This is a genomic window from Kitasatospora sp. SolWspMP-SS2h, assembly GCF_003259315.1.
In the GTDB taxonomy this organism is placed as follows: Bacteria; Actinomycetota; Actinomycetes; order Streptomycetales; family Streptomycetaceae; genus Kitasatospora; species Kitasatospora fiedleri.
In genome coordinates, this window is sequence record NZ_QLLT01000001.1 from 57,672 (window position 1) to 115,342 (window position 57,671).

At 76.3% G+C, this 57,671-nt stretch carries 45 protein-coding genes (2 of these 45 cut by a window edge); 25 read left to right on the plus strand and 20 right to left on the minus strand.

Annotated elements, in window-relative coordinates; translation table 11 throughout:
• Both K353_RS00220 and K353_RS00225 read left to right on the plus strand, forming a co-directional pair.
• On the plus strand, positions 1 to 6,196 hold the 3' end of the coding sequence (locus K353_RS00220; protein WP_111551484.1) for a non-ribosomal peptide synthetase. 8,516 nt of this gene lie to the left of the window's left edge; 6,196 of the gene's 14,712 nt are visible here — the last part of the coding sequence; the start codon falls outside the window, past its left edge; its stop codon occupies positions 6,194 to 6,196.
• Positions 6,193 to 13,914 (plus strand): non-ribosomal peptide synthetase, encoded by a 7,722-nt coding sequence (locus K353_RS00225; RefSeq protein ID WP_111551485.1) that lies wholly within the window; start codon positions 6,193 to 6,195, stop codon positions 13,912 to 13,914. Before K353_RS00220 ends, K353_RS00225 begins: the two co-directional genes overlap by 4 nt.
• A gap of 202 nt (positions 13,915 to 14,116) precedes the next feature.
• Here K353_RS00225 and K353_RS00230 read toward each other — a convergent pair whose 3' ends face one another.
• Complete coding sequence (locus K353_RS00230) at positions 14,117 to 15,214, minus strand: polyprenyl synthetase family protein (RefSeq protein WP_111551486.1); 1,098 nt, start codon at positions 15,212 to 15,214, stop codon at positions 14,117 to 14,119.
• An 81-nt stretch (positions 15,215 to 15,295) separates the two neighbouring features.
• Positions 15,296 to 15,790, minus strand: coding sequence for a MarR family winged helix-turn-helix transcriptional regulator (locus tag K353_RS00235; RefSeq protein ID WP_111551487.1), 495 nt, complete (start codon positions 15,788 to 15,790; stop codon positions 15,296 to 15,298).
• Between the two features lie 61 nt (positions 15,791 to 15,851).
• Here K353_RS00235 and K353_RS00240 point away from each other — a divergent pair, with 61 nt between their 5' ends.
• A complete protein-coding gene (locus K353_RS00240; RefSeq protein WP_111551488.1) occupies positions 15,852 to 16,628 on the plus strand; it encodes an alpha/beta fold hydrolase in 777 nt (258 codons plus the stop codon).
• Positions 16,629 to 16,663: 35 nt separating this feature from the next.
• Positions 16,664 to 17,215, plus strand: a complete 552-nt coding sequence (locus tag K353_RS00245) for a GNAT family N-acetyltransferase (RefSeq protein ID WP_111551820.1) — start codon at positions 16,664 to 16,666, stop codon at positions 17,213 to 17,215.
• A 143-nt stretch (positions 17,216 to 17,358) separates the two neighbouring features.
• Here K353_RS00245 and K353_RS34120 read toward each other — a convergent pair whose 3' ends face one another.
• The 4 genes from K353_RS34120 to K353_RS00260 form a co-directional block, all read right to left on the minus strand.
• Complete coding sequence (locus K353_RS34120) at positions 17,359 to 17,499, minus strand: hypothetical protein (protein ID WP_158585301.1); 141 nt, start codon at positions 17,497 to 17,499, stop codon at positions 17,359 to 17,361.
• Between the two features lie 17 nt (positions 17,500 to 17,516).
• Positions 17,517 to 18,029 (minus strand): hypothetical protein, encoded by a 513-nt coding sequence (locus tag K353_RS00250; protein ID WP_111551489.1) that lies wholly within the window; start codon positions 18,027 to 18,029, stop codon positions 17,517 to 17,519.
• Between the two features lie 190 nt (positions 18,030 to 18,219).
• A complete protein-coding gene (locus tag K353_RS00255; RefSeq protein ID WP_111551490.1) occupies positions 18,220 to 18,441 on the minus strand; it encodes a hypothetical protein in 222 nt (73 codons plus the stop codon).
• Between the two features lie 91 nt (positions 18,442 to 18,532).
• Positions 18,533 to 19,225 carry a substrate-binding domain-containing protein gene (locus K353_RS00260; protein ID WP_233533262.1) on the minus strand — a complete coding sequence of 231 codons (693 nt, stop codon included), beginning with the start codon at positions 19,223 to 19,225 and terminating at the stop codon, positions 18,533 to 18,535.
• Positions 19,226 to 19,336: 111 nt separating this feature from the next.
• Here K353_RS00260 and K353_RS00265 point away from each other — a divergent pair, with 111 nt between their 5' ends.
• The 8 genes from K353_RS00265 to K353_RS00300 all read left to right on the plus strand — a co-directional run bounded on the left by K353_RS00265 (position 19,337) and on the right by K353_RS00300 (position 26,735).
• Positions 19,337 to 20,104 (plus strand): IclR family transcriptional regulator, encoded by a 768-nt coding sequence (locus K353_RS00265; RefSeq protein ID WP_111551491.1) that lies wholly within the window; start codon positions 19,337 to 19,339, stop codon positions 20,102 to 20,104.
• 248 nt (positions 20,105 to 20,352) lie between these two features.
• The gene (locus K353_RS00270; RefSeq protein WP_111551492.1) at positions 20,353 to 20,724 is read left to right on the plus strand and encodes a hypothetical protein; all 372 of its coding nucleotides are present in this window, start codon (positions 20,353 to 20,355) and stop codon (positions 20,722 to 20,724) included.
• 35 nt (positions 20,725 to 20,759) lie between these two features.
• Positions 20,760 to 21,788, plus strand: a complete 1,029-nt coding sequence (locus tag K353_RS00275) for an amidohydrolase family protein (RefSeq protein ID WP_111551493.1) — start codon at positions 20,760 to 20,762, stop codon at positions 21,786 to 21,788.
• An 18-nt stretch (positions 21,789 to 21,806) separates the two neighbouring features.
• Positions 21,807 to 22,496 carry a 4-carboxy-4-hydroxy-2-oxoadipate aldolase/oxaloacetate decarboxylase gene (gene ligK / locus K353_RS00280; protein WP_111551494.1) on the plus strand — a complete coding sequence of 230 codons (690 nt, stop codon included), beginning with the start codon at positions 21,807 to 21,809 and terminating at the stop codon, positions 22,494 to 22,496.
• Between the two features lie 5 nt (positions 22,497 to 22,501).
• Positions 22,502 to 23,440, plus strand: a complete 939-nt coding sequence (locus tag K353_RS00285) for an amidohydrolase family protein (RefSeq protein WP_111551495.1) — start codon at positions 22,502 to 22,504, stop codon at positions 23,438 to 23,440.
• A gap of 4 nt (positions 23,441 to 23,444) precedes the next feature.
• Positions 23,445 to 24,758, plus strand: a complete 1,314-nt coding sequence (ligA, locus tag K353_RS00290) for a protocatechuate 4,5-dioxygenase subunit alpha (protein WP_111551496.1) — start codon at positions 23,445 to 23,447, stop codon at positions 24,756 to 24,758.
• A 1-nt stretch (position 24,759) separates the two neighbouring features.
• Complete coding sequence (locus K353_RS00295; RefSeq protein WP_111551497.1) at positions 24,760 to 25,737, plus strand: Gfo/Idh/MocA family oxidoreductase; 978 nt, start codon at positions 24,760 to 24,762, stop codon at positions 25,735 to 25,737.
• Positions 25,734 to 26,735: an aldo/keto reductase gene (locus K353_RS00300; RefSeq protein ID WP_111551498.1), complete on the plus strand. Its 1,002-nt coding sequence runs from the start codon at positions 25,734 to 25,736 to the stop codon at positions 26,733 to 26,735. The genes K353_RS00295 and K353_RS00300 overlap by 4 nt, the downstream gene beginning before the upstream one ends.
• A gap of 27 nt (positions 26,736 to 26,762) precedes the next feature.
• Here K353_RS00300 and K353_RS00305 read toward each other — a convergent pair whose 3' ends face one another.
• The gene (locus K353_RS00305; RefSeq protein WP_111551499.1) at positions 26,763 to 27,677 is read right to left on the minus strand and encodes a hypothetical protein; all 915 of its coding nucleotides are present in this window, start codon (positions 27,675 to 27,677) and stop codon (positions 26,763 to 26,765) included.
• 148 nt (positions 27,678 to 27,825) lie between these two features.
• On the opposite strand from K353_RS00305, the gene K353_RS00310 reads away from it, so the two are divergent.
• Positions 27,826 to 28,143, plus strand: coding sequence for a cupin domain-containing protein (locus tag K353_RS00310; RefSeq protein WP_233533263.1), 318 nt, complete (start codon positions 27,826 to 27,828; stop codon positions 28,141 to 28,143).
• Between the two features lie 550 nt (positions 28,144 to 28,693).
• Here K353_RS00310 and K353_RS00315 read toward each other — a convergent pair.
• On the minus strand, positions 28,694 to 29,911 hold the full coding sequence (locus tag K353_RS00315; RefSeq protein WP_111551500.1) for an FAD-dependent monooxygenase: 1,218 nt from the start codon (positions 29,909 to 29,911) through the stop codon (positions 28,694 to 28,696).
• Positions 29,912 to 30,034: 123 nt separating this feature from the next.
• Here K353_RS00315 and K353_RS00320 point away from each other — a divergent pair, with 123 nt between their 5' ends.
• Positions 30,035 to 30,616: a TetR-like C-terminal domain-containing protein gene (locus K353_RS00320; protein ID WP_158585302.1), complete on the plus strand. Its 582-nt coding sequence runs from the start codon at positions 30,035 to 30,037 to the stop codon at positions 30,614 to 30,616.
• Positions 30,617 to 31,022: 406 nt separating this feature from the next.
• On the opposite strand, the gene K353_RS00325 is transcribed toward K353_RS00320, so the two are convergent.
• On the minus strand, positions 31,023 to 31,433 hold the full coding sequence (locus tag K353_RS00325) for an SRPBCC family protein (RefSeq protein WP_111551502.1): 411 nt from the start codon (positions 31,431 to 31,433) through the stop codon (positions 31,023 to 31,025).
• Between the two features lie 97 nt (positions 31,434 to 31,530).
• Complete coding sequence (locus K353_RS00330) at positions 31,531 to 32,310, minus strand: NAD(P)H-dependent oxidoreductase (protein ID WP_111551503.1); 780 nt, start codon at positions 32,308 to 32,310, stop codon at positions 31,531 to 31,533.
• Between the two features lie 177 nt (positions 32,311 to 32,487).
• On the opposite strand from K353_RS00330, the gene K353_RS00335 reads away from it, so the two are divergent.
• On the plus strand, positions 32,488 to 33,336 hold the full coding sequence (locus K353_RS00335) for a helix-turn-helix transcriptional regulator (protein WP_111551504.1): 849 nt from the start codon (positions 32,488 to 32,490) through the stop codon (positions 33,334 to 33,336).
• Between the two features lie 28 nt (positions 33,337 to 33,364).
• Here K353_RS00335 and K353_RS00340 read toward each other — a convergent pair whose 3' ends face one another.
• The 6 genes from K353_RS00340 to K353_RS36435 all read right to left on the minus strand — a co-directional run bounded on the left by K353_RS00340 (position 33,365) and on the right by K353_RS36435 (position 38,178).
• On the minus strand, positions 33,365 to 33,946 hold the full coding sequence (locus tag K353_RS00340; protein ID WP_111551505.1) for a TetR/AcrR family transcriptional regulator: 582 nt from the start codon (positions 33,944 to 33,946) through the stop codon (positions 33,365 to 33,367).
• Between the two features lie 138 nt (positions 33,947 to 34,084).
• Positions 34,085 to 34,996 carry an SDR family NAD(P)-dependent oxidoreductase gene (locus K353_RS00345; RefSeq protein WP_111551506.1) on the minus strand — a complete coding sequence of 304 codons (912 nt, stop codon included), beginning with the start codon at positions 34,994 to 34,996 and terminating at the stop codon, positions 34,085 to 34,087.
• Between the two features lie 317 nt (positions 34,997 to 35,313).
• Positions 35,314 to 35,529 (minus strand): hypothetical protein, encoded by a 216-nt coding sequence (locus K353_RS00350; RefSeq protein WP_111551507.1) that lies wholly within the window; start codon positions 35,527 to 35,529, stop codon positions 35,314 to 35,316.
• Positions 35,530 to 35,570: 41 nt separating this feature from the next.
• Entirely contained in the window at positions 35,571 to 35,834 is a 264-nt protein-coding gene (locus tag K353_RS00355) for a hypothetical protein (protein WP_146616355.1), read from the minus strand.
• A 230-nt stretch (positions 35,835 to 36,064) separates the two neighbouring features.
• Positions 36,065 to 36,493: a VOC family protein gene (locus tag K353_RS00360; protein WP_111551509.1), complete on the minus strand. Its 429-nt coding sequence runs from the start codon at positions 36,491 to 36,493 to the stop codon at positions 36,065 to 36,067.
• Positions 36,494 to 36,642: 149 nt separating this feature from the next.
• Positions 36,643 to 38,178: a helix-turn-helix transcriptional regulator gene (locus K353_RS36435; RefSeq protein WP_255410651.1), complete on the minus strand. Its 1,536-nt coding sequence runs from the start codon at positions 38,176 to 38,178 to the stop codon at positions 36,643 to 36,645.
• 306 nt (positions 38,179 to 38,484) lie between these two features.
• Between K353_RS36435 and K353_RS00370 the strand changes: the two genes are divergently transcribed.
• From K353_RS00370 to K353_RS00380, 3 genes are all read left to right on the plus strand, one after another.
• Entirely contained in the window at positions 38,485 to 41,676 is a 3,192-nt protein-coding gene (locus K353_RS00370; RefSeq protein WP_111551511.1) for a M28 family peptidase, read from the plus strand.
• Between the two features lie 265 nt (positions 41,677 to 41,941).
• Complete coding sequence (lepB, locus tag K353_RS00375) at positions 41,942 to 42,703, plus strand: signal peptidase I (RefSeq protein WP_111551512.1); 762 nt, start codon at positions 41,942 to 41,944, stop codon at positions 42,701 to 42,703.
• A 74-nt stretch (positions 42,704 to 42,777) separates the two neighbouring features.
• On the plus strand, positions 42,778 to 43,119 hold the full coding sequence (locus K353_RS00380) for a cupin domain-containing protein (protein WP_111551513.1): 342 nt from the start codon (positions 42,778 to 42,780) through the stop codon (positions 43,117 to 43,119).
• On the opposite strand, the gene K353_RS00385 is transcribed toward K353_RS00380, so the two are convergent.
• Entirely contained in the window at positions 43,083 to 43,763 is a 681-nt protein-coding gene (locus K353_RS00385) for a hypothetical protein (RefSeq protein ID WP_111551514.1), read from the minus strand. The two genes, K353_RS00380 and K353_RS00385, sit on opposite strands and share 37 nt — an antisense overlap.
• A 343-nt stretch (positions 43,764 to 44,106) precedes the next feature.
• Here K353_RS00385 and K353_RS00390 point away from each other — a divergent pair, with 343 nt between their 5' ends.
• On the plus strand, positions 44,107 to 44,535 hold the full coding sequence (locus K353_RS00390; RefSeq protein WP_146616356.1) for a hypothetical protein: 429 nt from the start codon (positions 44,107 to 44,109) through the stop codon (positions 44,533 to 44,535).
• A gap of 158 nt (positions 44,536 to 44,693) precedes the next feature.
• Here K353_RS00390 and K353_RS00395 read toward each other — a convergent pair whose 3' ends face one another.
• The 3 genes from K353_RS00395 to K353_RS00405 form a co-directional block, all read right to left on the minus strand.
• On the minus strand, positions 44,694 to 46,352 hold the full coding sequence (locus K353_RS00395) for an alkaline phosphatase (RefSeq protein ID WP_111551516.1): 1,659 nt from the start codon (positions 46,350 to 46,352) through the stop codon (positions 44,694 to 44,696).
• A 172-nt stretch (positions 46,353 to 46,524) separates the two neighbouring features.
• A complete protein-coding gene (locus tag K353_RS00400) occupies positions 46,525 to 47,757 on the minus strand; it encodes an alpha/beta fold hydrolase (RefSeq protein ID WP_233533264.1) in 1,233 nt (410 codons plus the stop codon).
• Between the two features lie 177 nt (positions 47,758 to 47,934).
• On the minus strand, positions 47,935 to 48,504 hold the full coding sequence (locus K353_RS00405; RefSeq protein WP_370447543.1) for an HNH endonuclease family protein: 570 nt from the start codon (positions 48,502 to 48,504) through the stop codon (positions 47,935 to 47,937).
• 752 nt (positions 48,505 to 49,256) lie between these two features.
• Between K353_RS00405 and K353_RS00410 the strand changes: the two genes are divergently transcribed.
• From K353_RS00410 to K353_RS00435, 6 genes are all read left to right on the plus strand, one after another.
• Entirely contained in the window at positions 49,257 to 50,939 is a 1,683-nt protein-coding gene (locus K353_RS00410) for an ABC transporter substrate-binding protein (RefSeq protein ID WP_111551518.1), read from the plus strand.
• A gap of 43 nt (positions 50,940 to 50,982) precedes the next feature.
• Positions 50,983 to 52,074 carry an ABC transporter permease gene (locus K353_RS00415; RefSeq protein WP_233533265.1) on the plus strand — a complete coding sequence of 364 codons (1,092 nt, stop codon included), beginning with the start codon at positions 50,983 to 50,985 and terminating at the stop codon, positions 52,072 to 52,074.
• Between the two features lie 161 nt (positions 52,075 to 52,235).
• Positions 52,236 to 53,270 carry an ABC transporter permease gene (locus K353_RS00420; protein WP_233533266.1) on the plus strand — a complete coding sequence of 345 codons (1,035 nt, stop codon included), beginning with the start codon at positions 52,236 to 52,238 and terminating at the stop codon, positions 53,268 to 53,270.
• Positions 53,263 to 54,978, plus strand: coding sequence for an ABC transporter ATP-binding protein (locus tag K353_RS00425; protein WP_111551521.1), 1,716 nt, complete (start codon positions 53,263 to 53,265; stop codon positions 54,976 to 54,978). The genes K353_RS00420 and K353_RS00425 overlap by 8 nt, the downstream gene beginning before the upstream one ends.
• Positions 54,975 to 56,336 carry a dipeptidase gene (locus K353_RS00430; protein ID WP_111551522.1) on the plus strand — a complete coding sequence of 454 codons (1,362 nt, stop codon included), beginning with the start codon at positions 54,975 to 54,977 and terminating at the stop codon, positions 56,334 to 56,336. Before K353_RS00425 ends, K353_RS00430 begins: the two co-directional genes overlap by 4 nt.
• A 186-nt stretch (positions 56,337 to 56,522) precedes the next feature.
• A protein-coding gene (locus tag K353_RS00435) for a ricin-type beta-trefoil lectin domain protein (protein ID WP_111551523.1) crosses the window boundary here: on the plus strand, positions 56,523 to 57,671 show its 5' portion. Its footprint extends 78 nt past the window's final position; only the first 1,149 of its 1,227 coding nucleotides appear in the window; the start codon lies at positions 56,523 to 56,525; its stop codon lies off the right edge, out of view.

Sequence of the window (57,671 nt, forward strand, 5' to 3'; positions counted from 1 at the left end):
GCGCGGCGCGCCGCTGCGCCCGGGGCGGCCGGCCCCGGCGGCGGATCCGGAGGCGCTGGCGTACGTGATGTTCACCTCGGGCTCCACCGGCCTGCCCAAGGGCGTCGGGGTGGCGCACGCCGACGTGGCGGCGCTGGCGGCCGACGCGGCCTGGGCGGACGGCGCGGTGGACGCGGTGCTGATGCACTCGGCGTACGTCTTCGACGCCTCGACCTTCGAGATCTGGACGCCGCTGCTGAACGGCGGCCGGGTGGTGGTGGCGCCGGGCGGGCTGCTGGAGGCCCGGACGCTGGACGTGGCGGTGCACGAGCGGGGGGTGACGGCGGTGTTCCTGACCACCGCCCTGTTCAACGTGGTCGCCGAGACCGACCCGGGCGCGTTCGCGGGTCTGCGGGTGGTGTGCGCGGGCGGGGAGCTGGCCTCGCCGGACGCGATGCAGCGGGTCGCGGCGACCGCGCCGGACACCGCGGTGCTGCACGTCTACGGGCCGACCGAGACCACCACCTTCGCCACCCGCCACCGGGTCTCCCCCGACCTGCCGCCGGGCCCGCCGCCGATCGGCCGGCCGCTGGACGGCATGCGGCTGTACGTGCTGGACGCGGCGCTGAACCGGGTCGCGCCGGGCGTGGTGGGCGAGCTGTACCTGGCGGGCCGGGGCGTGGCCCGCGGCTACCTGGGGCGGCCGGGGGCGAGCGCCGAGCGCTTCGTGGCGGACCCGTTCGCGGCGGACGGCTCGCGGATGTACCGCACCGGGGACCTGGTGCGCTGGACGGCGGACGGGGAGGTGGCGTACGTCGCCCGGGCCGACGGGCAGGTGAAGCTGCGCGGCTACCGGGTGGAGCCGGGCGAGATCGAGGGCGTGCTGGCGGCGCTGCCGGAGGTCGCCGACGCGTTCGTGCTGGTGCGCGAGGACGTGCCGGGCGACCGGCGGCTGGTGGCGTACGTCGTCCCGGCGGCCGGGGCCGCGCCGCGGCCGGAGGAGCTGGCCGCGGCGGTGGGCCGGGTGCTGCCCGGGTACATGGTGCCGGCGGCGGTGGTGCTGCTGGCGGCGTTCCCGCTGAACCCGAACGGGAAGGTGGACCGGGCGGCGCTGCCGGTGCCCGGGGACGGGGACGGCGGGGCCGCCGGGCCGGGCCGGGCGCCGCGCACGGCCCGCGAGGAGCTGGTGTGCGGGCTGTTCGCGGACCTGCTGGGCCGGGCCTCGGTCGGCGCCGACGAGGACTTCTTCGCGCTGGGCGGCCACTCGCTGCTGGCCACCCGGCTGGCGGCCCGGCTGCGGGCGGCGCTCGACGTGGACACCGAGGTGCGCACGGTCTTCGAGCACCCGACCCCGGCGGGGCTGGCGGCGGCGCTGGACGGCGGCCGGGCCGCCCGGCCCCGGCTGGAGCGGGCGGCGCACCGGCCCGACCCGCTGCCGCTGTCGTACGCGCAGCAGCGGCTGTGGTTCCTGCACCGCTTCGAGGGGCCGAGCGCGACGTACAACGTGCCGCTGGTGCTGCGCCTGGACGGGCCGCTGGACGCGGCGGCGCTGGGCCTGGCGCTGGCGGACGTGGTGGAGCGGCACGAGTCGCTGCGGACGGTCTTCCCGGAGGCGGGGGGCGTGCCGGGCCAGCTGGTGCTGGACGCGGCCGGCGCGGACCTGGACCTGACGCCGCGCGAGGTGGACCCGGCGCTGCTGGCGGCGGTGCTGGCGGCCGAGACGGCGTACGCCTTCGACGTGGCGGTGGAGCGCCCGGTGCGGGCCCGGCTGCTGCGGCTGGGGCCGGACGCGCACGTGCTGGTGCTGCTGGTGCACCACATCGCGGGCGACGGCTGGTCGCTGGCGCCGCTGGCCCGGGACCTGGGCGCGGCGTACCGGGCCCGGTCGGCGGGGCGGGCGCCGGGCTGGGCCGAACTGCCGGTGCAGTACGCGGACTACACGCTGTGGCAGCGCGGGCTGCTGGGCGACGAGGCCGATCCGGCGGGGCTGGCGGCCCGTCAGCTGGCGTTCTGGGAGGAGGCGCTGGCGGGCCTGCCGGACGTGCTGGAGCTGCCGCTGGACCGGCCGCGCCCGGCGGTGGCCTCGCACCGGGGCGACGCGTTCGCCTTCCCGGTGGACGCCGACACCCACCGGGCGCTGGACGCGCTGGCCCGCGCGCGCGGCTGCAGCCTGTTCATGGTGCTCCAGGGGGCGCTGGCGGTGCTGCTGTCCCGGCACGGCGGGGGCGAGGACGTCGCGCTGGGCACGCCGGTGGCGGGGCGCACCGACGAGGCGCTGGACGAGCTGGTGGGCTTCTTCGTCAACACGCTGGTGCTGCGCACCGACCTGTCCGGCGACCCGACGTTCGAGCAGGTCCTGGACCGGGTGCGGGAGTTCGACCTGGCGGCGTACGCGCACCAGGACGTGCCGTTCGAGCGGCTGGTGGACGCGCTGGCGCCGGAGCGGACCGAGAGCCGCCACCCGCTGTTCCAGGTGATGCTGGCGCTGCAGAACAACGCCGGGGCGGACCTGGACCTGCCGGGCCTGGCGGTGGCGCAGCAGCCGGTGCGCACCGGGATCAGCAAGTTCGACCTGACCTTCACCTTCGCCGAGCGCCGGGACGGGCGGGGCCGCCCGCTGGGGCTGGAGGGGTCGCTGGAGTTCGCCGCGGACCTGTTCGAGCCGGGGACGGCGCGGGCGCTGGCGGACCGGCTGGTGCGGCTGCTGGCCGTGCTGGCGGCCGACCCGGGGCTGCGGGTGCGGTCGGTGCCGGTGCTGGACGGCGCGGAGCGGGCGGCGCTGGCCGCGGCGGGCCGCGGCCCGGTGCGGGCGCCGGCGGAGCGGACGGTGCCGGGGGCGTTCCGCGCCCGGTGCGCCCGCACCCCGGACGCGCTCGCGGTGCGGGACGGCGGCGCGGGCCTGACCTTCGCGGAGCTGGACGCGGGCTCGGACGCGCTGGCCCGGCGGCTGCGCGGGCGCGGGGTCGGGCGCGGGGACGTGGTGGCGCTGGCGATGCCGGGCACCGCGGAGCAGGTGGTGGCGATGCTGGCGGTCGCGAAGGCGGGCGCGGCCTGGCTGCCGCTGGACCCGCAGTACCCGGCGGCCCGGCTGCGCTTCGTGGTGGAGGACGCCCGGCCGGTGCTGCTGCTGGCCCCGGCGCGGGCGCTGGCGGCGCTGCCGGACCTGCCGGTGCCGCTGCTGGCGCTGGACGGCGACGGCGACGGCGACGAGCCGGGCGCACCGGAGTCGCCGGACGTGCCGCTGGTGGACCCGGCGCCGCTGGACGCCGCGTACGTGATCCACACCTCGGGCTCCACCGGCCGTCCCAAGGGCGTGGTGGTCACCCACGCGGGGCTGGTCAACCACATGGCCTGGCTGGCCGGGCACCTGGAGCTGACCCCGGACGACCGGGTGCTGGCCCGGACCTCGCCGAGCTTCGACGCCTCGGTGTGGGAGACCTGGCTGCCGCTGCTGCACGGCGGCGCGACCTGCCCGGTGCCGCCGGAGCTGAACCACGACCCGGCGGGGCTGCTGGGGCGGATGCGCGCCGAGGGCGTGACGGTCGCCCAGTTCGTGCCCTCGCTGCTGGCGCTGGTGCTGGGCGAGACCGAGCGGGAGCCGGCCCCGGCCGCGCTGCGGGCGGTGCTGTGCGGCGGCGAGCCGCTGACCGGGGCGCTGGCCGCGCGGGCCGAGCGGGCCTGGGGCGTGGCGGTGCACAACCTGTACGGGCCGACCGAGGCGACCATCGACGCGACCGCGCACCGCTGGCGGCCGGCCGAGGACGGGGCGGACGCGGCGGTGCCGATCGGGCGCCCGGTGGACAACCTGTGCGCGTACGTGCTGGACGACGCGCTGGGGCCGGTGCCGCCGGGGGCGGTGGGCGAGCTGTACCTGGCGGGCGCGGGCCTGGCCCGCGGCTACCTGGGGCGGGCGGCGCTGACCGCGTCCCGGTTCGTCGCGGACCCGTTCGCGGCGGACGGGACCCGGATGTACCGCACCGGGGACCTGGTGCGGCGCGGCGCCGACGGGCTGCTGCGCTACCTGGGCCGGGGCGACGACCAGGTGAAGCTGCACGGCCTGCGGATCGAGCCCGGCGAGGTGGAGGCGGCGCTGACCTCGCTGCCGGGCGTGGGCGCGGCCTGCGTGCTGGTCCGGGCGGAGCGGCTGGTGGCCTACCTGGTGCCCGCGGCGGACGGCGGCGCGCTGCCGCCGGACGCGGAGCTGCGGGCCGGGCTGTCGGAGCTGCTGCCGTCCGGGCTTGTGCCGGCGGTGTTCGTCCGGCTGGCGGCGCTGCCGCTGCTGCCCAGCGGCAAGGCGGACCGGCGGGCGCTGCCCGACCCGCCGCGGCCCGCGGCGGCGGTGGCCGGCGGCGGCGCGGGGCGGCCGGCGGACGGGCCGGAGCGGGTGCTGTGCGAGGTGTTCACGGGGGTCCTGCGGGTGCCGGAGGTCGGGCCGGAGGAGGACTTCTTCGCGCTGGGCGGGGACAGCATCCTGTCGATCCAGCTGGTCAGCCGGGCCCGCGAGGCCGGGCTGCGGATCACCCCGCGCGACGTGTTCCTGCACCGCACCCCGCAGGCGGTGGCGGCGGTGGCCCGGCCGGCCGGGGAGGCCCCCGCGGCGGCGGCCGAGGACGGGACGGGCACCATGCCGCCGACCCCGATCGCGGCCTGGTTCCTGGACCGGCCGGGCCCCACCGACGGCTACCACCAGGCCGCGGTGCTGCGCACCCCGGCCGGGGCGGACCGGGAGCGGCTGGCGGCGGCGCTGCAGCTACTGGTCGACCACCACGACATGCTGCGGGTCCGGGTGACCCGGGCGGCGGACGGCTCGGCGGCGCTGGAGGCGCTGCCGCGCGGGGCGGTGCCGGTCGGGCCGCGGCTGGTGCGGCTGGACGTCGCGGGGCTGGACGAGCGGGAGGTGCGCGCCGCGCTGGCCGCCGAGGGCGAACGGGCCCGGGGGCGGCTGCGGCCGGCCCACGGCGGGGTGCTGGAGGCGGTGTGGTGCGACGCCGGGCCGGGGGTGCGCGGGCGGCTGCTGCTGCTGGTGCACCACCTGGCGGTGGACGCGGTGTCCTGGCGGATCCTGGTCGAGGACCTGGCGACCGCCTGGCGGGCGGTGTCCGACGGGGCGCCGGGTGCGTTGCCCGATGCGGTGTCCGCCAGGGTTTCGCCGGACGGCGCGGTGTCCGCCAGGGTTTCGCCGGACGGCGCGGTGTCCGCCGGGGTCGTGCCGGGCGGCGCGGTGCTGCCGCCGGTGGGCACCTCGTACCGGGCCTGGGCCCGGCTGCTGGCCGGGCAGGGCGCGAGCGGCGCCCGGGCGGGCGAGCTGCCGCTGTGGGAGGCGGTGGCGCGGGCCGACGACCCGCCGCTGGGGGCGCGTCCGCTGGACCCGGCCCGGGACACGGCGGGGCGGACCGGGTCGCTGACCACCCGTCCGGCGTCCGACCGCACCCGGGAGCTGCTGACCACCGCGCCGCAGGCGTTCCACGCCGGGGTGGACGACGTGCTGCTGACGGCGCTGGCGCTGGCGGTGCGCTCCTGGCGGGCCGGGCGGGCCGGGGACGACGGGCGGGCGGGGGTGCTGGTGGACCTGGAGAGCCACGGGCGCGAGCAGCTCGTCGAGGGCCTGGACCTGTCGCGCACCGTGGGCTGGTTCACCAGCCTGTACCCGGTGCTGCTGGACCCGGGGCCGCTGGACCCGCGGGTGCCGGGCCGGTTCGACGCGGGCCTGGTGGACCGGGCGGTGAAGAACGTCAAGGAGCAGCTGCGGGCGGTGCCCGACCACGGCGTCGGGTACGGCGTGCTGCGGCACCTGGACCCGGCCGCCCGGGAGCTGCTGGCCGGCGGCGCCGAGCCGCGGATCGGCTTCAACTACCTGGGCCGCCACCCGGCGCCCGGGGCCGGTCCGGAGGCGGACTGGGAGGTGCTGCCCGAGGGCGGCGCGCCGGACCCGGCGGACCCGGCGATGCCGGTGCACCACGTGCTGGACATCAACGCGCACACCGAGGACGGGCCCGGCGGCCCGCGCCTGACGGCCCGCTGGACCTGGGCCGCCGACCTGCTCGACGAGGCGGACGTGGCGGCGCTCGCCGACGCCTTCGACCGGGCGCTGCGGGCGATCGCGGAGCACTCCGCGCAGCCCGACGCGGGCGGCTGGACGCCGTCCGACCTCCCCCTGGTCTCGCTGGACCAGGCCCAACTCGACCGACTGCAGACCAAGTGGGGTGGACGCGCATGACCGGGTTCCAGTTGGAGGACGTACTGCCGCTGACGCCGTTGCAGGCGGGCATGCTCTTCCACGCGCTGTACGACGCCGAGGCGGTGGACGTCTACACCTCGCAGTTCGTGCTGGCCCTGGAGGGCGAGGTCGACCCGGCCGCGCTGCGGGCCGCGCTGGGCGCGCTGCTGCGCCGGCACGCCAACCTGCGGGTGGGGTTCCTGCACGAGGACCTGGACCAGCCGGTGCAGGCGGTGGCGGCGGAGGTCCCGGTGCCGCTGCACGTGGCGGACCTGACCGCCGCAGCGGACGGCGCGGAGGGCGCAGCGGGAGACGGCGCGGGGGACGGCGCGGCGGTCGAGGAGCGGCTGCGGGAGTTCCTGGCCGCCGACCGGGTGCGGCGCTTCGACCTGGACTCGCCGCCGCTGATGCGCTTCGCGCTGCTGCGCACCGGCCCGGCCCGGTACCGGCTGGTGATCACCAGTCACCACATCCTGCTGGACGGCTGGTCGGTGCCGCTGCTGCTGCGCGAGCTGTTCGAGCTGTACGGGAGCGGGGGCGACGCCGCCGGGCTGCCCCGGGTCGCCCCGTACCGCTCCTACCTGGCCTGGCTGGCCGGGCAGGACCGGGGCGCGGCGCTGGACGCCTGGCGGGCCGCGCTGGCCGGGGTGGAGGCGCCGACGCTGCTGGCGGGTCGGGCGGCGGCCCGGGCGGCGCACGCGGGCGAGCTGCCCGAGACGCTGGTGCTGGAGCTGGACGAGGCGGCCACCGAGCGGCTGCGGGCCACCGCCCGGGCGCACCGGCTGACCCTGAACACGCTGGTGCAGGGCGCCTGGGGGCTGCTGCTGGCGGGGCTGACCGGCCGGTCGGACGTGCTGTTCGGGACGACGGTGTCGGGCCGGCCGCCGGAGCTGCCCGGGGTCGAGTCGATGATCGGCCTGTTCATCAACACGGTGCCGGTGCGGCTGGCAGTGCGGCCGGGCGAGGGCCTGGCCGCGCTGCTGGCCCGGTTGCAGGACGAGCAGGGCGCGCTGCTGGGCAGCCAGCACGTCGGGCTAACCGACATCGGGGCGACCACCGGCCTGGACACCCTGTTCGACACCCTGCTGGTGTTCGAGAACTACCCGCTGGACCAGGAGGGCCTGCGGGCCGCCGGGCGGGCGCTGCCGGGCCTGGCCGTGACCGGCATGGCGGGCAGCGACGCCGCGCACTACCCGCTGACCCTGACGGTGGCGCCGGGCCGGACGCTGCGGATCACCTTCGCCTTCCGCCCCTCGGTGCTGGAGCGGCCGTGGGCGGAGCGCACGGTGGACCGGCTGCGCGGGCTGCTGGAGCGGCTGGGCGCGGACCTGTCCGGGCGGGCCGACGCGGTGCCGGTGCTGCTGGCGGGCGAGCGGGAGGAGCTGCTGGCGCGGGGCGCGGGGGCGGCGCTGCCCGCCGGTGTCGCGGGCACCGACCTGGCGGCGGCGGTGGCCCGGTGGGCCGCCGAGCGGCCGGAGGCGCCGGCGGTGACCGGGGCGGTCGAGCCGCTGACCTACCGTGAACTCACCGACCTGGCGGACCGGTTGGCGGGCGCGCTGACCGGTCTGGGGGCGGCCCCCGAGGAGGGCGTGGGCCTGCTGCTGGGCCGCTCGGCCGCGCAGGTCACCGCGCCGCTGGGGGTGCTGCGGGCGGGCGCGGCGTACGTGCCGCTGGACCCGCGCTGGCCGGCCGAGCGGCTGGCCGCGGTCGCCGCGGCGGCGGCCCCCCGGCTGCTGGTGGTGGACGCCGCGAACGCCGGGCACCCGTGGGTGCGGGCGCTGGGGCCCGGGGTGCGGGTGCTGACCGTGGACGGCGCGGGCCGGGTGCTGGCCGGGGCGCCGCCGGTGCCCGGCCCGCTGCCCGCCCCGGCGGGCGGGCGGCGGCTGGCGTACGTGATGTTCACCTCCGGCTCGACCGGCCGGCCCAAGGCGGTGGGCGTCACCCACGCGGACGTGGCCGCGCTGGCCGCCGACCGGACCTGGGAGGGGGACGGCGCGGGCGAGGCGGTGCTGCTGCACTCGGCGTACGTCTTCGACGCGGCGACCTTCGAGCTGTGGGTGCCGCTGCTGCGCGGCGGCCGGGTGGTGGCGGCGCCGGAGGGCGTGCTGCAGCCGGCGGCGCTGCGGGAGGCGGTGGTCCGGGACGGGGTGCGGGCGGCGTTCCTGACCACGGCGCTGTTCAACGTGGTCGCCGAGACCGACCCGGCGGCGCTGGGCCTGCTGCGGCTGGTGGCCTGCGGCGGCGAGGCGGCGGCGGCCGGGGTGCTCCAGCGGCTGGCGGCGGCGCACCCCGGCACCCGGGTGCTGAACGCGTACGGGCCCACCGAGGCCACCACCTTCGCCCTGCTGCACCGGGTGCCCGCCGAGGGCGCCCCGGCCGGGGTGCCGCCGGTCGGGCGGCCGCTGGACGGGGTGCGCGCCCTGGTGCTGGACGGCGCGCTGCGGCCGGTGCCGGAGGGCGCGGAGGGCGAGCTGTACCTGGCGGGGCCGGGCGTGGCGCGCGGCTACCTGGGGCAGCCGGGGCTGACCGCGGCCCGGTTCGTCGCCGACCCGTCGGGGGCGGCGGGCGCCCGGATGTACCGCACCGGCGACCTGGTGCGCCGGCGCGGTGACGGGGAGCTGGCGTACGTCGGGCGGGCCGACCAGCAGGTGAAGCTGCGCGGCCACCGGATCGAGCCGGGCGAGGTGGAGGCGGCGCTGCGCTCCCACCCGTCGGTGCGGGCGGCCTGCGTGCTGGTGCGCGAGGACCGGCCGGGCGACCGCGCGCTGGTGGCGTACGCCGTCCCGGCGGCGGGCCGCACCGCGGACCCGGCGGTGCTGGCCGGGTACCTGGGCGGCCGGCTGCCCGCGTTCCTGGTGCCCTCGGCCGTGGTGGTGCTGGAGGCGCTGCCGATGACCGCCAACGGCAAGCTGGACCGGGCGGCGCTGCCCGCGCCGGCCGCCGCCGCGCCGGTGGGCGGCCGGGCGCCGCTGGAGGGCCGGGAGGAGATCCTGGCCGGGCTGTTCGCCGAGACGCTGGGCCTGCCCCGGGTCGGCGCGGACGACAACTTCTTCGCGCTGGGCGGCAATTCGCTGCTGGCGACGCTGCTGGTGGGCCGGATCCGCTCCGCGCTGGGCACCGAGGCGCAGATCCGCACCCTGTTCGAGCACCCGACCGTCGCGGCGCTCGCCGCGGCGCTCCGGGACGCCGACGGCCCGGCCCGCCCGGCGCTGCGGCGCGGGCCCCGGCCGGAGCCGCTGCCGCTCTCCCCCGCCCAGCGGCGGCTGTGGTTCCTGCACCGGCTGGACGGCCCGTCCGCGACGTACCACGTGCCGTTCGCGGTGCGGCTGGACGGCCCGCTGGACGTGGACGCGCTGCGGCTGGCCTGCCACGACGCGGTCGAGCGGCACTCCGTGCTGCGCACCGTCTTCCCGGCGGGCCCGGACGGGCCGGTGCAGCGGATCGTGCCGGCCGCCGAGGTGCGGCTGCCGTTCGCGGTGGAGGACGTCGAGCCGGACAAGTGCGCCGACCGGACGGCCGCGGCGGTGGCCGAGCCGATCGACGTGGAGCGGGAGGCGCCGCTGCGGGTGGTGCTGCTGCGGCTGGCGGCCGACTCGCACGTGCTGGTGCTGGTGGTGCACCACATCGCCGCGGACGGCTCCTCGCTGGCGCCGCTCTTCCGCGACCTGGGCACCGCCTACCGCGCCCGGCTGGCGGGCGCGGCCCCCGACTGGAGCCCGCTGCCGGTCGACTACGCCGACTACACGCTGTGGCAGCGCGAGCTGCTGGGCGACGAGCACGACCCGGACAGCCCGCTGGCCCGGCAGCTGGCGTTCTGGCGCGGGGCGCTGGCCGGCCTGCCGGAGCGGGTCGAGCTGCCCTGCGACCGGCCGCGCGCGGCCGGGGCCGGGCACGACGGCGCCACCCACCACTTCGCGGTGGACGCCGCGACGGCCGGCCGGATCGCCGCGCTGGCCCGGGCCGGGCGGTGCAGCGAGTTCATGGTGCTCCAGGCCGCGCTGGCGCTGCTGCTGTCCCGGCACGGCGCGGGCGAGGACGTCCCGCTGGGCACCGCGGTGGCCGGGCGCACCGACGAGGCGACCGCCGGCCTGGTGGGCTTCTTCGTCAACACGCTGGTGCTGCGCACCGACCTGTCGGGCGACCCGACCTTCCGGGAACTCCTGGACCGGGTCAAGGAGTTCGACCTGGCCGCGTACGCCCACCAGGACGTCCCGTTCGAGCGGCTGGTGGAGCTGCTGAACCCGGCCCGGGCCGAGCACCACCCGCTGTTCCAGACCATGCTGGTGCTGCAGAACCACGCCCCCGCCGCGCCCGTCGAACTGCCCGGCCTGCGCGTCGACCCGGTGCCGCTGGACCTGGGCGCCAGCAAGTTCGACCTGTCCTTCACCTTCGCCGCCGACCCGGACGGCAGCGGGGGGCTGGCGGCCACCGTGGACTACGCGACCGCGCTGTTCGACGCCGACACCGTCCGGACGCTGGCCGGGCGGCTGGTGCGGCTGCTGGGCGCCGTCACCGACGACCCGGGCCTGCCGCTGCACGCCTACCCGGTGCTCGACCCGGCCGAGCGGGCCCGCCTGGAGCGCTGGGGCACCGGCCCGCGGGCCGAACCGCCCGCCGCCTTCACCGAGCTGTTCGCCCGGCAGGTGCGCCGCGCCCCCGACGCGTCCGCGGTCCGCGACCCGCGCACCACCCTGACCTACCGCGAACTCGACGCCCGCGCCGAGGCGCTGGCCCGGCGGCTGGCCGCCCGCGGCATCGGCCCGGAGGACCGGGTCGCCGTGGCGCTGCCCCGCGACGGCGGCCTGCCGGTGGCCCTGCTGGCCGTGCTCCGGGCCGGGGCCGCCTACCTGCCGCTGGACCCCGGCTACCCGGCGGCCCGGCTGGCGTACATGCTCGACGACGCCGCGCCGCGGCTGCTGCTCACCACGCCCGAGGTGCACCGGGGGCTGCCGGCCTCCGACGTGCCCCACCTGTACCTGGACGCGCCCGGCGAGCCTGGGGCGGACGCGTCCGGCGGGCCGGGGGCGGACGCGTCCACCGGGGCGTCGGACCGGCTGCCGGTGGTGGACCCGGCGCACCCCGCGTACGTCATCTACACCTCCGGCTCCACCGGGCGGCCCAAGGGCGTGGTGGTCACCCACCGGGGCATCGCCGCGATGGCGGGCACCCAGCGGGAGCGGCTGGGGCTGACCGGGGCCGACCGGGTGCTGCAACTGGCGTCGGTGAGCTTCGACGCCGCGTTCTGGGAGCTGTGCATGGGCCTGCTGTCCGGCGCCTGCCTGGAGCTGGACGCCCGGGAGGCGCTGCTGCCCGGCCCGGCCCTGGCCGCCCGGGTCCGCGAGCACGGCATCACCCACCTGACCATGCCCCCGGCGGCGCTCGCGGCGCTGCCCCCGGGGTCGCTGCCCGCCGGGACGACCCTGGTCCTGGCCGGGGAGGCCTGCCCGCCCGCGCTGGCCCGCGCCTGGGCCCCCGAGCACCGCCTGGTCAACGCGTACGGGCCCACCGAGACCACGGTCTGCGCCACCATGAGCGGCTTCCAGTCCGGCGCGGGCCCGGCCGTCCCGGACCGGTCCGTGCCGATCGGCGTCCCCGTGGACGGCACCCGGGTGCGCGTCCTGGACGCCCGGCTGGCCCCCGTCCCGCCGGGCGTGGTGGGCGAGCTGTACGTGGCCGGGGAGGGCCTGGCCCGCGGCTACCTGGGCCGACCGGGCCTGACCGCCGCCCGCTTCGTGGCCGACCCGGCCGGGGCGCCGGGCGAACGGATGTACCGCACCGGCGACCTGGCCCGCTGGCGGCGCGACGGGCAGCTGGAGTACGTCGGCCGGGTCGACGAGCAGGTCAAGCTGCGCGGCTTCCGGATCGAGCCCGGCGAGGTCGAGGCGGCGCTCACCGCGCTGCCGGGCGTCGCGGCCGCCTGCGTCGTGGTCCGCGAGGACCGGCCGGGCGACCGCCGACTGGTCGCGTACACCGTGGGCGGGCCGGACGGCCGGACGGCCCCGGACGCCGCGGAGCTGCGGGCCCGGCTGGCGGCCGTCCTGCCGGACCACCTGGTGCCCTCCGCGTACGTCGCCCTGGACGCGCTCCCGCTGACGCCCAACGGCAAGACCGACCGCCGGGCCCTGCCCGCCCCCGAGCACCCCCGGGGCACCGGCCGGGCGCCGCGCACCGAACGGGAGGCGGTCCTGTGCGAGGTGTTCGCCCGGACCCTCGGCCTGCCGGAGATCGGCCCCACGGACGACTTCTTCGCCTGCGGCGGCCACTCCCTGCTGGTGGTGTCCCTGGCCCAGCGGATCGAGGAACGCTGCGGCCGACGGCTCTCCCTGCGCGCCCTGTTCGCGGCCCCGACGGCGGAGGGCGTCGCCCGCCTGCTGGACGGGCCCGGGGCCGCGGCCGACGCGGCGGCCGACGCCGGGCCGGGGACCGGAACGGAGGCGGGAGCGGCAGCGGAAACGGGAGCGGGAGCGGGGGCAGGAGCGAGAGCGGGAGCGGGAGCGGAGGCAGGAACGGGCACGGGCACGGGAGCGGAGGCGGTGGACTGGGCGGCCGAGGTCCGGCTGGCCCCGGACATCACCGGGGCCGGAGCGGCGGCGCGGTCGGGTGCCGCCGTGCCGCCCTCCGCTCGGCCGCTGCTGACGGGGGCCTCCGGTTTCCTCGGGGCGTTCCTGCTGCGCGACCTGATCGAGGCGACCGGCGGACCGGTGGACTGCCTGGTGCGGGCCGAGGACGAGCGGGACGGGGCGCTGCGGCTGGAGCGGAACCTGCGCCGGTACGGCCTGTGGCAGGAGCGGTACCGGGAGCTGGTCCGCCCGGTGCCCGGGGATCTGGCCGCGCCCGGGCTCGGTCTCGACCCGGGGGCGCGCGCGGCGCTGCTGCGCCGGCTCGGGCCGATCGTGCACAACGGGGCCCGGGTCAACTTCGCGGCGGGCTACCGGGAGTTGCGGCCCGCGAACGTCGCGGGCACCGAGGAGCTGCTGCGGCTGCTGGCGGAGTCCCGCTCCCCCGGCCTGCACCACGTCTCGACCACCGGCGTGCACCCGGCGACGGGCGGGCCGGGCGTGGTGACCGAGCGCACCCCGCCCGGGCCGGTGGCGGCGCTGCCGGACGGCTACGCGCAGAGCAAGTGGGTGGCCGAGGGCCTGGTCGGGCTGGCCCGGGAGCGCGGGCTGCCGGTCACCGTGCACCGCCCCGGGCGGATCAGCGGTGACAGCGTGACCGGGGCCTGCCAGGACCGCGACCTGCTCTGGCAGTTGATCAAGGGCTGCCTCCAGGCGGGGGCGGTGCCCGACCTGCCGCCGGGCTCCACCGGCTGGGTGCCGGTGGACTACGTCAGCGCGGCGATCACCGCGTTCGTCCTCGACGCCCCCGGCGGCGGCGGGACGTACCACCTCACCCACCCCGAACCGCCGGACCTGGCACGGGTGTTCGCCGCCGCCGAGCAGCTCGGCTACCGCCTGCGCACCCTGCCCGCCGACCAGTGGCGCGCCGCCGTCGCGGCCCGCCACGACAACGCCGCCCAGCTCTTCCTCGGCGAGGACGGCGGCGCGGACGGCAGCGGGGACCAGCCGGTGGAGGCCCACCGCTTCGACTCCCGCCGCACCACCGAGGCCGCGGCCCGCCTCGGCGTCCACCCGGCGCCGCTGACCGAGGAGGTGCTCGTCCGCTACCTCTCCTACTTCCGGGACACCGGCTTCCTCCCGGCCCCGGAGGCCCCCTGACACCCCGTCGACCCGACCGGACGCGACCGGCCCGGCTGCCCCGTGCGGGCGGCCGGGCCGGTCGCGTCGAGTCCGGCCTCAGCACTGGTGCGGGAGATCCGGAGCGCGACGGCTCGCCCCGCCCTACCGGGGGACCGGCCGTGGTGCAGCGGTTCCCGGGGGTCCTTCGGCACGGGCCGGTCCCGCCCGGCGCGGCGGGTCTTCAGTGGTCGCGGGTGACGGACCAGGCCGGGAGGTGGGTGAAGAAGGCGACGGCGTCCGGACGCCAGTGCCGCTGCCAGGCGGTGGCCAGGGTGGCGGCGCGGTGGGCGTGCCGAGCGGCTTCGTCGTGCAGGGTGCGGTCGAGGCCGCGGGCGCGGGCGAGGTCGCGCAGTTCGGCGAGGGCGTCCTCGTCCGGGTGCGGGACGCCCAGGACGGCGTGCAGGGTGGCGCGGGCGGGGGCGTCGTCGGCGGTGGCGGCCAGCAGGGCGCGGACGAGGTAACTGCGGCGGCCGGCGCGGAGGTCGGTGCCGAGGGGTTTGCCGAGGGCGGCCGGGTCGCCGAAGAGGTCGAGCCAGTCGTCGTGGATCTGGTTGGCGATGCCCAGCGCGGTGGCGTAGGCGCGCAGTTCGGCGTCGTGCGGGGCGGGGTCGGCGCCGGCGGCGAGCAGGCCCAGACGCAGCGGGGCGAGGATCGAGTAGCGGGTGGACTTGTACTCGGTGACGGTGTGCAGGAACTCGGTCTCGGGTGCGGGGTGGAAGTCGCGTTCCAGGTCGAGGAGTTGTCCGTTGACCGCGGCGGCCGCGGCGTCGGTGGCGACGGTGGCCATGGCCAGGGCGCGGGCGGGGGGCAGGTCGCCGGAGAGCAGGGCGCGGACGGCCAGGAAGGCGGCCAGGTCCCCGGCCAGGACGGTGAGGGCGAGGGCGGTGTCGGGCCGGTCGGGGAACTCCTGGCGGTAGGCGTGGTACGTGGACGGGCCGCCCCGGCGCACGGGGGCGTCGTCGATCAGGTCGTCGTGGATCAGGCCGTGGGTGTGCAGCAGTTCGACGCCGATCGCGGCGGCGTCCAGGCCGGGTACCGGCCGGTCGGTGACCAGGGCGGCGGCCTCGTGCAGCAGGGCGACTCGCAGCCGTTTGCCGCCGCGCAGCGACAGTTCGCGCACCAGCGCGAGGGCCCGGGCCGGGAACCTGCCGTGCGGCGGCGGCTCCAGCGGACCGGCCGCCGGGTCGGCCAGGGCGTCGAGGTGCGCCGCGAAGCGCGCTTCGAAGCGGTGCTGGTGGTCGGCGGCGCGGCGCAGCGCGGCGGTGAGGACGTCGTTCACGCCGCCAGGTTGTCACGCCGCCGCCCCGACGGGCTCCCCTCCCCCGCGCTGAGCGGCCGTCAGCCGTTCTCGGCGGTGCCGTCAGCCGTTCTCGGCGGTGCCGCTGGCGGGCGCGGTGCCGCCGGCGGGCGCGGGGGTGTCGGCGGCGGGTGCGGTGCCGCCGGCGGGTGCGGGGGCCAGGGTGCGGAGCAGGCGGAGCAGGGTGGCGCGGTCCGCGGCGTCCAGCGGGGCGAAGTGGGCGGCGAGGACCTGGTCGGCGGCCTGTTCGCCGGTGGTGAGGAGGCGGTCGCCGGCGGGGGTGAGGCGGTGTTCGAGGCGGCGGCCGCGGCCGGGGGTGCGTTCGATCAGGCCCTGGGCGAGGAGGCGGCCGGCCAGGGTGCCGAAGGACTGCTCGGTCTGGAAGGTGGCGGCGGCGAGTTCCCGGGCCGAGGCGCCGGGGCGGCGGCCGATCGCCCGGAGCGCGTCCCACTGGGCGAGGGTGGTGCCGACGGCGGTCAGGGCGGTGTCGAGGGCGCGGTGCTGCCGGTACTGGACCTGCTTGACGGCCTGGCCGAGAACGTGGAGCTCGGGGTTCATGCCCGCCAGCCTACCCCTGACCCAACTAGCTTAATTAAGCATCCTTAGTTAAGCTGGACGCATGACCGCCGAACAGCTCCTCACCGAGGCCGGTACCGGCCGCCCCGTCCTGCTCCTGCACGGTGGCGGCGGCCCCGCCACCGTCGCCCCGCTGGCCGCCCGACTGGCCCGCACCGCCCACGTCCTCACCCCCGTCCACCCCGGCTGGGACGGCACCGAACGCCCCGCCGCGCTCGCGCGGATCGCCGACCTCGCCGAGCACTACCTCGACCTGCTGCGCCTGCGCGGCCTGCGGGACGTCCTGGTCGTCGGCTCCTCCCTGGGCGGCTGGATCGGCGCCGAGATGGCGCTGCGCGACACCGGAACGGGAGCCGGTGGCGGGGCGGTGGTCGGCGGGCTGGTGCTGATCGACGCCGTGGGCATCCGGGTGGACGGGGAGCCGCTCACCGACGTCTTCGCCCTCGACGCCCGCGGCCTGGCCGAGCACTCCTGGCACGACCCCGACCGCCACTTCGTCGACCCCGCCACCCTCCCCCCGGCCGAACTCGCCCGCCGCCGGTCCAACCTGGCCACCATGCGGGCGCTGGCCGGCGACCCCTACATGCACGACCCCGGGCTGCGGGAGCGGCTGGGCGACGTCCGGGTGCCCGTCCTGGTGCTGTGGGGCGAGAGCGACCGGGTCGCCACCCCCGGGTACGGCGCCGCCTACGCCCGCGCCTTCCCCGCCGCCCGCTTCGCCGTCGTGCCCGGAGCCGGACACCTCCCCCACCTGGAACAGCCGGAGGCGGTCCTCGCCCACCTCGACGCGGAGCTGGACGGCCCGCTCCGCACCGGGTGACCACCCGCCGGGGCACCGCGGCGTACGCTGCCGGGATGCCCGACCCAGCGCGGTGGCCCGTCGCCACCGAGATCACCGCCGGAGCCCTCCGCCTCGAACCGCTGCGGGCGGCGCACGCCGCGGAGGCGTTCACCCTCCTGGACGACGTACGGCTGCACACCTGGACCGGCGGACACCCGCTCCCACCGGAGCAGCTCCACGCCCGCTACCGCCGCCTGGAGCGGGGCTGCTCCCCGGACGGCGAACAGGGCTGGCTCAACTGGATGCTGCGCCGCGACTCCGACCGGCAGCTCGTCGGCACGGTCCAGGCCACCCTGGCGCGCACCCCGGACGGCCGCGTCACGGCGGAACTGGCCTGGGTGATCGGCACCGCCCACCAGGGACACGGCCACGCCCGCACGGGCGCACGCGCGATGGCCCACTGGCTCCGCACCCGGCGGGTGGACGTCCTGCTCGCCCACATCCACCCCGAGCACCCGGCCTCCGCCGGCGTCGCCCGCGCCCTCGGCCTGACCCCGACCGACACCACCGTCGACGGCGAGATCCGCTGGACCAGCGAACCCCCGCCCCCCGCCCCCCGAACCTGACACCCCACCACGCCGAACGCCCCGCCCTCCACCGGGACCGTTCCGCCGCGAGCTGGTCAACCACCGCCCATGAACGCGGCCGGCTGCGGAATCAGCCGGGTGACCTCGTCGACCGGCAACTCGTCCCTATCCCGGCGGTCGTTTCAGCGCTCTGCGGGCGCGACCTCGACCTGTTCGCGGACCGGGTCGATCGCGGTGATCGACCCCGCCGCGACGCAGGGCGCCGTCGGGTCGGGGCGGTCGGCGGGGTCGTACGCGGTGACGCGGTGGACGTGGCGCAGCATTCGGGTGTCGTCTCGGGTCAGTGGCGGGTTCGCCAGCGGGGGCCGGGGCCGATCAGGAGGAGGTGGCGGGAGGGGAGGCGCAGGGCCCAGGCGGGGGTTTCGTCGGGTGGGGTGTGGAGGGCGGGGGCGGCGGGGTGGATGCGCAGGTGGTGGTCGCCGAACTCGATCAGGGTGTCCCAGCCGGGTTCGGTGATCCGGACGGCGGTGATCTCCCGGCCGATCAGGGCCCGCAGGTCGTCGGCCAGGTGCCGGGCCCCGGGGCCGGGGGTGGTGCGGGCGGTGGTGGGGCGGTCGAGGGTCCAGCCGCTGCGGGCGACGGTGAGCCAGCGGTGGGCGAGTTCGGCCGGGCCGTCGGGCCGGGGGTCCGGCAGGCCGAGCAGCAGGGCGAACAGGCCCGCGTCGCCGCCGGGGACGTGCACCGAGGTCACCTTGCCGCCGTGCAGGACGGCCAACTGCCGCCGCAGTTCGCCGAGGTCGGTGGAGGGGGCGGCGGCGGAGGGGGCCGTCGAGTGGTCCGTATGGGTCGTCACCGGACCCAGTCTCGGCACCGGGCGCGGGGCCGTCCAGCCGTTATCGGCGTGCCGCGTCGCGGAGTTGACGACGCGCCGGGCGGTGCGCTATCGCCCGGCGGAGGGACGGGAGGCCGGGCCGCGACGGGAGGCCGGGACGGGAGGCCGCGACGGGAGGCCGGGACGGGAGGCCGGGGCCGCGACGGGAGGGTCAGCGCCGGTTGCGCGGGTGGTCGCGGGCCGTGCGCTCGTTGCCGTGCTTGTACGCGCCCGTCCAGCGGGCCATCACCAGCTGGGCGTCCCCGGAGGCGGCCTCCGCGAGGAACTTCTCGGCGCGCGCCCCGCGCAGCGTGCCGGCCGGGCGGCCCTGGTGGGTGATCGTGACGGTGCCGTCGGGGCGCCGGTCGTAGCTGAAGCCGAAGGGTCTGGGCATGGCCGCGATGGTAGGCGGTCGGGCAGGTCCGCCGGAACCGAATTCGGCCGGGGCCGCCCCGGCGCCGGTCGGGGGTCACCCGGCGGGACGGTCACCCGGCGGGACGGTCGACCGCCGGGGTGTGCGGGTGCATTCCGCGGGCCCGGGCGGTGGGCGGGGCCCCGGCGGCGGCGAGGCGGTCGAGCAGGTCGAGCAGGTGGCGGGCGGGGCCGGGGCGGGGGGCGGCGGTGAGGACGGCGGCGGCGAAGGTGGAGGTGAGGGCGGTGTCACCGGGCAGCGGGCCGAGGACGCGGACGCCGGGGAGGTCGGCGAGTTCGCTGTGCTGCTGGAAGGCGAGGTCGGCGCGGCCGTCGGTGAGCAGCCGGCCGGCGGGGGTGCCGGGCGGGGCCTGGACGAGGCGGACCCGGGCGGCGAGGCCGAGCCGGTCGACCAGGGCGCGCAGGGCGGTGCCGCTGGGGCCGGTGGAGTGGGCGACGGCCCGGGCGGTGGTGAGCAGGGTGCGCAGGTCGGCGGTGGTGGCGAGGTCGGCGGGCGGGGCGTCGGCGGGCACGGCGGCGACGGTGGCGGAGTCCCAGAGCGGGCGGGGGCGTTCCACCAGCCCTTCGGCGTGCAGCGCGGCGAGCGCGTCGGCGGCGAGCACGGCGAGGTCGGCGGACGCGCCCGCGCGGATGCGGCGGGCCACCTCGACGCCGCCGGCGGCCTCGAACCGTACCGGGGGCAGCAGCGGGGCGAGGTCGGCGAGGGCGGGGCGGACGGCCATCGAGGTCAGGGCGAGCAGGTCCACGGGGGTTCCTCCAGGGGCAGGGACGAGACCGGCAGGGGCGGGACCGGCGGGGGCAGGACGGGCGGGGGCAGGACGGGCGGGGGCAGGACGGGCGGGTGCGAGACTGGCGGGATGAGTGCGAACCGGGTTTCGGCGGCCGGCAAGGTCCTCCAGGTGCTGGCGGTGTTCGACCGCGAGCACCCGTCGCGGACGCTGTCGGAGATCGCGCAGTGCACGGGGCTGGCGGTCAGCACCGCGCACCGGGTGGTGGCGGAGCTGGCGTCCTGGGGCGCGCTGGAGCGGGCCGAGGACGGGTCGTGGCACGTGGGGCTGCGGCTGTGGGAGATCGCCTCGGGGTGTCCGCGGACCCAGATCCTGCGGGACGCGGCGCTGCCGTTCATGCAGGACCTGTACGAGGCGACGCACGAGAACATCCAGCTGGCGGTCCGCGAGGGCACCGAGCTGGTGTTCGTGGAGCGGATCGCGGGGCACCGCTCGGTGGAGCTGCTGACGATGGTGGGCACCCGGTTCCCGGTCGGGTCGACGGGGATGGGCCGGGTGCTGCTGGCGCACGCGCCGCGCGCGTTGCAGGAGGAGGTGCTGGCGGCGCCGCTGCGCTCGTGGACGCCGCACACGGTGACCGACCCGAGGACGCTGCGGGCGCAGCTGGACCTGATCCGCCGCGAGCAGGTGTTCGTGAGCGACCGTCAGCTGTCGGAGAGCACGGTGGCGGTGGCCGCGCCGGTGCGGATCGGCCGGACCGGGCCGGTGGGCGCGGCGCTGGGGATCGTGGTGGCGGCGCGCGGCGCGGAGCGGGCGCGCGGGCTGCGGGAGCCGCTGCTGCGGGCGGTGCACGGGATCTCCGAGGAGTTGGGACGGCGGGCCCGCACGGCGCTGTAGTGCGCCCGACGCCGTAGCGCGCCCGGCACACCGCGCGCGACACCGCACTGCGTACGGCACCGCACTGCGTACGACGCCGTGGGCCGTCCCGCAGTCTGCGCCGCGCGGCCCGCCGCGAGCAGCGCGTTTCCGTCAGGCGGAAAGGGTGGCGACGGCCGGCGGAGCGAGCTGCCAACGTTCGGGGCGTGCCCGGCCGGCCTGTCGCCCCGGGTGCCGCCACCCTCGCCCCGCCGCGCCCTGGAGCCGTCATGCCCGAACCCGTCACCGACTCCGCCGCCGTTGCCGTTGCCGTTGCCGACTCCGTCGTGGACGCCCCGGTGTGGCCGTACCTGCGGACCGAGGTGTTCGCCGGCCTGGCGGACGCCCGCGAACGGGACGGCGGGGCGGTGCACTTCGGCGTCCGCGGCACCGGGGTGCCGGACGTGGCGATCGCCCGCCCCCGGGTGCGCTTCACGGCGGCGGCGGACGCGACGCGGCACGGGCCGCGCCGCCGACCGGGCGGGCTGGACGGCGGGGTGGGCACCCGCGCGGGCCACGCGTACTCGGCGGACCACGCGTACCCGGCAGGCCACGCGTACCCGGCCGAGCAGGAGACCGGCCGGCCGGCCGCCGGCGCCTGAACCCCTCCGACCCGCCCACCTCGCAGGAGAGCCCCGTGATCATCGACGCGCACGGCCACTTCACCACCGCCCCGCCCCGGCTCGCCGCCTGGCGCGAACGCCAGGTCGCCGCCGCGGGCGAACCGGCCGCCGCCCCCGACCCGGCCGGGCCGCGCATCTCGGACGACGAGCTGCGCGCGGCGGTCGAGCCCCACCAGCTGCGGTTGATGGACGAGCGCGGCACCGACCTGACCGTCTTCTCGCCGCGCGCCAGCTTCATGGCCCACCACCTGGGCGACTTCGCGGTCTCCGCCGCCTGGGCCCGGATCTGCAACGACCTGGTGCACCGGGTGGGCGCGCTGTTCCCGGAGCGCTTCGCGATGGGCGCGATGCTGCCGCAGTCGCCGGGCGTGGACCCGGCGAGCTGCCTGCCGGAGCTGCGGCGGGCGGTGGAGGAGCTGGGCGCGGTCTCGGTGAACCTCAACCCGGACCCGTCGGGCGGGCACTGGAGCGCGCCGCCGCTGACCGACCGGAGCTGGTACCCGCTGTACGAGGCGCTGGTGGAGTACGACGTCCCGGCGATGGTGCACGTGTCGACCTCCTGCAACCCGGCGTTCCACACCACCGGCGCGCACTACCTGAACGCCGACACCACCGCGTTCATGCAGCTGCTCCAGGGCGACCTGTTCGCGGACTTCCCGACGCTGCGGCTGGTGGTGCCGCACGGCGGCGGCGCGGTGCCCTACCACTGGGGGCGCTTCCGCGGGCTGGCGCAGGCGCTGGGCGGGCCGCGCCCGGAGGAGCTGGTGGGCACGAACGTCTTCTTCGACACCTGCGTGTACCACCAGCCCGGCATCGACCTGCTGGCGTCCGTGGTCCCGTCCGGGGGCGTGCTGTTCGCCAGCGAGATGATCGGCGCGGTGCGGGGGGTCGACCCGCTGACCGGCCACCACTTCGACGACACCCGGCGGTACGTGGACGCGACCGACCGGCTCACCGACGCGCAGCGGGCGGCCGTGTACGCCGGCAACGCGCTGCGCGTCCACCCCCGCCTGGCCGCCCGCCTCGCCGCGGCCGGCCGCTGAGACCCCCAGGAGCAGACCATGACGCACCCCGAACTCGGTGTCGTGCACACGAGGATCGAGCGGCCCGATCCGGCCGCGGTGGCCGCGCTGGCGGCCTTCGGCACGGCGACCGTCCACGAGGCGATGGGCCGCACCGGCCTGGCCCGCCCGTACCTGCGCCCGGTGTACCCGGCGGCGCGGCTGTGCGGCCCGGCGGTGACGGTGCTGCTCCAGCCGGGCGACAACTGGATGCTGCACGTCGCGGCGGAGCAGATCCGGCCGGGTGACGTGGTGGTGGCGGCCTGCACCACGGAGAGCGAGGACGGGTTCTTCGGCGAGCTGCTGGCGACCTCGTTCCGCTCCCGGGGCTGCGCGGGCCTGGTGATCGACGGCGGGGTGCGGGACGTCGCGGAGCTGGCGGCGATGAACTTCCCGGTGTTCTCCCGGGCGGTCAACGCGCGCGGCACGGTGAAGGCCACCCTGGGCTCGGTCAACGTCCCGGTGGTGTGCGCCAACGCGCCGGTCCGCCCGGGTGACGTGGTGCTGGCGGACGCGGACGGCGTGGTGGTGGTGCCGCGCGAGCGGGCCGCCGCGACCGCCGGGGCGTCCGCGCGGCGCGAGGAGAACGAGGCGGGCAAGCGCGCGCGGCTGCGCGCGGGCGAGCTCGGCCTGGACATGTACGCGATGCGCGGCCCGCTGGCCGCGCTCGGCCTGCGCTACGAGGACTGATCACCGTGACGGAACAGCGGAAGACCCCGGGCTGGCTGGACTGGCACCCCTCCCCCAGCCGCCCCGAACTCGCGCTCCCCGAGGGCGCGGTGGACGCGCACTGCCACGTGTTCGGCCCGGCCGCCGAGTTCCCGTACGCGCCGGAGCGCAAGTACACCCCGTGCGACGCCTCCGCCGAGCAGCTGTTCGCCCTCCGCGACCACCTGGGCTTCGCCCGCAACGTGATCGTCCAGGCGACCTGCCACGGCACCGACAACCGGGCCCTGCTGGACGCGCTGCGCCGGTCGGACGGCCGGGCGCGCGGCGTGGCGACGGTGCGGCCCGGCATCTCGGACGCGGAGCTGCGCGAGCTGCACGAGGCGGGGGTGCGCGGCGTCCGGTTCAACTTCGTCCGCCGCCTGGTGGACGTCACCCCGCGCGCGGACCTGCGGGACGTGGTGGCGCGGATCGCCCCGCTGGGCTGGCACGTGGTGCTGTACTTCGAGGCCGCCGACCTCGCCGGGCTGCGCGAGTTCTTCCTCTCCGTCCCGGTGCCGCTGGTGGTCGACCACCTGGGCCGCCCGGACGTCTCGAAGGACCCGGACGGCCCGGAGTTCGCGGAGTTCCTCTCCTTCCTGCGGGCCCGGGAGGACGTCTGGTGCAAGGTCGGCTGCCCGGAGCGGCTCTCGCTGACCGGCCCGCCCGCGCTGGACGGCGAGCGGGCCGCGTACCGGGACGTGGTGCCGTTCGCCCGCCGGGTGGTCGAGGAGTTCCCCGACCGGGTGCTCTGGGGCACCGACTGGCCGCACCCCAACCTGAAGGGCCACATGCCGGACGACGGCCTGCTGGTCGACTTCCTGCCGCACGTCGCGCCCACCCCCGAACTGCGCCGCCGACTGCTGGTGGACAACCCGAACCGCCTGTACTGGCCCGAGCCGCACCGGCCCGGGAACGAAGGGAGTTGACGGCATGGCACTGGACCGCAGCTACCGGCTCGTCCCCGGCACCACCGTCTTCGACGCCGAGCAGTCCGCCCGCGGCTACCACCTCAACCAGTTCTGCATGTCGCTGATGACGGCCGAGAACCGGGCCGCCTACCTGGCCGACGAGCGCGCCTACCTGGACGCCTGGCCGCTGCGCGAGGAGCAGAAGCGGGCGCTGCTGGAGCGGGACCTGAACGCGGCGGTGCGCGAGGGCGGGAACATCTACTTCCTCGCCAAGTGGGGTGCCACGCTGGGGCTGTCGTTCCAGCAGATGGCGGGCTCGATGACCGGCATGACCGAGCGGGAGTACCGGGAGATGATGGCCTCCGGCGGCCGCTCGGCCACCGCCTCGGGCAGCCGGATCGACCACGCCGTGCTGGAGGCCGCGCACGCCGGCCAGGCGCCGCCCGCCGAGCACGCCGCCGTCTCGGCCGCCGTGTTCACCTCGCACGTCCCGGCGATCGGCGCCGCGCTGGACCACGGCCGGACCGGGGAGCCGTACTGGCGGCCGGTGTTCGCCGGGTACGAGCACTCCCGGCGGTGGGCCGCCGCGCACGTCCCGGACGTGGTGGTGCTGGTATACAACGACCACGCCAGCGCCTTCGACCTCTCGCTGATCCCGACCTTCGTGCTGGGCACCGGCGCCGCCTACCCGACCGCCGACGAGGGCTACGGCCCGCGCCCGGTGCCCGGCGTCGAGGGCGACCCGGAGCTGGCCGCGCACCTCGCGCACTGCCTGATCCAGGACGACTTCGACCTCACCCTGGCCAACGAGATGCCGGTCGACCACGGGCTGACCGTGCCGCTGTCGCTGATGTTCGGCGAGGTGGAGCGCTGGCCGTGCCGGGTGATCCCGCTGCACGTCAACGTGGTGCAGTACCCGGTGCCGTCGGGGGCGCGCTGCTTCGAGCTGGGCCGGGCGCTGCGCCGGGCGATCGAGTCGTACCCGCGCCCGCTGGACGTGCAGGTCTGGGGCACCGGCGGGATGAGCCACCAGCTCCAGGGCCCGCGCGCCGGGTTGATCAACCGGGAGTGGGACAACGCGTTCCTGGACCGGCTGGTCGCCGACCCGGCGGGCCTGGCCCGGGTGCCGCACCTGGAGTACGTGGAGGAGGCCGGCTCGGAGGGCATCGAGCTGGTGATGTGGCTGATCGCGCGCGGCGCGCTGAGCGACGTGGACGGCGGCGGCGCCGTGGACGTCGAGCACCGCTTCTACCACGTTCCGGCGTCCAACACGGCCGTCGGCCACCTGATCCTGACCAACCGCCCGCCGGGCCCGACTCCCGCCGAGGAGAACTGAGATGACGAAGCAGCAGCCCCTGAGGATCGCCCTGGCGGGCGGCGGCGCGTTCGGCGCCAAGCACGCGGCGGCCCTGCGCCGGATCGAGGGCGTGGAGGTGGCCGCCGCGGTCTCCTCCTCGCTGGACGGCGCCCGGAAGTTCGCCGCCGAGCAGGGCATCGCCCGGGCGGCGGGCAGCCTGGAGGAGGTCCTGGCGATGGACGACGTGGACGCGGTGGTGCTGGCCACCCCGACGCCGCTGCACGCCGCCCAGACCCGGCAGTGCCTGGCGGCGGGCAAGCACGTGCAGGTGGAGATCCCGGTGGCGGCCTCGCTGCCGGACGCCGAGGCGTGCGCCGCGGCGGCCGAGCGCACCGGCCTGGTGGCGATGGCCGGGCACACCCGCCGCTTCAACCCCAGCCACCAGTGGGTGCGCCGCCGGGTCGCGGCGGGCGAGCTGACCATCCAGCAGCTGGACGTGCAGACCTACTTCTTCCGCCGCAGCAACCTCAACGCGCTCGGGCAGCAGCGCAGTTGGACCGACCACCTGCTCTGGCACCACGCCGCGCACACCGTCGACCTGTTCGCCTACCAGACCGGTTCGCCGATCGTCCGGGCCAACGCGCTCCAGGGCCCGATCCACCCCGAGCTGGGCATCGCGATGGACATGTCGGTCCAGCTCCGGACCGCGAGCGGCGCGATCTGCACCCTCTCGCTCTCCTTCAACAACGACGGCCCGCTGGGCACCTTCTTCCGCTACATCGGCGACACCGGCACCTACCTGGCTCGCTACGATGACCTGGTGACCGGAGAAGACGAACCGATCGACGTCAGCGGCATCGACGTCTCGCTGGACGGCATCGAACTGCAGGACCGCGAGTTCGTCGCGGCGATCCGCGAGGGCCGCGAGCCGAACGCCTCGCTCGCCCAGGTGCTGCCCTGCTACCGCACCCTGGCCGACCTGGAACGGCAGCTCACCGCCGCCCCGGTGGGCGCATGAGCGGGATCCGTCGCATCGGGCCGTTCGAGGTCCCGGCCGTCGGCCTCGGCTGCATGAACCTCAGCCACGCCTACGGCACCCCGCCCTCCCCCGAGGACGCCGCGAAACTGCTGCTGTCCGCGCTGGACGCGGGCGTCACCCTGTTCGACACGGCCGCGCTGTACGGCTTCGGCGCCAACGAGGAACTGGTCGGCCGGGTGCTGGGCCCGCACCGCGAGCGGATCGTGCTGGCCTCCAAGTGCGGCATGACCGGCGTGGACGGGCGGCGGGTCATCGACGGCCGCCCGGAGACGATCCGGCGCACCGCGGAGGAGTCGCTGGCCCGGCTGCGCACCGACGTGATCGACCTGTACTACCTGCACCGGCTCGACCCGGCCGTCCCCGTCGAGGAGAGCGTCGGCGCGCTGGGCGAGCTGGTCGCGGCGGGCAAGGTCCGCGCGATCGGCCTGTCCGAGGTGTCGGCGGCCACCCTGCGCCGGGCGCACGCGGTGCACCCGGTGGCGGCGCTGCAGAACGAGTACAGCCTGTGGACCCGCAACCCGGAGCGCGGCACCCTGGCCGCCACCCGCGAACTGGGCGTCGCCCTGGTCGCGTTCAGCCCGGTCGGGCGCGGCTTCCTGACCGACGAGCCGCCCCGGACGGCCGACCTGCCGCCCGGCGACATCCGGCTCGGCATGCCGCGCTTCGCCGACGCCCACTACCCGGCCAACCTGGCCCTGCGCGCCGAGCTGTCCGCCCTGGCGGCGGCCGCGGGCCTGACGGTGGCCCAGTTGGCCCTGGCCTGGGTGCTCTCCCGGGGCGAGCACGTCCTGGCCATCCCGGGCACCCGCTCGGTGTCCCACCTGCGCGAGGACGTCGCCGCCCTCGACCTGGACGTCCCCGCCGAGCTGCTGTCAGCGGCCGACCGGGTGCTGTCCGACCGGACGGTGCACGGCGCGCGCTACGCGGCGGCGACCCTGCCGGAGATCGACACCGAGCGCTGCGGCGGGGCGGGCTGACCCGGCGTCAGCCCGCGCCGCTCCGCGTCACCCGGCCTCGGCGGGCAGCACGGCCACCGAGGCCGAGGTGGTGCGCAGCCGCACCCGGTGGTCGGCGCCCGGCCGCTCGGGCAGCGCGATCCGGACGTCGGAGGAGGCCCCGTCCGACTCGAAGGCGTACCCGTCGTCGGGGTGGTCGGCCGGCAGCCGCAGGGCCACCGAGGCGGACGTCGACTCCAGGGTCAGGTCGCCGGGCGGGGCGGCGAAGCCGAGGTCGGCGCTGCCGGAGCGGACCGACACCGTCGCGTGCTCCGGGCGCAGGCCGACGGCGGTGCAGCGGATCGAGGCCAGCGACAGCGCGAGGTCGCCGCGCAGCCCGGACAGCGCGATCTCCCCGGACTCCTGGCGGACCGTCAGCGCGGTGTCCTCCGGGACGGTGAGCCGCAGCACCCCGCCGCACCGCGCGAGCGGCCCGCCGTCCGCGGCGGCGCACCGCACGGGCACGGCGCCGTCGCTCCCGGCCGGCCCGAACCCGACCCGGCCGAGGGCCTCGGAGCCGTCGGGCAGGTACGCGGCGGTGGCGGCGGAGTCGCGGGAGCCGACGATCTCGACCCGGCCCGACACCCCGTCCAGCAGCAGCGCGTGCGGACTCCCCGGCAGCGCCTGCGCCCCGTCCCCGACCACCGGCCCGTCCACCGGCCCGACGACCGGCGCGGGCATCGCCCCGTGCACCGGCCCGCGCCCCTCCCGACCGGCCAGGGCCACCGCGCAGGCCCCCACCAGGACCAGTACGGCCGCCGCCGCGCCGAACCGCCACGCGCGGCGGCGCCCGCCTGGCGCAGCCGCGGTCGGCGGCACGGCGGCCGGCGGCGCGCCCGGCTTCGGCGGGGCGACCGGACGGGGCGGGGCCGCCGGGTGCGGCGGCACGGACGGCTCCGGGTTCGGCGGTGCGGTCTCGTTCATGTCGGGCCGTGTGCCCGCTCCGGGCCGGATGCATTCTTTACCGAACGGTCGACCAACCGCCGCTCCCGGTCGGGTAGTTTCCGGGTCATCCCCTCGATGTCGAGAAACGGCCGGTCCGGGCGGGCGGGTCCGTGAGGAGGCGTGCGCCGTGAACCCGGTCGACCCGGCGGTCAACCTGACGGAGACGGCGGCCGGCCTCCCGGAAGCCTGGAACTCCCTCCCCCTGGGCCTGGCGGGACCGGCCTGCGTGAAGGTCCTGCGGATGGACGGGACACCGCTGCCCGAAGAGAGCCACCGCACCGCCGAAGCCCTCCTCGTCCTCGACGGCCGGCTGGAACTCCTGCGGGAGGGCGCCCCACTGCCGGTGCGGGCGGGCGAGCTGTGCGTGGTCCCGGCCGGGACCGCGCACGCGGTCGGCCCGGGCAGCCGGGGCACGCTGGTGATCGTGGAACTCCCGGAGGAGTGACGACCCGCCGGGCCGCCCCGGACGCCGGGGTTCCGTCGGGGATTCCTGGCGCCGGTGCCGGGTGCACGGGCGCCGGTGCCGGGTGCACGGGCGGCGGTCCCGGTCCCGGTGCCGGGTGTGCGGGCGGCGGTTGCGGCCGACCGGGAAGGCTGCGGTCCCGGCGCCGAGCAGCGCCGGCCCGATAGCGCCGACCGAGAGGTCCGCGCCCGTCCCGGCGAGGTCGGGCGTCGCGGCCCGGGCCACCGGGCCGGTCGGCTGCCCGGTCGGCGCGTCGCCGGAGGTCGCGGGGCCGGCGATCGAGGTGTCGGCCGGGTCGCCCCGGTCGGCGTCGGGGGCGGAGGCCGAGGCCGCCGCACCGGCGGTGGGCGTGCCGGCCGGAGCCCCTCCGGCGGCTCGCGACCGCCCCGCCCGCTGGAGCAGCACGAGCCGAGCCCCGTCGAGGAGTTGCCGTCCGCGACAGCGGACGTGCGCGTGAGCCTGAGCAAACCACCGGCCTCACCGTCCGCCGCCCGCCGTCCCTCCGCTGCCGTGACCGGGGCCCGCCCCCCCCTCATGCCGCCTGCGCCGCCCCGGTCGTGGTGCGGCCGTGCTCGGTGCCCGCCATCGCCCGCCGGACCAGTGGACGGAGCGGACGCGACTGGAGTGCCCGCATCGCCAGCGCGTTGGCCCGGATGCCCAGGGCCGTGGCGGGCGCCATGGAGGCGACCCGGCCGGGCGGCAGTTGCTGGGCCGAGGTGACTCGCGGGCGCATCGTCCGCTCGTAGGAGGCCAGCGCGGCGGGCAGCCGCCCGGGGTCGGCCGGGACGTCGGCCGACTTCAGCGCGGTGGCCAGTTCGGCGGCGCCGCGCAGCGCCAGCGCGGTGCCGAGGCCGCTGAGCGGGCTCGCGCACCAGGCGCTGTCGCCGAGCAGCACCACCCGGCCGTCGCGCCAACTCGGCATCCGCACCTGGTCGAAGGTGTCCAGCGCGAAGTCCTCGGCCTGCCGTGCGGCGGCCAGGAACTCCGCCGCGCGCCACCCGACGTCGGCGAAGGTGCGCTCCAGCAGGGCGAACCTGGCTTCGCGGTCCTGTCGGGGCGGCAGGGAGTCGGCGGCGAAGGTCAGCCCGATCTCCTGCTCGCCCGCCCGGCCCGGCCGGGCCTGCACGCTGCGGCGGCCGGGCTCGTTGTAGATCAGGAACCAGCCGTCCAGCCGCGGCGTCCCGGGCCGTTCGGGGAGGGTGAACCAGGCGTGTGCCAGCCCGAGCGGCTTGCGGTGGCGCTCCTCCGGGCCGAACCGCAGGGCGCGGACCCGGGAGTGCGCGCCGTCGGCGCCCACCACCAGGTCGAACTCCTCCGTCGTTCCGCTGCGGAACCGCGCGCGCACGCCGTCGGGGGTGTCCTCCAGTGCCTCGACGGTCTCGCCGAACCGGTGCGTGACGCCCGGGCCGGCCGCCCGGTGGATGATCCGGGCCAGGTCGGTCCGGAGCAGTTCCTCCTCGGAGACGTAGCCGCGACCGTCGAAGGCGGTGACCGGCATCTCGGCCAGCCGCCGCTCCCGCGCGTCGATCCAGGCCGCCCCGGCCTGCGGTACCAGGCACTCCAGCGCGGCCGGGAGCAGCCCGAGTCCGTCCAGCACCTCGCGGCAGTCGCCGCGCAGGTCGACGGCCTGCCCGCCGGCCCGTGGCGCCGGGGCGATCTCGGCGACGGTGACCGCCCAGCCGTCCCGCTCCAGCATCAACGCGAGCGTGTCCCCCGCGATCCCACCGCCGACCACCAGAACCCGTGCCATGACGTCCTCCCCTTCACCGTGCACCGTTGTCCTCGACCGCGCTGACGCGAATCTTTCGCATTTAGCCTGACACGTCTGCCCCACTAACGCAACAAATTCGCACTAAGGCGCTAGACTGGCGTGGTGACGCAAGCAACGGGGACGTCCCGGCCCGGCGGCCGGACCGCCCGCACCAGAGAGGCCGTGCACGCCGCCACCCGCGAGCTGCTGGCCGAATCCGCCGACGGCACGGTGGAGATCGCCGAGGTGGCGGCGCGTTCCGGCGTGCACGTGGCCACCATCTACCGCCGCTGGCGGACCGCCGACGGCCTGGTCATCGACACCGTGGTGGAGGAGCTGGGCCGCCGTTCGCCCCTGCCCGCCACCGGCGACCTCCGGGCCGACCTGCTCGGCTGGACCAGCCGCCTGCTCGCCGAACTGGGCGAGCCCGGCCACCTGGCCTTCTTCCGCGCCATGCTGCGGGCCGGCCACCAGGGCGAGCGGGGCCTCGACTTCGTCGAACCCCGGATCCGCCAGCTCCGGGCCACCCTAGACGCCGCCGGCGCCACGGTGCTGACCTGGGGCGACGTCTTCGAACTGATCCTCGCCCCGGCCTACGTCCGCGCCCTGCTCGCCTCCCCGATGGACCCGGCGACCGACGCCCCCCGCCTGGTCGACAACATCCTCGCGATCCGGACCGCCCGGGAGCGGGCCCGGCAGGACTGACGGCCGGACCGGAGCAGCGGCCGGCGCCGTCACCGCCGACAACGGACCGTCAGGAACCGCCCACCGGAGGAACGGCGGTCCGGCCGCCCCCGCCATCCGGCCACGTGCGCTCCCGGCGGACCCCGGTGCCGCCTTCCCGCCGGGGCCCGGTGCCGCCTTCGCGCCGGGGGCCGCGCCGTGATGCGGTGCGTGCCTCCCCTCCCCCGCCATCCCGCCGGGCAGTCTCAGCAGCTGTGCCCGGCCCACCCCGCCGATCGACGGCGGCCTGCTGCTGCGGCCCGGCTCGGCTCCGGCGCGGCGGCCCTCGCCCGGGTCTTCCGCGCTCCGGCGGCCCGGCACCGGCACCGGCACGCCCGCGTCCGGGAGGGGACTGACCGGTCGGGGCCTGCCGCCGACCCCGGGGCGGTCAGCGCAGCAGGGTGCGCAGGGTCCGGCGGAAGAGGATCCGGCCGCACCAGGCGGTCGGCCGGTCGAACAGGGCGGGCAGCGGGCCGACCCGCAGGTCCTCGCGCCAGCGGACGACGGCGCCGCCCCGGTGCGGGCGGACCTCGATCTCGGCCCAACCGGTCACCAGCGGGCCGCGCTTGACCAGGCGGCAGACACCGGGCCGGTCGGCCCGCGGCGGCTCCCAGCGGACGACGTCCATCACGTCGTCGAAGCCGAACCGGCCCGCACCGGTGCGGGCCACCACCGTCCGGCCGTCCCCGTGCACCGCGGTGAACGGCACCCCGGCCCCGTGCCGCGGCCAGTCGGTGACGCGCCGCCAGGTCTCGTCGGCGGTCAGCGGAGTGGCCAGGACGATGCGGAAATCGGTCATCCGTCGATGCTATCCGCCGCGCCCGCCCCCGCCGGGCCCCACGCCGACGGCCGGCCACCGGCCGTCCAACCGCCACCCACCGCCCGTCGACCACCTCTCAGGGACGCACGTGCAGCCCGAAGCCCGTGCGGCCGGCCGGCTCCAGCCCGTCCTTCAGGTGCAGCGAGGGGATCTCGTAGTCGCCGGCGTTCTGCGGCCGGAAGGCGATCGGCTCGGTCGACTCCAGGGTGAGCAGCCGCTGTTCCCAGGCCGCGGCCACGGCCGGGTAGTCCTGCTCGGCGAGCCGGTCGCCGCCGTACACCACGAAGGGCGGCAGCACCTCCAGGCCCGGGTAGTAGAGGATGCCGTGGTGGATCGGGAACAGCAGGTCGTCGATGGGCCCGTTGATCCCGCGGGCGGCGTAGTGCGACTCCGGACCGCCGACGGTGACCGACAGCAGGGCCCGGCGGCCCGCGAGGGTGCCCTCGCCGAAGCGCTCGCCGTACTTGGTGGCGCTGTGCTCGCCGACGCCGTACGCGAAGCGGTAGGTGAAGACCCGGTCGACCCAGCCCTTGAGGATGGCGGGCATGCCGTACCACCACAGCGGGAACTGGAACACGACGGTGTCGGCCCAGAGCAGCTTCTCCTGCTCGGCGCGGACGTCGGGGGTGAGCGTCCCGGCGTCGAAGGCGCGGCCCGAGTCCAGCGGGACCTTCAGCGGGTCGGACGCGTGGGGGCCGTAGTCGGCGGCGTCCACGGCCGCCTTCCAGCCCATCGCGTAGAGGTCGCTCACCCGCACCTCGTGCCCGGCGGCCCGCAGGGCGGTCACCGCGTGGCCGGTCAGCGAGCCGTTGAGCGACTTGGGCTCCGGGTGGGCGTGGACGATCAGCGTCTTCATGGGGGTCCTCCGGTTCGGTGGTCCGCGGTACGACGGCCCGCAGTCGGGCGGTTCGCGGTGCCTCCGATCCTGGCCGCCGCGGCGCGCCACGTTCAGGGGCTCCGCTTCCGTAGGACCGGACTTCCTGGTACTGGCAGGGCCACCCGGCCGGGGGCGGGGCCGGGCGATACTGGGCCCATGGACGATCTCGCGGGTTTCCTGCGGACCCGGCGCTCCCGGGTCGACCCGGCGGCGGCCGGCATCCCCACCGACAGCCGTCGGCGGGTGGCGGGGCTGCGGCGCGAGGAGGTCGCGCACCTGTCCGGGGTGAGCGTCGACTACTACGTGCGCCTGGAGCAGGGGCGGGCCACCCAGCCCTCCGAGCAGGTGCTGGACGCGCTGGCGCGGGTGCTGGGCCTGGACGCGACGGAGCAGGAGCACCTGCACCGGCTGGCCCGGCAGCCCCGGCGCCGGGCGAAGGCGCCGACCGGGCGGATCCGGCCGGAGCTGCTGCGCGTCCTGGGCATGGTCTCCGACGCGCCCGCGATCATCATGGACCACCGGATGGACGTGCTCGCCCGCAACCGCATGGCCGGGCTGCTCTACGGCCGGCCCGCCGAGAACCTGAACACCGCCCGGCACATCTTCCTGGAGGAGGGCGAGCGCGGCCTCTACGCGGAGTGGGAGAGCTGCACCCTCGACGTGGTCGGCCACCTGCGGCTGGCCGCCGGGAAGTACCCGGACGACCCCCGGCTGGCCTCCCTGATCGGCGAACTGTCGATGGGCAGCGAACGCTTCCGCCGCCTGTGGGCCCGCGCGGACGTGCGCGCCCGCACCCACGGCCGCAAGGCGTACCGGCACCCCCTGGTCGGGCTGCTCGAACTGCACCAGGAGAACTTCTCCCTGCCGGACGGCTCGGGCGTGGAGCTCCTGGTCCTCTCCGCCGCCCCCGGCAGCCCCTCCGAGGACGGCCTGCGTCTCCTCGCGGGCCTGGCCGCGGAGACCGAGAGCCCCCGCGACCCGGCGGACGTCCGGACCCGGGAGTAACCGCCCCCGCGCTCCGGCCCCCGGGGCGTCAGGCGTGCGACGGCGCGGGGCGGATGCCTTCGAGCAGGGTGTCGAGGTAGCGGCGGGCGGTTTCGGCCCTGCCGGCGGGCGTGCCGCCGTGGACGTTCACGGCGTGGGCGATGCCGCACATGAGCGGGACCAGGTCGCGCGCGGCGAGGTCGGGGCGGACGGCTCCGGCGTCGCGGGCCCGGTCGAGCAGCGCGGTGCCGGCCGACGCGAGCGACTCCTTGAGTTCCGTGGTCCGCGGCAGGGCGTCGGCGGGGGCGGCGGCGACCGGGGGCAGCGCGGCGTCGGTGAGCTGCGCCTCGACGACGCGGGCCAGGAAGCTCCCCAGGGCCCGCCAGGGGTCGGTGTCGGCCAGGGCCTGCGCGCCGTGGCCGACCAGGTCCTCCAGGCAGGGGGCGGCGACGGTCTCCAGCAGCGCCTCGGGGGTGGGGAAGTGCCGGTAGACGGTGGCGACCCCGAGACCGGCCCGGCGGGCGACGTCGTTGAGCTGCAACGGGGTGCCCTGATCGACCAGGTCGCGGGCGATCGCGACGATCCGCTCCCGGTTGCGGGCGGCGTCCTTGCGCAGCGGTGGGGTCGTCATGGGGCGTGTCCAGGTTGCTCGTCGCGGTGCGCGGGGCCGGTCCGGCGATCCTATCCGGACGGTCCCGGGCGGTTCCGGACGGTTCCGGGCGGTCCCGGACGGACTGCGGCCCTTGGACTGCGGCGGCCGGTGCGGGGCTCAGTCGCGGCGTTCCGTGCGCGCGGGGGCGGCGACGGGGGCGTGGGCCTCGCTGAGCCGGCGCACGGCGGCGGCGGTCCGGGGGTCGGTCGCGGCGCGGAACGGGGCGACGGGAACGGCCGGGGGGCCGAGGACGAGGCCGGTCCGGCCGGCCAGCGCGGGGTCGGTGGCGGCGGTGATCGAGGGCCGGGCGGCCACGGACGCGGAGCCGGAGGTGGAGCGTTCGAACCGGCGGCGCACCAGCGGCCACAGCAGCCGCAGCGGCGGGGAGACGATCCTCGGGTCGGTCAGGGTGCCGTCGGTCATCGCGGTCGCGGCGCCGCCGGGGTCGGCGGCGAAGACCGACACGCCCGATCCCGCCAGCCGCTTCGCCAGGTCGAGCGTGTACGCGAGGTTGGCCAGCTTGGCCCGCCCGTACCAGTGGAAGCCGTAGTAGCCGCCCGGCGGCTCGACGGCGTCGAACACCCGCCTGGCGACGCCGACCGCGGCCGAGGTCACGTTCACCACCCGGCTGGGCGCCCCGTCGGTGAGCGTGGGCAGCAGCAGTTCGGTCAGCAGGTACGGCGACAGGTGGTTGACCACGAACGACGCCTCGACGCCGTCGATCCGCTGCCGCCGGGCGAACATCGCCCCCACGTTGTTGACCAGCACCGTCAACGGCTCTCCCGACGCCACCCGCTCGGCGGCGATCGTGTCGGCCAGCGCGCGGACCTGGTCGAGCGAGGCCAGGTCGGCGGCGAGGAACCGGGCGGGCCGCGCGGGCCGCTCCGCGTTGATCCGCTCCGCCGCCCCGGCTCCGCGTCCGGCGTCGCGGCCGACCACGGTGACGGCGAATCCGGCGGCGGCCAGCCCCAGCGCGGTCTCCAGGCCGATGCCGCCGGTGCCCGCCGTGACCACGGCTGTCTTCCCCATGGGCTCCTCCACTCAGAAAATCGGATAGGCCATCCCCTTGTGCAGGACGGTAGCACAAGTGGATGACCTATCCGATTTCTGTTTCCGGCCGCCCGGCACCGGCCCGCTCAGCGCGGCGCGTCCACCCGGATCATCGCGGTGCGCTCCTCGGACCGGGCCGCGGGTGCCGCTCCAGTCGCCGCCGGGCAGCACGGTGCCACCGGTGACGAGGGGGTGAACTCGAACGTCGCGCCGTCGCCGTGGCCGACGGGCCGGGTGGGGGGCGAGGTGGGCGCGGAGCTCGAACGGGCCTGGGGCCTACCGGACTCGGCGGCCGGTCAGTCGTCGAAGCCGGGGAGCCAGACCAGGCGCACCACGTCGATGGTGCGCTGCTCGGGGTTGACGAAGACCTCGGCGGTGACGGAGGGCGCCAGGACGACGTTGCGCAGGTCGCCCCATTCGTCGACGGGGCTGCCGGCCCGGTCGTCGAGAAGCACCAGGGAGGCGGTGACGAGCGCGAAGAGGATGTCGTCCGCCTTCGAGATCGCGACCATGGTGTGCGCGGGTTGGTCCTGGAGCCATATCCGCCAACCGCTCACGCGGCAGCCCCGGCCTGCTGCGCCCGCCCGGTGGCGAGCACCGGCGCGACCGCCGCCCGGAACCCGCTCCGATCGCTCCCGTAGGCGCCGGACATGGCCCGCAGCCACCACGTGGTGATCACGGCCTCCCGGTCCGCCGGCTCCTCGACGGGCCCGAGCTCGCCGTAGAACCGGGCCCGCTCCTCGTACGTGAGCGCCTGCTCGATGCCGTTGATGCTGCGCGGCACGCGCAACGCCCCGGTCTCCGCTGTCGCCGTCATGCCCCTGCCCTCCCGTGCGTCTGCCTCGACCGTACCCCTCCCCACCGGAGGCGTCCGCCACTCCCCCCGCGATCGGGCCGGGCACGGCGAGTCCGGTGCGGAGACGGCCGGTGTCCAGGTCCGGGTCGAGTTCCTCCGGCCGGGGCGGGCAGGGCCGCGTGCATCGGGGGGGTGTTCACCCTGTCCGGTCGGCGCCCCCGCTCGTCGGGCCGGAGGCGGGGACGGGGGGGTCAGTCGATGCAGAACTCGTTGCCCTCGACGTCCTGCATGACGATGCAGGAGTCGTCGCCGCCGTCGTACAGCAGCCGGACCCGGACGGCGCCGAGGGGGAGCAGGCGGGTGCATTCGGCTTCCAGGGCGGCGAGGCGTTCCTCGCCGAGGAGGCCGGTGCCGACCCGGACGTCGAGGTGGACGCGGTTCTTGACCGTCTTGCCCTCGGGGACGCGCTGGAAGTAGAGGCGGGGGCCGACGCCGGTGGGGTCGGTGCAGGCGGACCACGAGCCGCGTTCGGCGGGCGGGAGGGAGTCCTCGTACCGCTCCCAGCTGTCGAAGCCCTTGGGCGGGTGGGACTCGTAGCCCAGCACCTCGCACCAGAAGCGGGCGACGCGGGCGGGTTCGGCGCAGTCGAAGGTGACCTGGAACTGTCTGAGCACTGCCATCGGGTCACCCTAACAGCGGGCCCGGTCGGGGTCGTCCGAATATCGGCGGGGCCGACCGCCGGCGGCCTTCCCGGACTGGTTGACGGTACGTCAGGGTGCCGGTCCGTCAGGACATCCCCGCCCCACCGGCACCGCCCGCGCGGCAGCGGTCAGATCGCCGACCCCACCCGCGCCACCGCCTCCGCCGCCCCCGGCCCCCAGCGGTCGGCGCCCGCGGCGAGGCGGGTGCGCAGGCCGCGGAGTTCGTGGCGGACCAGGGCGGGGAGCGGGGTGCCGTCGGTGTCGAGGACGGGGGTGAGGGCGGCGAGTGCGGTGTGCGGGTCGTCGGCGCAGAGGTGGCAGTCGGCGATCCGGACGGTGAGCATGGCGCGGGCGGCGGGGAGCCGGTCGTCGCCGAGCAGGTCGAGTGCGGCGGTGGCGGCGGTCAGGGCGCGGTGGGCGAGGCGGGGGTCGGCGGTGGCGGCGGCCAGGTCGCGCAGGGCGGCGGAGGAGCCGGATTCGACGCGTAGGCGCAGGGCGGCGGGGGCGAGCCAGGGGACGTGCGCCTCGGTGTCGACGGCGGTGACGGGCCGGTCGAGGTGCTGGCGGGCGCGGCCGAGGTGCCGGACGGTGGCGCGGACGTCGCCGGCGAGGGCGGTGGCGCGGGCTTCGCCGAGGGTGGCGAGGGCGTCGGACCAGTGGCGTCCGGGGGCGGCGCGGCGGATCTCGCGGGCGTAGTCGCCGGCCGAGGCGGGGTCGTCGTCGAGCAGGCCGAGGACGGCCATGTCGCTGAGGGCGGCGACCTGGGTGGTGGCGTCGCCGGCCAGCGCGGCCCAGCCGAGGGCGCGGTCGAAGCAGGCCATCGCGGTGGCGGGGCGTCCGCCGTGCAGGCGCAGGCTGCCCGCCGCGTGGGCGTACTCGGCGGCGAGGCGGGCCAGGACCCGGCGGTGCCGGGCGGGGGCGTCGGCGAGCCGGGCGACGACGGCGCGCAGGGTGCCCTCGATCACGGCGCCCGGTCCGCTCCCGCCGAACCCCCGCTCCCCCGGACCCCGCTCCCCCGGACCCCGTTCTCCCGGACCCGGTTCTCCCGGACCCGGTTCGCCCGGACCCGGTTCGCCCGGATCCCGGCCTCCCGCCGCCGGCCCGGCCATGGCCCGTTCGGCGCCGCTGAGCTGGGCGCCGAGGACGGCGGCGAGGGCGTGCACGGTGTCGGTGTCGAGGGGTGCGGCGGGATCGGCGCAGAACGCGGCGTGCAGGGCGACGGCGGTGGCGGGGGGCGGGAGGTGGCAGCCGGCGGCGCCGTGCAGCGGGCACTGGACGTCGTAGCCGGGGAGGGTGGCGGGGCAGTCGTCGGCGGGAGCGGTGGCGGGTCCGACGGGGAGGGGCCCGGTGCCGGGGGGCAGTGGGGGGCGCAGCAGGTGCGGGGGGAGGGCGGGGCGGCCGCCTTCGGCGCTCTCGGCGCGGTGGTAGCAGCGGGTGAGTGCACCGCTGCTGCCGAGGAGTTCGTCGATCCGGCGGACCAGTCGGGGGGTGGCGCGGCGGATGCCGTGTTCGAGCCGGCTGACGGCGGTGTGGTCGTAGCCGACGGCGGCGCCGAGTTGGGCCTGGGTCCAGCCGGCGTCGCGGCGCCAGTGGCGCAGCAGGGCGCCGAACTCCTGCCAGCTCCCGCCGTCCGGCAGTTCGACCGGGTCGGGTGCTCCCAGCACGCGCCGACACCTCCCCCGGTTGCGCTTCCGTCCCTGCCGTCGAACGCTCCTGCCGTCGAGACGGTACCCGGCCGGGGCGGGCCCGTACATGGTGTGGTCTGTACCTCTTCTCCGTCACCGCCCTTGCCGTGACCCTGGCCCGAAGTGCTCCGGACCCTTGCCTATGGCAGGTCAATTCCCTTTCTCATCAATGTATTTGACGGAATGTGCCATCCCGCTGCGGGGATTGTCAGGTCCGTTGACCGGGCCATGGCGGCAGTGTGAGGGTTCCGGGCACCCCCACATCCGAGGAGCTGAGGAGCTCTGATGAAACGCAGACTGCTGACCGCCGGCACCACCCTGGCCGTGCTGGGAGGCGTGCTCGGTGGTTTCGCCGGACAGGCGAACGCCGCGCCTCCCCCCGCCCCGCTCGCCCCCACCCCGCTGGCCGCCGCCGTCTCGGCGGCGGACCTGGCGGCGTCGGCAGGGTCGGACGCACTGTCCAAGGGCCCGGACGAGAGCTACGAGCGCCGCGCCGTCACCCCGTTCCTGAACGGCCTGTACTCGGTCTCCTACGAGCGCAGTTACCGGGGTCTGCCGGTGGTCGGCGGCGACGCGGTGGTGCTCGCCGACGGCCAGGGCCGGGTCCGGGCGGTGCAGAACGCCGCGTCCGGGCCGGTCGGCGTGCCGACCGCGGCGAAGGTGAGTGCGGCGGCCGCGGCCAGGACGGCCCGCGCCGAGCTGGCGAGGGTCGACTCGGCCGAGGCCCCGCGCCTGGTGGTGCGGGTCAAGGACGGCACCTCGCGGCTGGCCTGGGAGTCGGTGCTGACCGGTGCGACCGCGGACCGGCCCAGCCACCTGCACGTGTTCGTGGACGCGGTGACCGGCGAGGTCGCCGACCGGTACGACGACGTCCGGGCCGGCACCGTCAACAGCAAGTGGAACGGCCCGGCGGGCCTGACCATCAACACCACCGGCTCGGGCGGCTCGTACGCGCTGCGCGACCCGGGCCGCCCGGGCCTGAGCTGCGCCGACTACTCGACCGGCCAGGTCTTCACCAAGTCCACCGACTCCTGGGGCACCGGGGCCGCCACCTCCAAGGAGACCGGCTGCGCCGACGCGATGTTCGCGGCGCAGAAGGAGTGGGACATGCTCCGGGACTGGCTGGGCCGCAACGGCCACAACGGCAACGGCGGCAGCTGGCCGGTCAAGGTCGGCCTGAACGACGTCAACGCGTACTGGGACGGCTCGTCGATCTCGATCGGCCACAGCCAGTCCAACGAGTGGATCGCGGCGATCGACGTGGTGGGCCACGAGTTCGGGCACGGCATCGACCAGTACACCCCGGGCGGCGCGAACAACGAGTCCGGCCTGGGCGAGGCGACCGGCGACATCATGGGCGCGCTGACCGAGGCGTACGCCGACGAGCCGGCCCCGTACGACTCCCCGGACTACACGGTCGGCGAGATGATCAACCTGGTCGGGCAGGGCCCGATCCGGGTGATGTACAACCCCTCGCAGGTCTCCGGCAACCCGAACTGCTACTCGGCCTCGATCCCGAACACCGAGGAGCACGCGGCGGCCGGCCCGCTGAACCACTGGTTCTACCTGCTGGCGGAGGGCTCCAGCCCGGGCGGCGGCAAGCCGTCCAGCCCGACCTGCAACTCCTCGTCCGTCACCGGCCTCGGCATCCGCGACGCGGGGCGGGTCTTCTACGGCGGCATGCTGCTCAAGACCAGCGGCATGACGTACAGGAAGTACCGGACCGCGACCCTGACCGCGGCCAAGAACCTCGATCCGACCTGCACCTTCTTCAACCGCGCCAAGGCCGCCTGGGACGCGGTCAGCGTCCCGGCCCAGACCGGCGACCCGACCTGCGCGGCGGCCCCGACCAGCGACTACTCGCTGGCGCTGAACCCGGCCGCGGGCACCGTCCAGGCGGGCGGCTCGACCAGCGCGACCGTCTCCACGGCCGTCACCGCGGGCTCGGCGGCGAACGTCTCGCTGGCCGTGACCGGCGCGCCGTCCGGCACCACGGCGACGGTCTCCCCGTCCACCATGCAGTCCGGCGGCTCGGCGACGCTGAACGTCAGCGTCGGCGCGAACACCCCGGCGGGCAGCTACACCCTGACGGTGACCGGCTCCGGTCCGGCCACCCACACCGCGCAGTACCAGCTGACGGTCGGCGGCGGGGGCGACCCGGGCGGCTCGGCGCCCGACATCGACGTGGCGAACGTGCAGGCGCACCTGGGCCAGCTGTACTCGGTCGCGCAGCAGAACGGCGGCAACCGCCGGGCCGGCAGCGCCGGTTACACCCAGTCGCTGGCGTACGTGAAGGGCCGGCTCCAGGCGGCGGGCTACACCGTCACCGAGCAGACCTGCACCTCGTGCACCTACACCGCCAACAACCTGATCGCCGACTGGCCGGGCGGCCCGTCCGACCAGGTCACCATGTTCGGCGCGCACCTGGACTCGGTCGCGGCCGGCCCCGGCATCAACGACAACGGCTCCGGTTCGGCCGTCCTGCTGGAGAACGCGCTCGTGCTGGCGCAGCAGAACCCCACCATGAGCCGGCACGTCCGGTTCGCCTGGTGGGCCGGCGAGGAGCAGGGCCTGCAGGGCTCGCAGTACTACGTGGGCCGGCTCTCCTCCGCCCAGCGCTCGGCGATCAAGGGCTACTACAACTTCGACATGGTCGGCTCCCCCAACGCCGGCTACTTCGTCAACAACCTCGACTCGGCCGCCGCCGCGCCGCTCAAGGCGTACTGGGACTCGCTGAACCTCCGGCCGGAGGAGAACGTCGAGGGCCAGGGCCGTTCCGACGACTACTCCTTCCAGCAGGGCGGCATCCCGACCTCGGGCTACGCCGCGGGCGCCAGCGCCGTCAAGACGGCGGCGCAGGCCGCCAAGTGGGGCGGCACCGCGAACCGCGCCTACGACTCCTGCTACCACTCCGCGTGCGACACCACCTCCAACGTGGACGCGACGGTGCTGAACCGGAACGCCGACGGGGTGGCGTACGCGATCTGGAAGACCTCGGTCGGCGGCACGACCACCCCGGCCGACGACTTCACCCTCGCGGTGAACCCGGCCACCGGCACCGTCCAGGCCGGTTCGGCGGCCACCGCCACGGTCGCCACCTCGACCAGCTCCGGCAGCGCGCAGAGCGTGGCGCTGACCGCGAGCGGCGCCCCGTCCGGCGCCACCGTCTCGTTCAGCCCGTCCTCCGTCACCAGCGGCGGCAGCGCGACCCTGACGGTCTCCACCTCCGCCACCACCCCGGCCGGCACCTACACCATCACGGTCACCGGCACCGGCCCCTCCGCCACCCACGGCACCGGCTACACCCTGGTGGTCAACGGCGGCGGCACCGGCGGCGGCACCTGGGCCGCGGGCGTGGCCTACAAGGCCGGCGACGTGGTCACCTACAACGGCGTCAGCTACCGGTGCCTGCAGGCCCACACCTCGCAGAGCACCTGGACGCCCGACGTCGTCCCGGCCCTGTGGCAGCGCCTGTAGCCGCCGGGCGCCGGTGAGCGGCGCGAGCGGGTGAGTGCGCACGTGCGCACGTGAGCGGGTGTGCCGCGACCGGTGGGGTACCGGTCGCGGCACACCCGCGTCCGGGGGCCGGACGCGGGTGAACGAGGGCGCGTCACCTTACGCCGCACACACCCACGGTGCACGTACGATGACGGCCGTTCCGACCGACCTGTCGACCTGTCGACCTGTCGGCCTGTCAGCCGCCATCGCCCGCAGCCCGCCACCGTCCGCCCCGGGAGCCGCCGTGACCACCGCAGCCACCGAAGGCACCTCGGCCGACGGCACCTCCGCCGACGGCACCTCGTCCGCAGTCGCCCCGCCCGGCTCCGGGTGGCAGCAGCGGCTGCGCCGGGGGCTCGGCCCCTCCCGGGGGCGGACGGTGGCGGGCTGCGTGTTCGCGGCGCTGCTGCTGTCGCTGCTGGTCAAGACCTTCCTGGTGCAGGTGTTCGTCATCCCGTCCGGCTCCATGATGGGCACCCTGCAGAAGGACGACCGGGTGGCGGTCGACAAGTTCAGTCCCTGGCTGGGCGAGCAGCCGCACCGCGGCGAGGTGGTGGTCTTCCGCGACCCGGGCGGCTGGCTGACCGGGCCGGCCGGCTCCGGCGGCGTCGTGCAGGGGGTGCTGAGCCACCTCGGGCTGATGCCCGCCGCCGACGAGAAGGACCTGATCAAGCGGGTGATCGCGGTTGGCGGCGACACCGTCGAGTGCGACGCGGGCCAGCCCCTGAGGGTCAACGGCACCGCCCTGGACGAGCCCTACCTGTACCCGGGCTCCACCCCCTGCGACGACTTCCCGGTCGGCACGGTCAAGGTCCCGGCGGGGTTCCTGTGGGTGATGGGCGACCACCGCAACGACTCGCTCGACTCCCGCTACCAGCAGCTCCACAACCCGGCGGGCGGCTTCCTCCCGGTCGGCGACGTGATCGGCCGCGCCCGCGTCCTGCTCTGGCCCCTCGGCCGCTGGACCACCCTGCCGGTCCCCGCGACCTTCGCCCGCCTCGGCTGACCCCGCCCACCACCCCGGCCGCATTCCCCGCCGCCCTCCCCCGACGCACGTCCCCCGTGCGAGGATCGGCCGTCATGGAGATCATCGACAGCGGCCACTTCCGCCCCGCCCCGGACGGCTCCCCCCACTACGCGGAGCACCTGAGCGTGCCCGCCCTGAGCTTCGGCACCTACTCGCTCCCGGCGGGCTCCGCCGACGACCAGTCGCCGCACCTCCAGGACGAGGTGTACGTCGTCACCCGGGGCCGCGCCCGCTTCACCTCCGGCGACCGCACCGTCGACGTCGGCCCCGGCAGCTCGCTCTTCGTTCCGGCCCGCGAACCGCACCGCTTCCACGACATCACCGAGGACCTGGTCGCCCTGGTCCTCTTCGCCCCGGCCTACGGCGGCGTCCCCGGCCCCGACGACCTGGCCTGACCGGGGCGCAGGACGACCTCGCCGCCGACGGGGGTGAAGCCGGCGGCGAGGAAGGCGCGCAGGGAGCGGGCGTTGCCCGGGGCGACGGCGGCGAAGACGGGGGTGCCGGCCGGGAGCAGGGTGAGGGCGTCGCGCAGCAGGGTGCGGCCGTGGCCCCGGCCGTCGGAGCGGGCATCGGGGCGGGTGTCGTGCAGTTCGACGCTGAGTTCGTGGCGGCCGGCCAGGCCGTGGGCGAGGGTGACCAGTCCGCGCCCGTCGCCGTGGACGGTGACGCGGGTGCGCTGGGAGCGGGCGAAGCGGACCCGCGGGTGGTCGTCGAGGCCGGGCAGCGGGCCGAGGCGGGGCGGGCCGCCGGTGGCGCGGGCGGTGAGGGTGGCGTCGGTGACGCCGATCCAGCCGTCCGGCCCGGCCAGGCGCAGCAGGAAGCGCGGGTCGAGCGAGCCCCCGTAGCCGTCCGCGCCGCCGTCCGCGACCCGGCGCGCGTCCAGGGCGGTGGCGACGACGGCGTGCCCGGTGAACGCCACCGAGCACTCCAGCCCGCCGGGCAGCGGCGGCAGCACCGTCACCCGCCCGTCCGCGGGCGGGAAGCGGCCGTCGGCGGCGGCCAGGAAGTACGCCAGCAGCGGGTGCGGTGCGCCGGTCACGGGTGGGTGGTGCCTCTCTTCGGCCTTGCGCGGGAAGGGAGTTGCCGCGGTAGGGACTGGCGGTGTGCCTGCGACCCTATCCGGCGGTCCGCCAGGTGCCGCGCCCGCCTCCCGGTGGGCCTATGATGCTGACCGACCTGCCGCCTCCCCCTGCCCCTGCGCGCCCCGCACGGCACCCGACGCCCTGGAGCCGTTGCCGATGGCCGCCACCTGCCCCTCGTGTTCGCTGGCCGACCGCACCGTGCCCGTCCCGGCAGCCCTGCGGGACCACGACGCCCCGCTGGACCGGCCGACCCGCAGGCTGCTGGAGGCGCCGTCCGAGTCGACCCGCAGGAGCGGCGGGATGACGATCCTGCTCGTGTTCGCCGCGTTCTCGACCCTGTCGACCCTGCGCGCCCTCGTGACGCTGATCTGGCCGGCGGCCGGACGGACGGCGGGCGATCTGCCCGTCGTCCTCCTTTCGGCCGCGTTCACGGCGGCCCTCTGCTGGGTGGCCTGGTGGGTGCGCCGTTCGGCCGACCGCCGCCGGACGGCGGGCGGGCGGCCGCTCTCCGACGAGCAGTGGCAACTGGCGCACGCGATCTGGCAGAGGGCCTGGCTGTGCCGGGGCTGCCGCGCGGTGTTCTTCCCGGCGGGCGCGTTCCAGCCGGATGCGCCGGCGTCCCGCGCACTGTCGTTCGAGCACTTCCACGCGTGGCTGGTCGAGACGGCGTGGCACGCCGGAGCGACGGATGCCGCCACGGGCCGCAGCCCCGCGGCGAACACCGGCTGACGCCGGGGCGCCGGGCCGGTCTCTCGCCGACCGGCCTGCCGTCGGATGCGCGGGCAGCGGGTTCTCACCCCTTGTCGGGAGCCCGCGTCGCCGAGCGCGGCCCGACGGGCAGCGCTCGGCGGACGGTACTCGGCGGACGGTACTCGGCGGACCGTGCGTCAGGCGACCGGGGAGGTGGCGCGCTCGACCTGCTGGGTGCCGGTGCGGGTGCGGTAGGAGCGGGTCCAGCGGGTGGTGGCGTCGGTCCTAGTGCGGTCGGAGAGGGCGTAGTAGTCCATCTGGGCGCGTTCGGGGGTGATGTCGAGGACGCCGTAGCCGTGCGAGTCGAGGTCGGTCCACTTGACGTGCCGGTTGGCGGCCTGGATCGCGGCGGCGGCGACCAGGGAGAGCGTGCCGGGGGCGACCTTGAGGATGTCGTCGATGTTGTCGCTGGTGACCGAGGTGACCACGAACTCGGTGGCGGCGCTGCCGGAGGCGGGGTAGGTGGCGGCCTCGAAGGGGACGTCGCAGGCCCAGGCGGAGTGGATGTCGCCGGTGAGGAAGACGGTGTTGGTGATGCGGTGGTCCTTGAGGTGGGCGAGCAGTTCGCGCCGGTCGTGGGTGTAGCCGTCCCACTGGTCGACGTTGACGGCGAGGCCCTCGCCGGGCAGGCCGAGCAGTTGGGCGAGCGGCCGGAGCAGGTGGTCGGGCAGCGAGAGGAAGGCCACCGGGGAGATCATCACCTCGTTGCCGACCAGCCGCCAGGTGGTGTCGGAGGCGGCCAGCCCGGCCTTGAGCCAGTCGAGTTGGGCCCGGCCGGTGAGGGTGCGGTCGGCGGAGTCGACCCGGCCGTCGCCGACCGCGGCCTGCTGGGAGCGGAACGAGCGCAGGTCGAGCAGGTGCAGGTCGGCGAGCTTGCCGTAGCGCAGCCGCCGGTAGGTGGTGCCGGCCACGGACGGGCGCACCGGCATCCACTCGAAGTACGCCTGTTTGGCGGCGGCGGCCCGGGCGGACCAGTCGCCCTCGGTGCCGGGGGTGTGGTTCTCGGCGCCGCCGGACCAGGCGTCGTTGGCGAACTCGTGGTCGTCCCAGATCGCGATGGTGGGGACGGCGGCGTGCAGCGCCTGGAGGTCGGCGTCGGTCTTGTAGCGGCCGTGCCGGGTGCGGTAGTCGGCGAGGGTGAGGATCTCGTGGGCGGGGGCGTGCGGGCGCACCACGGTGCCGCGGGTGCCGTACGCGCCGCTCGCGTACTCGTAGATGTAGTCGCCGAGGAAGAGGAAGGCGTCCAGGTCGCCGCGGGCGGCGAGGTGGCGGTAGGCGGCGAAGTAGCCGGCCTCCCAGTTGGCGCAGGAGGCGACGCCCAGGCGCAGCCGGTCGGGGGCGGCGTCGGCGGCGGGGGTGGTGCGGGTGCGGCCGACGGGGGAGGTCGCGCCGTCGGCGAGGAAGCGGTACCAGTAGGCGGTGTCGGGCCGCAGGCCGCGGACGTCGGCCTTGACGGTGTGGTCGGTGGCGGCGCCGGTGGTGACGGCGCCGGTGGCGACGACGGTGGTGAAGTCCCGGTCGGTGGCGAGCTGCCAGCGGACGGCGGTGTCGGGGCCGAGCCCGGAGCCGGGCAGGGCGTCGGCGGTGGGGGTGAGGCGGGTCCACAGCAGGACGCCGTCGGGCAGCGGGTCGCCGGAGGCGACGCCGTGCAGGAACCGGGGGGTGTCGGCGGCGTCGGCCCGGCCGGCCGGGGCGGTGAGCGGCAGGGCGAGGGCCCCGGCGGTGAGGGCGGCGGCCTGGATCACCCGGCGGCGCGGCGGACGGGGCGCGGCGGTGGCGTTGGTGGTGTCGGTCACGTCACCCGAGACTTACCGACGGGTAACGGCTTGTCCAGGGGGCGGTCTGACTGTTCGTCAATCCTTCACCCGGTGACGCGGAGCCCAACGGAGCCCAACGGAGCCCCACGGAGCCCCACGCCCCAGGCCCGCCCGCCCCGTCCGCCGCCCGCCCCCGTCCGCCGGTCGGCCCTCACAGCCGGTCGGCGTCGAGCACCGCCCGGACGAACTCGCCGGGCGCCTCCTGCGGCAGGTTGTGGCCGACGCCGTCGACGGTGCGGTGCAGGTACGGTCCGACGAACCGGTCGCGGTAGCTGCGGCCCCGGCCGGGCGCGGTGAACGGGTCGAGGGCGGGGTCGAGCACCACGGCGGGCACGGTGATCACCGGCCGGTCGGCGAGCCGCCGCTCGTCGGCGTCGTAGCGGCGTTCGCCGCCGGCCAGGCCCAGCCGCCAGCGGTAGTTGTGCGCCACGATCTCCGGGTAGTCGGGGTTGTCGAAGGCGGTGGCGGTGCGGTCGAAGACCTGCTCCTCGAACTGCCAGCCGGGCGAGACCGTCTGCCACACCAGCCGGCACAGGTCGCGGCGCAGCCGGCGGTCGAGCAGGGCGCGGCGTCCGCGTTCGGTGGTGAAGTAGTACTGGTACCACCAGGCGTGTTCGGCCTCCGCGCCCAGCGGGTCGGCCTGGGCGTGGACGTCGGTGATCAGGTAGCCGCCCACCGACACCAGGGCCTTGACCCGGTCGGGCCGCAGCGCGGCGACGATCGCGGCCGTCCGGGCGCCCCAGTCGAATCCGGCCAGCAGGGCGCTGCTGACCCCGAGCGCGTCCAGCAGGGCGATCAGGTCCCGGGCGACGGCGGCCTGTTGGGCGTTGCGCGGGATCTGTTCGGAGCGGAACCTGGTCCGGCCGTGGCCCCGCAGGTAGGGCACCAGGACCCGGTAGCCGCGCGCCGCCAGCAGCGGGGCCGCCTCGGCGAAGCTGTGGATGTCGTAGGGCCAGCCGTGCAGGCAGACCACCACCGGGCCGTCGGGCGGGCCGCACTCCGCGTAGCAGACGTTCAGGTCCCCGGCAACCACCTGCCTGAGCGTCCACGGCACCGCCAGCCCGTCCGAGAGCACCGCCCCGTACGGCGCCGTGCGCGGCGGCACGACGTACGCGGGCGCCGGGTGCGCCGGTGCCGAGTAGGCCGGCACCATGTACGCCGGTGCCGGGTAGCCGTGCGCCCCGTACCCCTGGGTCTCGTACCCGTGCGTCTCGTACGTCGGCACCGCGTAGGCCGGTGCCGGGTAGCCCTGGGCCTCGTACGCCTGGGGCCCGTACGCCTGGGCTCCGTACTCCTGGGCCGGGTAGGCCCGTCCGCCCGCCGCGGCCGTGAACAGCCCGGCGCCGGCCGCGACCCCCGCCCGGTGGAAGCTCCGCCTGTCCATCCGTCAGCCCTCCACCCGTGTCCAGCCGTCCGTCGTTCCGTCAGCAAGGATGCCGGAGAACCGCGTTGACCAGGACGAAGGCGCGCCGATCGGACATTTCGGTCATTCGCGTGCGCAAACGCCCAAACCGTCCGCGCGGGGTTCCGCGCGGACGGTCCGGGCCGAACGGCGTGGCGCTCAGCAGCCGTTGAGGACGTTGGTGAGCGCGGTCTTCTCGGCGCTGTCCACGGACAGCTTGTAGTAGTACTTCACCTGCACCCAGGCCCGGACGTAGGTGCAGCGGTAGCCGGTCACCGAGGGCAGCCACTCGGCCGGGTCCTTGTCGCCCTTGGCCTGGTTGACGCTGTCGGTGACGGCGAGCAGTTGGGGGCGGGTCAGGTCGTTGGCGAAGGCCTGGCGCTGGGCGGTGGTCCAGGCGGAGGCGCCGGAGTCCCAGGCCTCGGCGAGCGGCACCAGGTGGTCGATGTCCAGGTCGGAGGCGGCGTGCCAGGTGGCGCCGTCGTACGGGGAGAACCAGGTGCCGGAGGTGGCGGCGCAGTTGGCGTCGGTGACCACGCCGGAGCCGTCGCGCTTGAGCACGGTCTCGCGGGTGTTGCAGGTGCCGGAGATGGTGATCCAGAGCGGGAACAGGTCACGGTCGTAGCCGGTGCGGTTCTCGGCCTTGACGGTCAGCTGGGCCAGGTAGCTGCGGGCGGTGGCGGCGGAGACCGGGGTGGGCAGCGCGGCCTCGGCGGTGCCGGTGCCGATGGTGACGGCTCCGGCGGCGAGGACGGAGGTGGTGGCGAAGGCGGCGAAACGGCGGAGGAAACGATTCGGCACGGGGGTACTCCTGGACTCGACGGGGGACGGGGGCAACAGGTGTGGCGCAGCGGGCAGGGCAAGGCAGGGCGGAGCAGGGCAGGGCGGCGCGCAAGTGGCGCTGCGGGAAGGCGCGTTGGGCCCTGCCCCCGGTTCCGAGCCAGCGTGGCAGCCGATTGTCTATGCGGGTAGATACCGTGTCGTGAAGATTGCATTGCCACCGTGTGGCGATCACGGCACGCGAGGTGAACGCCCGCCACCGGAACGGCCCCGGCAGCACTGCCTGATGCTCGATCAACTATTTTGTTAATCAGGAGAGTTGCGGCTCGCCATGCGACCGGTGGAGCACCCCCGGAGCGCCGACCGCTCCCCTTGACCGGCCCCGGCCGTTGATCTACCTTCGTGCCTCGCCACGAGTTCCGGTGCCACGCCCGGACCGACCACGACCGGGAGGACGAGGGTGCCCACGGCTCTGTACAGCCGCCGCCACATCGACCTGCTCATGGTCTCCAGTTCGCTCTGTCGCTGAGCACGACAGCCGCCCCCCGCCCACCGGCGGCCCGGCGGCGCCCGTCCCGCCGCTCACCAGGCCCCGCGCCCGCCCCGCGTCCAGCGTGCCCGCCGCGTCCCGCGCCCGCGCCGCTGCCGCGCCGCCGGCGACCGCCGCCGCACCCGCGCACCCGCGAACCCGGAGACCGTCCATGCACAAGTCCCCTGCCCGACACGGCCGTTCGACCGTCGCCATACCCACCCCGGCGCCCCGCCGACGCGCCACCACCGCGCTCGCGCTGAGCGCCGCCGTCCTGGTCTCCGCCACCGCCTGCACCAGCGCCAAGGCCGGCGGCTCCGCCTCCGGCGGCGGCGCGGCCTCCGTGCTGACCATCGGCACCACCGACCAGATCGTCAGCCTCGACCCGGCGGGCTCCTGGGACGCCGGCTCCGGCACCATCGCGGACGAGGTCTACTCCCCGCTGCTCAGCGCCAGGAACGGCACCTCGGACGTCTCGCCGAACCTGGCCACCGACGTCAAGCTGACCGCGCCCACCCAGTACACGGCCACCCTCAAGCCCGGCCTGAAGTTCGCCAACGGCCACGATCTGACCTCGTCCGACGTCAAGTTCAGCTTCGACCGGCAGCTGCGGATCGCCGACAAGAACGGCCCGTCCTCGCTCCTCTACAACCTCGCCTCGGTCGCCGCCCCGGACCCGGCCACGGTCGTGTTCACCCTCAAGTCGGCCGACGACAGCCTCTTCCCGCAGGTGCTCTCCACCGGCGCCGGCTTCGTCCTGGACGAGGAGGTCTTCCCCGCCGACAAGGTCCTCGACGACGACGCCGTGGTCAAGGGCAGGCCCTGGGACGGCCCCTACGGCATCACCAGCTACGCCAAGAACTCGCTCGTCGCCTTCGAGGCCAACTCCGCCTACCGGGGCCAGCTGGGCACGCCGAAGACCGCGCAGGTCCGGCTCAAGTACTACACCGACCCGAACAACCTGAAGCTGGACGTCCAGCAGGGCGGCATCGACGCCGTCTACCGCACCCTGCCCACCGCCGACCTCCAGGACCTCTCCGGCAAGAAGGACGTCACCGTCCACACCGGCTCCGGCAACGGCATCCGCTACCTGGTCTTCGACTTCAAGACCCAGCCCTACGGCAGCGCGACCGGCCAGGCCGACCCGGCCAAGGCGCTCGCCGTCCGGCAGGCCGTCGCCCACTCCGTCGACCGGGCCCAACTCGCCTCACAGGTCTACAAGAACACCTTCGAGCCGCTCTACACCTCGGTGCCGGACGGCATCACCGGCGCCACCCCGTCCTTCAAGAAGCTCTACGGCGACAAGAACGGCGGACCCGCCAAGGACGCCGCCGCCGCCGTGCTCGCCGCCGCCGGCGTCAGCACCCCGGTCGACCTCCACCTCCAGTACAACACCGACCACTACGGCTCCTCCTCGGCCGACGAGTACGCCCTGGTCAAGACCCAGCTGGAGGCCACCGGCCTGTTCAAGGTCGACCTCCAGTCCACCGCGTGGTCCCAGTACGGCAAGGACCGGGTCGCCGACCTCTACCCGCTCTACCAGCTCGGCTGGTACGCCGACTACCTGGACGCCGACAACTACGTCGGCTCGTTCTTCTCCCACGACAGCTGGGTCAACAGCGGCTACGACGACCCGGCCGTGCAGGCCCTGATCAAGCAGGAGGAGACCGAGACCGACCCGGCCGCCCGCACCCGGCAGATCGAGCAGGTGCAGGACGCCACCGCCGCGCAGGTGCCGCTGCTGCCGCTGCTCCAGGGGTCCACCGCGATCGTCACCCGGGCCGGCGTGCAGGGCGTGCCCGAGCGGCTGAACAGCGCCTACCGGTTCCGCTGGGCCGAGCTCAGCAAGAGCTGACCCCCGCCGACCGGCGCACCCCGAGCACCCGAGAGATCCCGCCATGACGCTCGCCCCACCCCTGGGCGGACGCGGACGCCAGGAGCACGGCCGACCCCTGTCGGCTGTGCTCCGCTCGCCGCTGGCCCGCTACCTGGCCGTCCGCCTCCTGCTCGTCGTCCCGACCGTCTTCCTGCTGCTCACCACGGTCTTCTTCCTGATGCGGGCCACCGGCGACCCGGTCACCACCGCCTTCGCCGACCGGCTCACCCCAGCCCAGCTCCAGCAGAAACTGCACGCGGCCGGCTACGACCGGCCGCTGCTCACCCAGTACCTGGACTACCTGCGGCAGACCGCTACCGGCGACTTCGGCCGCACCGCCACCGACAACCAGGCCGTCTCCGCGGTGCTGCGCACCTACGGCGCGGCCACCCTCGAACTCGCCTGCTGGGCCCTGCTGGTGGCCGTCGCCGTGGGCGTCCCGCTGGGCGCGGTCGCGGCCCGCCACCGCGACCGCGCCCCGGACGCCGTGCTGCGCCTGGCCGCCGTCCTCGGCTACGCCACGCCGGTCTTCTTCGTCGGGCTGCTGCTCAAACTGGTCTTCGCGGTCGGGCTCGGCTGGCTGCCGGTCTCCGGCCGCGCCTCGATCCAGGTCGAACTGGAGTTGCAGAACCTGTCCAGCACCACCGGCCTCTACCTGGTCGACGCGGTGCGCAGCGGCGACGGCGCGGCGGTGGCCGACGTGCTGCGGCACGGCGTGCTGCCCGGGCTGGCCCTCGGCCTGCTGCTGGCCGGCGTGCTGCTGCGGCTGGTGCGCACCCACCTGATCGCCACCCTGGACACCGAGTACGTGGCGGCGGCGCGCTCGCGCGGCGTCGGCGGCCTGCGCCTGGTCACCCGGCACGCCGCCCGGCCCGCGCTGATCCCGGTGGTGACGGTGCTCGGCCTCCAGGTGGCCGGGCTGCTCGGCGGGGCGGTGCTCACCGAGACCACCTTCGAGTGGAAGGGCCTGGGCTATCAGCTGGCCCACTACCTGACCGTGCGCGACTTCGTCGCCGTCCAGGGCATCGTCGCGCTGTTCGCGGTGGTGGTCGCGGTGGTCAACTTCCTGGTGGACGCGCTGGCCGCGCTGATCGACCCCCGGGTGAGGTACTGATGTCCGAGCCGTCCCGCACGTCCCCGCCGTCCCGTCCGCCCGAGCCGTCCCGTTCCTCCGAGCCGTCCCGTCCGCCCGGTGCGGGCCGTGCGTCCGGTGCGGACCGCCCGTCCGGTGCGGACCGTCCGTCCTGGCCGTCCCGGCGGCTGGTGTCCCGGCTGGTGCCGCAGCGGGTGCGCGGCAGCGTCGGCCTCCAGCGCGGCATGCTGCTGGCGGGGGCCGGGCTCACCGCGCTGTTCCTCCTCACCGCCCTCCTCGCGCCCTGGCTCGCGCCCTGGGGCCACGCCCAACTCCAGGACGGCGGGGAGCTGTTCGGCTCGCAGCAGCCGCCCGGCCACGGCCACCCGCTGGGCACCACCGTCGGCGGCTACGACGTGCTCGCGCGCACCCTGTGGGGCACCCGGACCGCCGTGGCCGTCATCGCGCTCTCGCTGGTGCTGTCGGCGCTGCCCGGCACCCTGCTCGGCCTGGTCTCCGGGTACCTGGGCGGCTGGCCGGACCGGCTGCTGGTGGGAGTCGCCGACGCGCTGTACGCCTTTCCCTCGCTGCTGCTGGCCATCGTGCTGTCCATCGTGATCAGCGGCGGGCGCTCCAGCCTGGTCGGCGGCCTGACGGCGGCGGCCTGCTCGGTGGCGCTGGTCTTCGTGCCGCAGTACTTCCGGGTGGTGCGCGCCGAGGTGCTGCGGGTCAAGGCCGAGCCCTTCGTGGAGGCCGCCCGGGTGATTGGCACCGGCCGCCTGCGGATCATGTTCCGGCACGTGCTGCGCAACTCGGTGCGCACCCTGCCGCTGCTGCTCACGCTGAACGCCGCCGAGTCCGTCCTCACCCTGGCCGGCCTCGGCTTCCTCGGCTTCGGCATCGAGCCCAACTCCGCCGCCGAGTGGGGCTACGACCTGAACCGCTCCGTCCCCGACGTCACCTCGGGCATCTGGTGGACGGCACTCGCCCCGGGCACCGCCACGGTCCTCGCCGTCCTCGGCGTGACCCTGCTGGGCGAGAGCCTCAACGACCTCGCCGATCCGCGCCTGCGCCGCCGCCGGGCGCCGCGCACCGCCCCCGCCGGGACCGCCGCGCCGGTCGCCGCCGCCCCGGCGGTCGTCGACGCGGTCGTCGACGTGCCCACCGCCCCGCCCGCGGTCGCGCCCGCCCCGCCCGCCGTCCCGCTCGCCGACACCCCGGAGCAGAGCCGTGCCTGAGCCCGAGACGCCGCCCACGGAGCTGCTCCGGATCGAGGACCTGCACGTGTCGTTCGCCACCGACAGCGGGCCGGCCCTCGCCGTCCGGGGCGTGGACCTGTCGGTGGCGGCCGGGGAGGCGGTGGCGCTGGTCGGCGAGAGCGGCAGCGGGAAGACCGTCACCGCCCGCAGCGTGCTCGGGCTGCTGCCCGAGTCGGCCGCCGCCCGGGGACGGGTGCTGCTCGACCACGGGGACGCCGGGCCGGTGGACGTGCTGACCGCGGACCGCCGCACGCTGCGGGCGCTGCGCGGGACGGCGGCGGCCATGGTCTTCCAGGAGCCCGCCACCGCGCTGAACCCGGTGCACCCGATCGGCTGGCAGCTCACCGAGGGCCTGCGCGCGCACGGCCGGGGCACCCGCGCCGAGCGGCGCGCCCGCGCGGTCGAACTGCTGGGGCAGGTCGGCATCCCCGAGCCCGAGCGGCGGGCCGGCCACTACCCGCACCAGCTGTCGGGCGGTCAGCAGCAGCGCGCCGTCATCGCGATGGCCCTCGCCCTGGGGGCCCGGCTGCTGGTCGCGGACGAGCCCACCACCGCGCTGGACGTGACCGTGCAGGCCGAGATCCTCGACCTGCTGCGCCGCTGCCGGGACGAGTTGGGCACGGCGCTGCTGCTGATCACCCACAACATGGGGGTGGTGGCCGACCTGGCCGACCGCGTCGCGGTGATGCGCGAGGGCCGGATCGTGGAGCAGGCCCCCGTCCGCGAGCTGTTCGCCGCGCCGCAGCACCCGTACACCGTCCAGCTCCTCTCGGCGGTACCGGACTTCGGGAAGGCGGCGCCCCGACCGGCCCGGCCCGCCGACGGGGGCGTCCCACCGGTGGTCGCGGCCCGCGGCCTGACCGTCGAGTACCAGGGGCGGCCGGGCCGCCGGGCGTTCCGGGCCGTGGACGGGGTGGACCTGGAGATCGGCGCGGGCGAGGTGCTGGGGCTGGTCGGCGAGAGCGGCAGCGGCAAGACCATCATCGGGCGCGCCCTCGCCGGGCTCACCGCCGTCAGCGGCGGCACCCTCAGCGTCCTCGGCGAGACGCTCCGCACCGGCCCGCGCCGCCGCGCCGGCGGCACCGCGGCCGGTCGCGGCGGCCGGCTCGGCTACGTCTTCCAGGACCCGGCCACCAGTTTCAACCCGCACCTGACCATCGGCGCCTGCGTGGCCGAACCGCTGCGGGTGCACCGGCCCGAGCTGGACGGGGCCGCCGTCGCCGCGCGCGTCCGGGAGCTGCTGGAGCAGGTCCGGCTGCCGGCCGGGACGGCCGAACGGCACCCGCACGAACTCAGCGGCGGCCAGCGCCAACGCGCCTCGCTGGCACGGGCGCTGGCCCTCGACCCGGCGCTGGTGATCGCCGACGAGCCGACCTCCGCGCTGGACGTCTCGGTGCAGGCGCAGGTGCTGGAGCTGTTCACCCGGCTCCAGCGCGAGCTGGGCTTCGCCGCCCTGTTCGTCAGCCACGACCTGGCCGTGGTGGAGCGGGTGGCCGACCGGGTCGCCGTGCTGCACCGCGGCCGGGTGGTCGAGTCCGGGCCCACCGCCCGGGTGCTCGGCGACCCGCAGCACCCGTACACCCGGCGGCTGATCGCCTCGCTGCCGGTGCCCGACCCGGACCGCCAGGCCCGGCGGCGCGCCGCCCGCCCCCTCCCCCTCCCGCGAACAGGAGCCACCGCCCCATGACGGACCGCACCGCACCGGGCCCTGCCGATCCGAGCTCCGCCGATCCGAGCCCCGCCGACCCGGCCCACCTTGAAAGTTCCACCGGTTCCGACGGCTCCGCCGATTCCGCCGGTTCGGCCGGTTCCCCGCCGGCCGGTTCCCCGCAGGCCGTCGTCCGGGAGGTCCTGCGCCGCAGCCCGGTGTTCGACGGCCACAACGACCTGCCGGTCGCCCTGCGGGCCCGCAGCGGCGGCTCGGTGGCCGAGCTGGACCGGCACCGGCCCGAACTCCACACCGACCTGGCCCGGTTGCGCGCGGGCGGGGTCGGCGCGCAGTTCTGGTCGGTCTACGTCCCCTCCGACCTGCCCGAACCGGTGGCCGCCGTCGCCACCCTGGAGCAGATCGACCTGACCCACCGGCTGATCGCCCACTACCCGGGGCAGTTTCGCCTGGCCGTGACGGCCGGCCAGGTCGAGGCGGCGATCGCCGACGGCCGGATCGCCTCGCTGCTCGGCATCGAGGGCGGCCACTCGCTGGCCTCCTCGCTCGGCGTGCTGCGTGCCTACGCCCGGCTGGGCGTCCGCTACCTGACGCTCACCCACAACCACCACACGACGTGGGCCGACTCCGCCACCGACCCCGGCTCCCCCGGTGTCGGCGGCCTCTCGGCGGCGGGGCTGGCCGTGGTCGCCGAGCTGAACCGGATCGGCGTGCTGGTCGACCTCTCGCACACCGCCGAGTCCACCCAGCGGGCCGCCCTGGCCGCCTCCACCGCCCCGGTGATCTTCAGCCACTCCTCCTGCCGCGCCGTGAACGACCATCCGCGCAACGTCTCCGACGAGGTCCTGGCGCTGCTCCCGGCCAACGGCGGGGTGGTCCAGCTGACCTTCGTGCCCGACTTCATCTCGCCCGAAGTCTCCTCCTGGCGGGCCGAGTTGGCTGCCGAACGGGAGCGCCTCGACCTGCCCCCGGCGTCCTGGAGCTGGCCCCGCCACCCGGCCCCGGGCGAGAGCCCGGCCGCCGTGGCCGGGGAGGTCGCCGCCGCCTTCGCCGCCGGTCCGGGCGGTCCCCCGCCGCCCGAGCTCAAGCGCTGGCTGGACGCCCACCCGCGCCCCGAGGCCACCGCCGCCCAGGTCGCCGACCACGTCGAGCGCGCCCGGGAGGTCGCGGGCCCGGACCACATCGGCCTCGGCGGCGACTACGACGGCGTCGACCGGCAGCCGGTCGACCTGCCCGACGTGTCCGGCTACCCCCGCCTCCTGAACGAACTGGCCGAACGCGGTTGGTCCGCAACGGAGTTGGAGGCACTGACCGGCCGCAACGTGCTGCGGGTGCTGCGCGAGGCCGAACGCCGGGCCGAGGAACCGCTCTGGCCCTGAAGGTCGTTCCGCACCGCCGAGCCCGGGGGCTCCGGTTCGCGCGGGACCGGTTCAACTCTTGTACGCGGCAACACTCTTGACATAAACATGACCGGCTGGCTTCATGAATCCTGCCCGTTGTGGGAGCGCTCCCAGACCACCCGCTGGGCGTCCTGACCGACGTCGCGAAACGAGAGAGGTCTCTCCGTGCCCGGTTCCGTTCTCGTCCGAACGCTGCGCGCCGCGCTGACGGCGTTCACCCTGGTGGCCGCGGCCACCGTCCTCCCGGTGGCCGCGGCCGGCCCGGCCGGTGCCAACACCACCATCTGCGACACATTCGGCAGCACCCCCGTCTCGAACGGCGCGTACATCGTGCAGAACAACGAGTGGGGCGACTCGATCCAGCAGTGCATCGACGTCTCCGACAACGGCTTCCGGGTCACCACCGGCAACCACAACGTGGGCACCGGAGGGGCCCCCGCCGCCTACCCGTCCATCTACGCCGGCTGCCACTACGGCAACTGCTCGACCGGCAACGGCCTGCCGCAGCAGGTGTCCTCGTTCACCAACCCGCAGTCCAGCGTCGCCTTCAGCACCGCCGCCGGGTCCTGGGACGCCGCGTACGACATCTGGTTCGACAGCCACCCCAACCCCACCGGGCAGAACGACGGCGAGGAGCTGATGATCTGGGCCAACCACCAGGGCCCGCCGGCGCCGTTCGGGTCGAAGGTCGGCACGGTGTCACTGGAGGGCGCGACCTGGGACGTCTGGGAGGGCCGGCAGGGCGGCAGCCCCGCCTGGAACACCGTCTCGTACGTGCGCCAGTCCGGCACCAACGCGATCACCGTGAACATCAAGGACTTCACCGACGACTCGATCCGCCGCGGCTACCTCCAGCCGTCCTGGTACATGACCAGCGTCCAGTTCGGCTTCGAGCCCTGGCAGGGCGGCCCCGGCCTCGCGGTGAACTCCTTCTCCTACACGCCCAACGGCAGCGGCGGCAACAACGGCGGTGGCGGCGGCGGTGGCAAGAGCATCGTGGGTCAGGGCAGCGGACGCTGCCTGGACGACCAGGAGGGCGGCACCGCGGACGGCACCCCCGTCCAGCTGTACGACTGCTACACCGGCGCGGGCAGCTGGCCCAACCAGCAGTGGACCTGGTCGAACGGCGCCCTGGTCAACACCACGTCCGGCAAGTGCCTGGACGTCGCGGGCGGCCGCACCGACAACGGCACCCAGGTGCGGCTGTGGAGCTGCAACGGGCTCGGCGCCCAGAAGTGGCAGGCCAATGCGAACGGCACCCTGACCAACCCCAACTCCGGCAAGTGCCTGGACGCGGTCGGACGGGGCACCGCG

What these genes read in the sequence shown, in the direction of transcription:
- K353_RS00225 (WP_111551485.1), top strand. Translation starts at nt 6,193, where the DNA reads ATGACCGGGTTCCAGTTGGAGGACGTACTGCCGCTGACGCCGTTGCAG.
- K353_RS00235 (WP_111551487.1), bottom strand. Translation starts at nt 15,790, where the DNA reads ATGAACCCCGAGCTCCACGTTCTCGGCCAGGCCGTCAAGCAGGTCCAG.
- K353_RS00240 (WP_111551488.1), top strand. Translation starts at nt 15,852, where the DNA reads ATGACCGCCGAACAGCTCCTCACCGAGGCCGGTACCGGCCGCCCCGTC.
- K353_RS00245 (WP_111551820.1), top strand. Translation starts at nt 16,664, where the DNA reads ATGCCCGACCCAGCGCGGTGGCCCGTCGCCACCGAGATCACCGCCGGA.
- K353_RS34120 (WP_158585301.1), bottom strand. Translation starts at nt 17,499, where the DNA reads ATGCTGCGCCACGTCCACCGCGTCACCGCGTACGACCCCGCCGACCGC.
- K353_RS00255 (WP_111551490.1), bottom strand. Translation starts at nt 18,441, where the DNA reads ATGCCCAGACCCTTCGGCTTCAGCTACGACCGGCGCCCCGACGGCACC.
- K353_RS00265 (WP_111551491.1), top strand. Translation starts at nt 19,337, where the DNA reads ATGAGTGCGAACCGGGTTTCGGCGGCCGGCAAGGTCCTCCAGGTGCTG.
- K353_RS00270 (WP_111551492.1), top strand. Translation starts at nt 20,353, where the DNA reads ATGCCCGAACCCGTCACCGACTCCGCCGCCGTTGCCGTTGCCGTTGCC.
- ligK (WP_111551494.1), top strand. Translation starts at nt 21,807, where the DNA reads ATGACGCACCCCGAACTCGGTGTCGTGCACACGAGGATCGAGCGGCCC.
- ligA (WP_111551496.1), top strand. Translation starts at nt 23,445, where the DNA reads ATGGCACTGGACCGCAGCTACCGGCTCGTCCCCGGCACCACCGTCTTC.
- K353_RS00295 (WP_111551497.1), top strand. Translation starts at nt 24,760, where the DNA reads ATGACGAAGCAGCAGCCCCTGAGGATCGCCCTGGCGGGCGGCGGCGCG.
- K353_RS00300 (WP_111551498.1), top strand. Translation starts at nt 25,734, where the DNA reads ATGAGCGGGATCCGTCGCATCGGGCCGTTCGAGGTCCCGGCCGTCGGC.
- K353_RS00305 (WP_111551499.1), bottom strand. Translation starts at nt 27,677, where the DNA reads ATGAACGAGACCGCACCGCCGAACCCGGAGCCGTCCGTGCCGCCGCAC.
- K353_RS00315 (WP_111551500.1), bottom strand. Translation starts at nt 29,911, where the DNA reads ATGGCACGGGTTCTGGTGGTCGGCGGTGGGATCGCGGGGGACACGCTC.
- K353_RS00325 (WP_111551502.1), bottom strand. Translation starts at nt 31,433, where the DNA reads ATGACCGATTTCCGCATCGTCCTGGCCACTCCGCTGACCGCCGACGAG.
- K353_RS00330 (WP_111551503.1), bottom strand. Translation starts at nt 32,310, where the DNA reads ATGAAGACGCTGATCGTCCACGCCCACCCGGAGCCCAAGTCGCTCAAC.
- K353_RS00335 (WP_111551504.1), top strand. Translation starts at nt 32,488, where the DNA reads ATGGACGATCTCGCGGGTTTCCTGCGGACCCGGCGCTCCCGGGTCGAC.
- K353_RS00340 (WP_111551505.1), bottom strand. Translation starts at nt 33,946, where the DNA reads ATGACGACCCCACCGCTGCGCAAGGACGCCGCCCGCAACCGGGAGCGG.
- K353_RS00345 (WP_111551506.1), bottom strand. Translation starts at nt 34,996, where the DNA reads ATGGGGAAGACAGCCGTGGTCACGGCGGGCACCGGCGGCATCGGCCTG.
- K353_RS00350 (WP_111551507.1), bottom strand. Translation starts at nt 35,529, where the DNA reads ATGGTCGCGATCTCGAAGGCGGACGACATCCTCTTCGCGCTCGTCACC.
- K353_RS00355 (WP_146616355.1), bottom strand. Translation starts at nt 35,834, where the DNA reads ATGACGGCGACAGCGGAGACCGGGGCGTTGCGCGTGCCGCGCAGCATC.
- K353_RS00360 (WP_111551509.1), bottom strand. Translation starts at nt 36,493, where the DNA reads ATGGCAGTGCTCAGACAGTTCCAGGTCACCTTCGACTGCGCCGAACCC.
- K353_RS00370 (WP_111551511.1), top strand. Translation starts at nt 38,485, where the DNA reads ATGAAACGCAGACTGCTGACCGCCGGCACCACCCTGGCCGTGCTGGGA.
- K353_RS00380 (WP_111551513.1), top strand. Translation starts at nt 42,778, where the DNA reads ATGGAGATCATCGACAGCGGCCACTTCCGCCCCGCCCCGGACGGCTCC.
- K353_RS00390 (WP_146616356.1), top strand. Translation starts at nt 44,107, where the DNA reads ATGACGATCCTGCTCGTGTTCGCCGCGTTCTCGACCCTGTCGACCCTG.
- K353_RS00400 (WP_233533264.1), bottom strand. Translation starts at nt 47,757, where the DNA reads ATGGACAGGCGGAGCTTCCACCGGGCGGGGGTCGCGGCCGGCGCCGGG.
- K353_RS00410 (WP_111551518.1), top strand. Translation starts at nt 49,257, where the DNA reads ATGCACAAGTCCCCTGCCCGACACGGCCGTTCGACCGTCGCCATACCC.
- K353_RS00415 (WP_233533265.1), top strand. Translation starts at nt 50,983, where the DNA reads ATGACGCTCGCCCCACCCCTGGGCGGACGCGGACGCCAGGAGCACGGC.
- K353_RS00430 (WP_111551522.1), top strand. Translation starts at nt 54,975, where the DNA reads ATGACGGACCGCACCGCACCGGGCCCTGCCGATCCGAGCTCCGCCGAT.